Source organism: Serinibacter salmoneus (assembly GCF_002563925.1).
In the GTDB taxonomy this organism is placed as follows: Bacteria; Actinomycetota; Actinomycetes; order Actinomycetales; family Beutenbergiaceae; genus Serinibacter; species Serinibacter salmoneus.
In genome coordinates this window covers 2,579,316-2,636,986 of the sequence record NZ_PDJD01000001.1, presented here as the reverse complement: position 1 = coordinate 2,636,986, position 57,671 = coordinate 2,579,316, and the positions used below count along the sequence as shown (strand labels likewise).

Genomic DNA, 57,671 nt, shown 5'->3' with positions numbered 1-57,671 from the left:
TCACCGGGACGGCTCTGAGCCTGACCGGGATGGCGCCGGGGGAGCGCCTGTACCTGGAGACGGTCCTGCCACCCAGCCTCGAGGACGCCGATCTCGAGGGACTCGACGTGCGAGGCGACGCGCTGGAGGACCTCGCGGAGATCCCCGAGGTGGTGGGCGTGGTCGCCCGGGAGTGGACTGCGGCCGCCACGACGCCGGCGCAGGCGGCACGCGAGCTCGAGACGCGGCTGTCCGGGACCGGGTACTACTCCGATGGTGCCTCGGCGCTGGACTCGCCCGCCGGGCACGGACTGAACCGCATGCTGGCGTTGCTGGGGGCGGACTCCATGGTCGGCAACGACGAGCAGTACGCGTCGCTGATGGCCCTGATGGCACGGGAACTGGGGCTGCCCTCGCGGGTGGTGATGGGCTTCACCGTGGTCGACGGTGAGGTACGAGGGCAGGACGTGACAGCGTGGGTCGAGATCGCCTACGAATCCGCCGGCTGGGTCGCGTACGACCCGACACCGCCGCGCTCGCGGACGCCCGCCGAACAGCAGGAGCAGGTGGAGCCCGATCCGGAGCCGCGTAACACACCGGCGGCGCCGACGGCTCCTGAACCCGCCCAGCCACCGACGCAGGAGCCGGTGGAGGTACCCCCGGAGGACTCCGAGCAGGACCTCCTCGGGGCATCGGGCTGGCTGGCCGTGACCGTGCGCATCGCGGCGGTTCTGGGAGTCCTGCTGCTGGTGAGCCTGCCACTCCTGGTGATCCTCGCGCTCAAGGCGCGTCGGGAACGACGCCGTCGGCGCGCCGCCGACCCTGACACCCGCGCGCTGGGGGCATGGCAACAGGCGCTGGACCTGGCACGGGACCTGGGGGTGCGCCCCGGGCCGGCGATGACCCGGCGGGAGCGGGCTCACCGGGTGGCGCGGGAACTGGACCTGGCGGATACGCCGTCGACGGCGCACCGGGGGCAGCCGGTGGTGTGGCACGCGCCGGCCCCGGGTGAGGTCTCTCCCCTGGAGGAGGACCTCGATCTCCTGGCGCGAACCGCGGATGCGGCCTCGTTCGCGCCCGACGCGTTGGCGCCGGGCCGTGACGTCGATGCCTGGGACGCGCTGGAGCGGGTGCGCGCCGGGGCGCTGCGGGAGCGGTCCGCGATACGGCGCTGGCGAGCTCGGCTCTCCCGCGCGTCGCTGCGGGCGATACGCTGAGGCACGCCCATTCCCGCTCGCGACAGGATGACATGAGCGCCGCCTCCCAGCTCCCCGACACCGTCGACCACGCTGCCGCCACACCCGATGTCACACTCCCCTTCGCCGAACTCGGCCTGAAGGCGAACGAGTACGCCGAGATCGTCTCGCTGTTGGGCCGCCGGCCCACCGCGGCCGAACTCGCCATGTACTCGGTGATGTGGAGTGAGCACTGCTCCTACAAGTCCAGCAAGAAGCACCTGCGTCAGTTCGGGGAGAAGACCACCCCAGCGATGCGTGAGCACCTGCTGGTCGGCATCGGGGAGAACGCCGGTGTGGTCGACATCGGCGAGGGATGGGCGGTCACCTTCAAGGTGGAGTCCCACAACCACCCCAGTTATGTGGAGCCCTATCAGGGCGCCGCCACCGGGGTCGGCGGCATCGTGCGTGACATCATCTCGATGGGCGCGCGCCCGGTCGCCGTGATGGACCAGCTGCGATTCGGTGCGATCGACCATCCCGACACCGCGCGGGTGGTGCACGGTGTGGTGAGCGGGGTCGGAGGGTACGCGAACAGCCTCGGCCTGCCGAACATCGGCGGGGAGACCGAGTTCGACACCTGCTACCAGGGCAACCCGCTGGTCAATGCGCTGTGTGTCGGGGTGTTGCGGCACGAGGACGTGCACCTCGCCAACGCCTCCGGCGCCGGCAACAAGGTGGTCCTGTTCGGGGCCCGCACCGGCGGCGACGGGATCGGTGGCGCCTCGATCCTGGCGAGTGAGACCTTCGAGGACGGCGTGCCCGCGAAGCGCCCCAGCGTGCAGGTGGGTGACCCCTTCATGGAGAAGGTCCTCATCGAGTGCTGCCTGGAGTTGTACGCGGGGGGCCTCGTGGAGGGCATCCAGGACCTGGGCGCGGCCGGCATCTCCTGCGCCACGAGCGAGCTCGCCTCCAACGGTGACGGCGGCATGCACGTGGACCTGGACGACGTGCCGCTGCGCGACCCGAGCCTGACCGCCGGCGAGATCCTGATGTCGGAGTCGCAGGAGCGGATGATGGCGGTGGTCACGCCCGAGAAGCTCGAGGCGTTCCTCGCCGTGACCGGCAAGTGGGACGTGGAGACCGCTGTGATCGGCGAGGTCAACGACTCCGGCCGTCTGACCATCGATCACCAGGGGCACCGCATCGTGGACGTGGATCCCCGCACCGTCGCGCACGAGGGGCCGGTCTACGACCGGCCCTATGCCCGCCCGGCGTGGCAGGACGCGCTGAACGCCGACTCCGCCGCCGCCCTTGCTCTGCCCACCACCCCGGAGGCGCTGCGTGCGCAGGTGATGGCGCTGGTGGCGAGCCCCAACCTGGCCTCGGCCGCCTGGGTGACCGACCAGTACGACCGGTACGTGCAGGGGAACACCGCGCAGGCCATGCCCGATGACGCCGGGGTGATCCGGGTGGACGAGAGCAGCGGCCTCGGAGTGGCCATCGCCACCGACGCCAATGGCAGGTTCGCGAAACTGGATCCCTACCTGGGCGCGCAGCACGCGCTCGCGGAGTCCTACCGCAACGTCGCCACGGTCGGCGCTCGACCCCTGGCGGTCACCGACTGCCTGAACTTCGGCAGCCCCGAGGACCCGGACTCGATGTGGCAGCTCGTCCAGGCCATCACCGGGCTCGCCGATGCCTGCCAGGTCCTCGAGGTGCCGGTCACCGGCGGGAATGTCTCGCTGTACAACGGCACCGGCGCCCCCGGCCGCATCGACTCCTCCATCAACCCCACCCCGGTCGTCGGGGTGCTCGGTGTGCTCGACGACGTCGCTCACGCCACGCCGTCGGGTTGGCGTCACGAGGGCGAGAGCCTGTATCTCCTGGGGACCACGCGCGCGGAGCTCGACGGTTCGGCGTGGGCCAGGACGGTGCACCAGCACCTCGGCGGCACACCGCCGCACCTCGACCTGCGCGCGGAGCGAGCCCTGGCGGCTGTCCTGGTCAATGCCTCGCGTGACGAACTGGTCACCGCAGCCCACGACCTGTCCGCCGGGGGACTCGTGCAGGCGCTGGTGGAGGGAACCCTGCGGTTCGGTGTGGGCGCCCACCTCGATCTCGCCGCACTGCTCGAGCGCGACGGCGTGGAGACGGCCGTGGCGCTGTTCTCCGAGTCCGCCGGGCGCGCCGTGGTGAGCGTTCCGCGCGGTGCGGACGTCGCCTTCGCGGACCTGTGCACTGCGCGCGGGGTCCCGGTGCTGCGACTGGGCGAGACCAGCGACGACGGCGAACTCGTGCTCGAGGGCCCCCTCCCGCTGACCCTGTCCCTGGATGAGTTGCGAGAGGCTCACCGAGGAACGCTGCCCCGGTACTTCGGGGCGGGGGCGTGAGCGCCGACCTCGAGGCGCAGCGTGGCGCGGCCTGGTGGGTCTACGCCCTGATCGGTCTCGGTGCCGGGTACCTCTCGGGCCTGTTCGGCGTGGGAGGGGGCACGGTCATCGTGCCCGCCCTGGTGGCCTTCGCCGTGTTCGACCGCAAGCTCGCCTCCGGGACGTCCCTGCTGGCGATCGTGCCGACCTCCCTGGTGGGCGCCATCACCTACGGGATCGACGGGAACGTGCACGTCCTGACCGCGGCGATCCTCGCCGTCGGCACCGTGATCGGGGCGCAGATCGGCACCTGGCTGCTGTCGAGGCTGTCGAACCAGACCCTGCGTTGGGCCTTCATCGCGTTCCTCGTGGTCGTCGCTGTCCAGCTCGCCTTCACGGTTCCCGTGCGCGACGCCGAGGTGGAGATGACCGTGGGCCTGGTACTCGGACTGATCGCGGTGGGACTGGCCACCGGTGTGCTGTCCGGGCTGCTGGGTGTGGGCGGCGGCGTGATCGTGGTGCCGGCGATGATCCTGCTGTTCGGGTACTCCGACCTGTTGGCCCGTGGCACCTCGCTGCTGATGATGCTGCCGACCGCCGTGTCCGGGACGATCGGGAACCTACGGCGGCGCAATGTGGACCTCCGTGCCGGCGCGATCATCGGCGTCAGCGCCTGCGTGACCGTGGCACTGGGCACCCTCACGGCGGGCGCCATCGCGCCCCAGGTCGCGAACCTGCTGTTCGTGGCGTTCCTGGTCTTCCTGATCCTCAAGACCCTGCAGGAGGCGTTGAAGAACCGACGGCGGCCCGCCGGAGCGTGAGGTCCCGGGCGGCTCAGGCTCCGGCGGTGGAGACGCCGAGATCGGCGAACGCTGTGCAGCCTTCCAGGCCCACGAGCGGTTGAGACCCGTCGACGGCATCGCCATCGCCCACACCGCCGAACTCGGCCCCCAGCACCACGTCGACCACCGCGTCCTGCTTGGTGGCGTCGTAGACGATCTCGGCCTCGGGGAGCACCAGGGCCAGCGTGTAGGCGTCGTCGATCCCGGCGGTGCCCGTCACGAGGCGGGTCGCTCCGGCGTAACTGCCCTGCGGGTAGTTCGCCTCGGTGCCGATGACCACGCCGAGTCCCTCCAGGCTCTCACCCGTCTGGGCGGCAAGCCCGCCGATCTCCGTGCCGTTGTAGACGTTCGCGGTGATCGCACCCCAGGAGACCGGGGTGGCGTCGGGCGCCGGGCACGGCGTGGTCTCCACCACCGAGTCCTCGGGATTCGCGTCGTACCACTCCTCGTCGAACGGCGGCGGGATCTGACCGGAGTACACGGCGAGTGCCGCGAGAGCCAGGACGATGAGCGCCACGATCAGAGTGCCGAAGATGATGGTCTGGCGCTGCAGCAGGTGACGGCGGCGCAGCGCCCGGCGCCGGGTTGCCGGGTCGGGAGAGTGCACGGTCACGGCACTACCGTACTGCCCGGTCCGCCGGCCTCGCCGTCGAGCTCCAGCACGCGGGCATGGATCACCAGGCGCTGGTGGAGCGCGGAGCGCAGCGCTCGCTGCAGACCGTCCTCGAGGTAGAGATCCCCACGCCATGCCACCACGTGCGGGAAGAGGTCGCCGAAGAACGTGGAGTCCTGAGTCAGCAGTTGATGCAGATCCAACTGCGAACGCACCGTGGTGAGCTGGTCGAGGCGGACCTGGCGTGGCGGTATGCGCGACCAGTCGCGCGTGGTGACCAGGCCATGATCGGGGTAGGGGCGCGAGTCGCCGATGGCCTTGAAGATCACGAGGCGAGCGTAGTTCGCGTGCGGACGCCCGGGGTGCGCGCCCGGTCCGGAGCGCGAGTGAGTCCCGTCACAGCGTGCCGGGCAGCCGAGCGCGAGAAGGAACCTGCGTCTCGATGGGTGAGACGCAAAGCTGGTTCACCAGTGGCGGCCCGCGGGTCACTAGCCTCGCGGTGCACGACCTCAGCACGAGGCTCGACCCAGCATGACCTCGTCATCCGATCGAAGGAGCCCATTCATGTCACGACGTGTTCTGGCGGCGGCCACGGCCGCCCTCGTCGCCGTGGGACTTGCCGCCTGCTCGCCCGAGGAGTCCGCCACCGAGACCTCCGGGAGCGAGGGCGCGGACGCCCAGGTGGGCGCCGACCTCGATGTGGCTGCCTACGACGCGGTGATCGCCTCCGGCCCGGTGGCCGATGACGCCACGGTCGAGGCGAACGCCTGGGCCAGCGCGGTGCGTGAGGCCGGGGTGCTGGAGGTCGGGGGCACGGAGACCTCCAACCTGTTCTCGCTCCTGGACCCGACCGCCGACGGCACGGTCCGCGGGTTCGACGCGGGCCTGTCCCAACTGCTCTCGCAGTACATCCTCGGCGAGGTGAGCACCGAGCTCACCCAGGTCTCGGTCGACACACGCGAGGAACTGCTGGTCAACGGCGACGTGGACACGGTCTTCGCGACGTACTCGATCACGCCCGAGCGTGCCGAGCGGGTCGGTTTCGCCGGCCCCTACTACTCCTCCCAGGCCGGGATCCTGGTGAACGCGGACAACGAGGAGATCACCTCCCTGGAGGACCTCGCGGGCAAGACCGTGGCGACCCAGGCGGGCTCCACCGGGGAGACGCTGCTTGAGTCCGAGGCGCCGGAGGCGGAGATCCTCGCCCTGCCGGACCACGCCCAGGCGCTGGAGGCCGTGATCAACGGCAACGCCGATGCCTACGTCATCGACGAGACCCTGCTGCTGAACGCGGTGCTCGCCCAGGGCGGCACCGTCAAGATCGTCGGGGACTCCTTCGGGCCGGAGGACCTCTACGGGATCGGCGTGCCGTTGGAGAGCGACGCGGTGGAGTTCATCAACGCCTTCCTCGAGCAGATCGAGGCCGACGGCGTGTGGGAGGAGCTGTGGCAGGTCACCATCGGGGACCGCACCGGGGTGGACACCGCGCCCGACGCGCCCACCCCCGGAGAGACCGGTCTCTGACCCGCTCGAGCACCGCCGAAACCGTGGCGTGCGCGCCGGGGACGTGGCCCTCGGCCACGTCCCCGGCGCGTAGCCCACGGACTCGGCGCGAGACGGCGCACCGGACGGCGAAGGGAGGCACCACGTGGACGTCCTGTTCCGCGACTATCTCGGCACGTTCGCCGAAGGGTTGTGGCTCACCGTGCAACTCACGGCGATCGGCTTCACCGCCGCCCTGATCCTCGGCACGATCCTTGCGGTCTTCCGCGTCTCCCCGATCCCGCCGCTGCGGGTGTTCGGCGCCGTGTACGTGGAGTTCTTCCGCAATGTGCCCCTGGTGGCACTCCTGCTGCTCGTGGTCTACGGGCTGCCCTACGCCGGGGTGAACCTGGGCTACTACTGGTCGGTGATCCTCGCGCTGACCGCCGTCGGCACCGCCTTCGCCTGCGAGACGATCCGCAGCGGGATCAACGCCGTCTCCGCCGGCCAGGTCGAGGCGGCTCGCGCGATCGGGCTGCCGTTCTGGGGGATCGCGCGCGAACTGGTGATCCCGCAGGCGGTGCGCACCGTCATCAGCCCGCTGGTGACGCTCTTCATCGGCATCCTGCTGTCCACCTCGCTCGCGGCGGTGGTCGGGATGCGGGAGCTCACCTCGACCGTGAGTTACATCAACAACCAGGAGGCGCTGGGGTTGACGACCTTCCTCGTGGCTGCCGCCGTCTACGTGATCATCTCGCTGACCGCCGCCGGGATCGGCTCGCGGCTGGAGACCAGGTACCGGGTGCTGCGATGAGCGCCCACGCCCTCTTCGATGCCCAGGGTCCCCGCGGCCGCGCCACGGTGCGGGTCATCACCGTCGCCTCCGTGCTCGCGCTGCTCGGGGTGGCGGCGCTGGTGTACTGGCAGTTGTACCGCACCGGGCAGTTGGCGCCCTCGAAGTGGTTGACCTTCACCGAGCCGGGGACGATCCGCTACCTCCTGACGGGCTTGGGCAACACCGCGCTCGCGGCCCTGGGGGCCGGGGCGATCGGTCTGCCGCTCGGTCTCGTCCTCGCGCTGGGGAGGCTCTCGCGGCGGCGCTGGCTCAGTTGGCCGGCCACGGCCGTGATCGAGGTGTTGCGCGCCGTGCCGGTGCTGCTGCTGATCTACATCTTCATGTTCGCGCTGCCGCAGTACGGCATCAACCTGTCCACCTACGGCAAACTCGTTGTCCCCATCGGCCTGGGCGCGGCCGCCGTGATGGCCGAGGTCTTCCGTGCCGGGGTGCTGGCCGTGCCGCGCGGGCAGACCGAGGCGGGGCTCGCCGTCGGGCTGCCCGACGGCGTCACCATGCGCCTGGTGGTCTTCCCGCAGGCGCTGCGGATCGTGATCCCGGCCCTGGTGGCCCAAGCGGTCGTGGTGGTCAAGGACACCGCGTTCGGGTACGTGGTGTCCTACCCCGAGCTCATGCAGTCCGGCCGCGTGCTGGTGGCCAACACCAACGACCTGGTGCAGACCTACCTGGTGATCACCGTGGTGTACGTGCTGGTCAACATGGTGATCTCGGCGCTCGCGCAGCGGATGGAGGCCCGCATGAACGCCTCGCGCGGACTCGGCCGCATCTCGCTGCTGGGCCGCGCCCGCCGCTCCACCCTCGCCTGACACCCCCTCCGCGAGGTGGTTCTGCAGGCACTTCGAGGTGGTTCTGCAGGCTCAGTGGTACTTGCTGCGCACCTGCGGGGCGAGTCGCAGCCGTGCCACGTCCCACACCCGCAGGTAGGCGAGCGCGGCGGGGGAGCGAGGCGCGACGGCGAATACCGGCGCCCGCTGCGTCCCCATCCGCTCGACGGCGACGCTCGAGGGCACCACGACGTCCGCCATCTCCGGGATGCTCCGGGGCAACTCCGCCACCGCCTCGCGATGCTCCGCCTTGCGCCGGTCCACCATGGTGAGGAAGGCGAGCAGGGCGGGCGGGTGCTTCGACTCCTCCAGGAGCATTCGCACCTGCTCCACCGAGCGCAGCGCGAGCCCCGCCGGCGGCACGGGCAGCACCACGAGGTCCGCGGCGCGGATCACGCTCGCGGCGAGCGCAGAGGAACTCGGAGGGGAGTCCAGCACCACCAGGTCGTAGTGCTTCGCGAGCGGTGACACCGCCTCGGCGAGCCGCTTGCGGGTTCGCTTGGCGGCGGCGAGCGCCACCTCCAGATGCCGGTTGCTGGCATCGGCCGGCAGCACGTCGAAGCCGTGCTCGGTGGCCACCACGGCACGCCTGGCCTCGCCCTCGCCGATGACCACCTCGCGCACGGGCGGGCGCTGCGCACCCTTCTTGCCCTTGCGCAGGTCCTTCGGGTTGGCGCTCGACGGCGTGGGGTCCCCGTCCGCGCCCAGCAGCCACGTGGCCCCCGCCTGGGGGTCGAGGTCCCACAGCAGCACGCGGGAGTCGTCCCGCGCCGCGGCGGCCGCGAGGTTGGTGGCGGTCGTGGTCTTCCCGACGCCGCCCTTGACGCTGTGCACGGCGACGATCTTCATGCATTCGCACACTACGGCGGATGTCCGCTGTGCGCAGAATGCCCCGCCGAACGTCCGCCACGCGAGCTTAGGGTGGGCTCACCTACCTCGAGGAGAGTGCATGCCCAAGGGAACCGTCACTGCGATGCAGGTGGTGGGCAAGTCGTGGATCACGCCGCACCTGGTGCGCCTGGAACTCGCCGGGCCCGACGGCGCAGCCCTGGCCGACTTCCCCATGTCGCCCCACGCGGATGCGTACGTCAAGCTGGTGCTGCCGCCCCGGGGCGTCAGCCTGCCGTGGCCGTACGACGCCGAGGCGCTAAAGCAGGCGCTACCGCCCGAGCAGTGGCCCGTGCTGCGGACCTACACGATCCGTGACTTCACCCCGCAGCGCATGATGATCGACGTCGTCGTGCACGGTGACGACGGCGTGGCCGGCCCCTGGGCGCGGGACGTGGAACCCTGCGGGCCGGGCAGCCTCCTGCAGGTGCGCGGGCCGGGCGGCGCCTACTCACCCGACCCGAGCGCCCGGCACCACCTCCTGGTGGGTGACGCCTCCGCCCTGCCGGCGATCGCCGTCGCCCTGGAGCGGCTGAGGCCGGGCGCCACGGCCGACGTGGTGATCGGGGTGGCGAGCGCCGCCGACGAGATCCCGTTGGATACGCGCGCGACGGCGCAGATCACCTGGGTGCATGAAGGGGCCGCAGCCGCCGGGCCGGGGGAGGCCCTCGTGGCCGCCGTCCACGCCTTGGATCTCCCGGAGGGCGAGGGAATCGACGCGTTCGTGCACGGCGAGGCCGGCTGGGTGAAGGCGCTGCGCCGTCACCTGCGCTTCGAGCGAGGCATCCCGCGCGAGCGGCTCTCGATCTCGGGCTACTGGCGGCTGGGCAGCACCGATGAGCAGTGGCGCACCGGGAAGGCCCAGTGGCGGGCCGAGGTGGAGGCGGACGAGGCTGCCGCGGGCCTTCGCTGAGGCCCGCATCCGGTGTCCGACGACGAAGCCCCGGAGCCAGGTGGCTCCGGGGCTTCCCAGCGGAGGATGGGGGATTCGAACCCCCGAGGGCGTTAACCCAACACGCTTTCCAAGCGTGCGCCATAGGCCACTAGGCGAATCCTCCAGGAGCGATCTCGACACCGACCGTGCCGGGCCGAACAACCGCGCAGGCGAGTCTACCCCACGCGAACGGGTGACCCTGACCGCCCCCAGATCGGCCCAGCACCCCGCGGGAGCAGGTACGCTGGTCTACGACCCCTCGTACGGCGTTATCCCGCTGAACCCCCCCAGGGCCGGAAGGCAGCAAGGGTAGGTGGGCCCTGACGGGTGTGCGGGGGGTCCTTTCATGCCCGCACGTCGACCCGATCGGCCTGCGCCGGTCCGCAGTCGTTCGTTCGACGCCGCTCGGCCTGCATGTCGGTGTCCCCGGCTACCCTGAAGCGGTGACCACAGCCCTGTACCGGCGCTACCGGCCCGACTCGTTCGTGGACGTGATCGGGCAGGAGCACGTGACCGACCCGCTCCGCGCTGCGTTGCGCAACGACCGCGTGACGCACGCCTACCTCTTCTCCGGGCCCCGCGGGTGCGGGAAGACCACCAGCGCCCGCATCCTCGCGCGTTGCCTGAACTGTGCGCAGGGACCCACCGATGTGCCGTGCGGCCAGTGCCCCAGCTGCGTGGACCTGGCGCGCGGGGGACCCGGCAGCCTGGACGTCGTCGAGATCGACGCCGCCAGCCACGGTGGTGTGGACGACGCCCGCGACCTGCGTGAACGCGCCGTGTTCGCGCCGGCCCGCGACCGCTACAAGGTGTTCATCATCGATGAGGCGCACATGGTCACGGCGCAGGGCTTCAACGCGCTGCTCAAGCTCGTGGAGGAGCCGCCCGAGCACGTGAAGTTCGTGTTCGCGACGACGGAGCCGGAGAAGGTCATCGGCACCATCCGCTCCCGCACGCATCACTATCCCTTCCGCCTGGTGCCCCCGGTGGAACTGCAGACCTACCTCGCGCGTCTGTGTGAGCAGGAGTCGATCGAGGTGGAGTCCGGCGTGCTGCCGCTCGTGGTGCGCGCCGGTGGTGGCTCCGTGCGTGACTCGCTCTCCGTGTTGGACCAGTTGATGGCGGGCGCCGAGGGCGGGCGGATCACCTACCCGCTGGCCTCCGCTCTCCTCGGATTCACCCCCGCCACCTTGCTGGATGACGCCGTCGCCGCGTTCGCGGCGCAGGACGGCGCGAGCCTGTTCCTGGTGGTGGACCGTGTCGTGGAGTCGGGGCGTGACCCGCGCCGGTTCACCGAGGACCTGCTGGATCGGCTGCGGGACCTCATGGTGCTGGCCACCAGCGGGGGTGAGGCCGATGCGGTGCTCCGGGCCCTGCCGAGCGAGGAACTGGAGCGGATGCGCCCGCAGGCGCAGCGCATGGGGGCACGCCGCCTGGGCGTCCTCGCGGAGCACATCAACGACGGTCTGACGGAGATGGTCGGAGCGACCTCGCCCCGACTGTTGCTCGAGTTGACCCTGATCAAGGCTCTGCTGGCCACCGGCGGTGAGGGCGCCGGTGCCGGCCAGATGGACGACGCCGCCGCTCCCAGCGCCGCCGCCGGCTCGCCCGCCCCGAGTCCGTTGCAGCGGGTCGCGCTCCCGGCGACACCACCGGGAGGGTCGGCGACACCACCGGGCGATCCCGCCACGAGGAGCGAATCCGAGCCGGCGGCCCCCGCCCCGGCCGCGCCGGCCCCCGCCCCGACCGCGCCGGCTCTCGCTCCGGCCGCGCCGGCCCCCGAGGCCGCTCCGCGCACACCTGCGGGACCATCCACGCCGGCGACGCCGCGCGAACCGGCGGCGTCCGCAGACCGGACGGTGCCGCCGCCCGAGCAGATCGAGCCCGCCTCGCCGTCGCGGCCGAGGGGATCCGCTGGCGACGAGCCGTCTGGGGCTCCGCGCGGCGGTGACGGCCAGTCGGCATCGGTGCCCGATCCCGCAGTGCACGCTGAGGAGGGCAGTGAGCTGCGCCGACGATGGCCGGAGGTGCTCAGCACACTCGCGCCGATGAACCGTGTGGTCTGGACTCTCGCGAAGGACAATGCGACGCCGGGCGCCGTGGTCGGCGAGGTGTTCACCCTCTACATGCAGTCACCGGGCCTCGCGCAGACCTTGGCGTCCAGGGGTGGTGCCGAGATGGTGGCCCGCGCGATCTACGAGACGGTGGGCATGACGCTCCAGGTGCGTATCGACGTCGGCGACCCCGGTGGTGGGGGAGGGGGAGCCTCCGCGGCGCCACCGCGTCACAATGGCCCGACGGGTGGTCCCAGTGCCGCTCATGCCGCTGCGCGTCGGGCTGCTCCGGGGGGGCCGGGGGCACCGCGTGCGCGAATCGAGGCTCCCGCCGAGCCCGATACCGATACCGAGCCCGATACCGGGCCCGAGCGCGAGCCCGCCGCTCCCAGGAACACCGCTCCCGAGAACACCGGCCCGCAGTCGTCCACCGAGCCACCGCCGCATGCCGAGCCACCGCCGCATGCCGAGCCGCAGGCCGGAGGTGACCAGCCGTTCGGCGCCGCGCCCTCGCCGGATGAGTTCGCGCCGGCCGAGTCCTCGTCCGGCGGGCCGTCAGCGCCGTCCCCAGCCGACGGGCCATCGCCCTCGCCCCCGGCCGAGACGCCACCGCGCACCGTGAGCGACGCCGTACGCCGGGCCATGGCCGATTGGGGAGCCCAGAGCGCTACCCCCGGACCGACCGACCCGGCCGATGCGCGGCCGGCCGGCGGGCAGGGCGCGGGTCCTGACGTACCCGCAGACGTACCCGCAGACGGAGCCGCGCGGGGTCGGGCGTCCGTTGGCGCGCCCGACGGCGAGCCCGTGGTCGGCGCCGGGACGAGCGCCGACGCCACGCAGGAGAACCAGGCCGCCGGTCGCGATGACCTCCCGCCGGTGATACGGCTCGCGGAGCACTCGGCGCGCCGACCGCCTGAGCATTCTGGCGGCGAGTCGGCCACCCGAACGGATCCGGGGGCGACGGGCCGGACCGCAGAGCGCGAGTCCGCCGGCCCTGGGCCTTCGATGCCTGAGGCACGCACGCAGTCCACTCATCCTACGCCGCGTCCATCTCAGGTCCCGGTCTCCGAGCCCCCGCCGTGGGAGGACGATCCGTACAACTCCTACGACGATGCCGGCACGGGTGAGGTGACCGATGGTCCGGGCATGGTCGGTGTGCCCCTGGTGGCCAAGATGCTCGGCGGCGTGGTGATCGACGAGATCATCGAGGACGGCGCACGATGAGCGGCCCGTACGACGGCGCCGTGGCCGATCTGATCGCCGAGCTCGGGCGCCTGCCCGGGATCGGACCGAAGGGCGCGCAGCGGATCGCCTTCCACGTGCTCTCCACCGACTCGGGTGAGATCCAGCGACTCGCGGACGCGTTGGTCCAGGTCAAGGCGCGCGTCCGCTTCTGCGTGGTCTGCGGGAACGTGGCCGAGGCCGAGAAGTGCCGCATCTGCCTGGATCCCCGACGCAATGACGCGCAGATCTGCGTGGTCGAGGAACCACGGGACGTGGTCGCGATCGAGCGCACCCGCGAGTTCCGCGGCCGCTACCACGTGCTGGGCGGCGCCATCAATCCGCTCGACGGCGTGGGGCCGGACGATCTGCGGATCCGTGAACTCCTCACCCGACTAGGGAACGGAGCGGTGACCGAGGTGATCATCGCCACGGATCCCAACGTCGAGGGTGAGGCCACCGCGGTCTACCTCTCCAGGCTCGTGGGGACGCTCGGCATCGATGTCTCACGACTGGCCTCGGGGCTCCCCGTCGGAGGCGATCTCGAGTACGCCGACGAGGTCACGCTGGGCCGCGCCTTCGAGGGTCGCGTGCGCGTACCGGCCGCGCGGCCGCCCGCGAGCACCCCGGACCCGGCTGCTGCGGTCATCGATCCGTGAGACCATGAGCGTGGCGGGCTAGTCTTCAGGAAGGGACACATCGTGTTTCGCAATATCGGACCGACCGAGATCATCGTCATCGTGGTGATCCTCGTGCTCATCTTCGGCGCCGCCAAACTCCCCAACATCGCCCGCAACGTCGGCAAGTCGATGAAGGTGATGAAGGAGGAGATCAAGGACCTGCGGGAGGACGACAAGCAGGACTCCTCCACGAGCGGTGCTCAGGACGCCCCCACCAACGACGCCCCGACGAGCGAGAAGCCACCGTCGCAGCCGTCGGATCAGTCCTCGGCGCGGCCGACGGACTGGCCCCCGCGAAACTCCTGACATGGGCGGCATCCGCCGGGGGTCGGCGTGGTAGCCCTCCCGCGACGCCGGAACCCCAATTCACGCCGCAACAACCCCGAGGGCCGCATGGCCCTCGGGGATCATCTTCGCGAGTTGCGCACACGTGTGCTCATCTCGGCGGTGGCGATCGTCGTCGGCGCTATCGGCGCGTGGTTCCTGTACGACCCGGTGTTCGCTCTGCTGCAACAGCCGGTGGAGCAGATCATCGGGGGCGGTGCGCAGACCCAGTTGAACTTCACCACCACCACGGGGGCGTTCGACACCAAGGTGCGCGTCACGATCATCCTCGGGACGTTCCTCGCCTGCCCGGTCTGGCTGTATGAGATCTGGGCGTTCCTGGCCCCCGGGCTGACACGCAAGGAGAAGTGGGGAGGCGCCGCCTTCGTCCTCACCGGCATCCCGCTGTTCCTCGGCGGGGCCTACGTGGCGTGGCTCGTGCTTCCCGCGGCAGTGAGGATCCTCACCGATGTGACCCCGGATGGTGTGTGGAACCTGCTGAGCGCGAACGAGTACCTGATGTTCGTGATGCAGCTCATGCTGATCTTCGGCATCGCGTTCCTCCTCCCACTGATCATGGTCGCGCTCACCGCCCTCGGCCTCGTGCGCTCCCGCACCTGGGCGAAGGGGTGGCGGTGGGCGGTCGTGGTGATCTTCGTGTTCGCCGCCGTGGCGACCCCCTCGCCCGACGTCGCCTCGATGATCTTCATGGCTGTGCCGATGCTCGGGCTGTACGGCCTGGCGCTCCTCATCAGCCTGATCCTGGACCGCCGCCGCGACAAGCGGATCGCGGCCGAGGAGGCGGAACTCGGCATCGCCGACTGAGGACGCGGTGATCACCTCGCCGTTCCGGCGCCGGGCGGTGCGAGAATCGCCCGGTGCCGGAAGTCGAACTCACCACCCTGCTCCTGCTGATCCTGGCCGGGTTCGCTGCCGGCTGGATCGACGCCGTCGTGGGCGGCGGGGGCCTCATCCAGTTGCCAGCGCTCGTCCTCACGCCGGGCGTGAGCACCGTGGAGGCGTTGGCCACGAACAAACTGGCGTCGATCATGGGCACCTCGGTCAGTTCGGTGACCTTCTACCGTCGGGTCCACCCGGACCTCACCACCGCCGCACCCGCGGCACTGGCGGCGCTCGCCGGGGCTTTCGGGGGCGCGAGCCTCGCGCCCCTCATCCCCGCCGAGGTCCTGCAACCGGTCATCGTGGTGGCGCTCGTGCTCGTGCTGGTGCTCGTGGTCGCGAGGCCGCAGTTGGGGGCGACGACGCAGCTGCGGTGGGAGGGGAACCGGCACCGCTGGGTGGCCGCCGGGATCGGCCTGGTGATCGGTGCCTACGACGGGCTCCTTGGCCCCGGCACGGGAACGTTCCTCGTGCTCGCGCTGGTCGGGGTGCTCGGCTACGCGTTCCTGCCGGCCTCAGCGATCGCGAAGATCATCAACTTCGCCACCAACCTCGGCGCGCTGCTCTTCTTCATCCCGCACGGCTCGGTGCTGTGGGGTCTCGGCCTGATCGTGGGGACCGCGAACCTCCTCGGGGGCTACCTGGGTGCCCGGATGGCGGTGGCGCGCGGCAGCGGCTTCGTGCGCATCATCCTCGTGGTGGTGGTCTCCGCGCTCATCGTGCGGATGGTGTGGGGCCTGGTGTCCTGAGGGCCCACACCATCCGCGGGTGCCCGCGAGGCCTCAGCCCAGGGGGCGCAGTGCCAGCACGACTCCGCTGGTGGCGCTGCCCGTCATCGACCAGGTGATCGTCGTGACGCCAGGATGATCGTGGGCCAGGTGTGCCTGGGCGATGCTGTTCTCCCCGCGCTGTGCCCACGCCGTGGTCCACGGGGCGAGCGCGGCGGGTGCGGTGGTGCTCCCAACCACCGACGCTGAGGAGACCAGGAGCCCACCGGGCGGGGCGGGCGGAGCCTCGAGCGTGAGGGTGCTCCCATCCGAGGCGATCGCCACCGGGGCGCCGACCAGGGGGTCGGTCGGTGACACGCCCCGGTAGGCCGTGACACCCGCGACCCACGCCGTCTCGACGTCCGTGTCGAACACGACCCGGGCGCGGTTCACGTCCGCCCGGGTGGCCACCTTCATCAGCGAGACCGATCGGCCCACCGGTGCTGCGCCGTCGCTCATCTCCCCCTCGGCCAGCACCTGCCAACCGTCCAGGCGCCCGAACAACTGCGCGGCCGGGTCGTCCAGGGTCACGCTCGCGATCATCACATCGCCCAGGGCGAGGCCGCCCGGTGTGTCCATGCGGACCACGCTGTTGCCGCGCACGTGGCGGTTGCTGGAGGAGGAGACGACCTCCACCGCGGTGGCCACCGGGAGCGAGACGGAGATCTCACGCGAGGTGCTGGTGGAGCCACCCTCATTGCTCACCGTGAGCGTCACCGGGTAGGTGCCCGCCCGGGAATAGGTGTGCTGCGGGCTCTGCTGGGTGCTCGTGGTGCCGTCCCCGAAGTCCCAGTGCCAGGACGTGGGGTCCGGCGCGGAGGTGTCGTGGAACTGCACCACCGCACCCTCGATCACCTCCTCGAAGGAGGCGACCGGCGCCGCCGCGGCAATGGTCACCTGGCGCTGCGCCGTGTCGACCGCGGCACCCTGCCGGTAGACCGACAGGGTGATCGTGTAGGTCCCCGGCTCGGTGTAGGTGTGCGCGGTGTGCTGGTCGGTCGAGGTCGCGCCATCCCCGAAGTCCCACAGCCACGCCGCGGGGTCCCCGCGCGAGATGTCCGCCACGCTCACCGTGGTGCGCTCCACATGGCTGCGGAAGGCCGCCTCGAGCGGACTGGCGGGCTCCTGGCCTCCGGTCTGGCCGAGGACGGCGTTGCCGCTCCAGTACAGCCCGGCCGGGTCGTCCGAGGCGAGCGCCACGAGGTCCGTGCCCACCGGGATCGTCTGCTTGGGCAGGGTCACGTTGTTGAGCGACCCGCGTTGACCGTTGCGTAGGAGGAGTTCGCTCTCGCCGAAGGAGAGACTTCCCAACGGTGCGCTGCGCGCCACGATCACGCCGGGAACGCCGCTCCACGGGCAGGCGCCATCCGCGGCGGTGACGGCGACAACCCACCGTGGGCCGTCCTCGTCCACGGCGATCTGCGGACGGGTCACGCACTCCGAGGCTGTGAACACCCCGCCGGTGCGCCAGGAACCGTCCGGCTCCCGGACCGCCGCCATGATCTCCGGTTCCGCGCCCCGTGCGAGGCTGGTCTTGAACGCGGCGTACACCCGAGGATCGCCGGGCGCAGAACGCAGGCTGATGTGGTCATCGGCCAGCAAGGACATCCTCGGCGTCACCGCGACCGGATCACCCCACTCGGCCACGGGGTCGGCATCGAACCTCGAGGCGAACCACATCTGCTCGTCCGCCTCGTCGCTCCACATCACCCCGATCTGGTCATCGAAGGCGACGATGCTGGCCACATCGTCGGCGTCCAGGTCTGCGGCATGACTGTCCGGCACGATCGCGTGCGGCGCGAAGGTCCCGTCCGGACGTTGGTGGCTGTAGCGCACCATCCATTCCCAGGTCCACGTGGCCCAGACCCGGCCCAGGGAGTCCACCGCGATCGTCAGCGACTCGGTGGAGTCGTCCATGATCCGCGAGCGGCCGGTGAGGGTGAACTCCTCCCGCTCGCCGGCCTGGAAGGTCAGGAGGTATGCGGGATTCCCGGGCTGCGTCGTCGCGCTCGACGGCGCCACCACATGCGTGGCGATCCGCAAGGTCTGCCCGTCCCAGTGCACATCGGCTCGTGCGTTCTCCCGGGTGTCGACCAGGGCATCCGTGCTCACCCACCCCGATGCGTCGTGCCGGAAGATCTCCCACGCCCCGCTCGCCTCGTTGTACAGCACCGCGTACCAGAGGTCGTCGTGTACCCAGGTCTTGCTCTGCTGTTTGTCCGCGGTCGGCGCCGTCACCGAGGAGTAGGAGGGACCGGCGGCCCCGGCACTCCCGGTCCACGCGGTCGCCGGTGCCGGCGCAAGCATGGCCAGGGGCACCGCCACCAGCGCCGAGGTGATGGCAGCAGTCAGTCGTCCACGTGTCATGTTTCCCCCGTTGGCTCCCGGCCGCCCCCGCGACCGGGAGTAGTCTGGCAGCATCCCGCCGCCGGAGGGCAACCCGAGATTGTCCGAGGCGTGACCGCACCGGCGCGCCAGGCTGCACCCGGTTCTATACTCACGACGACCCGCCCCCGCACTACGGATTGATCTCGTGTCGCTCATCGTCAGCAAGTTCGGCGGCTCGTCGGTCTCCGACGCCGCCAGCATCAACCGCGTCGCCGACCGCATCGTCGCCATGAAGACCCAGGGCCACGACGTGGTCGTGGTCGTCTCCGCCATGGGTGACACCACCGACGAGCTCATCGACCTCGCCGAGCAGGTGGTGGGCAGCAGCGAGCCGCCGCAGCGGGAGATGGACATCCTGCTCACCGCCGGCGAGCGCATCTCGATGGCGCTGCTGGCGATGGCGATCGACTCCCGCGGCGTGCCCGCGCAGGCCTTCACCGGGCAGCAGGCCGGGCTGATCACCGACGCCTCGCACGGCAACGCCCGCATCATCGACGTGACCCCCGGGCGCATCACCGAGTGCCTCGGCACCGGCTCGGTCGCGATCGTGGCCGGCTTCCAGGGCGTGAACCCGGACGCGAACGACGTCACCACCCTGGGCCGAGGCGGCTCCGACACCACCGCGGTGGCGCTCGCCGCGGGCCTGGGCGCGGATGTCTGCGAGATCTACACCGACGTGGACGGCGTGTTCACCGCCGACCCGCGGATCGTGCCCACGGCGCGGCGGATCGAGCGCATCACGAGCGACGAGATGCTGGAGATGGCCGCCCACGGCGCCAAGATCCTGCACCTGCGCAGCGTGGAGTACGCGCGCCGCTTCGGCGTGGAGATCCACGTCCGCTCCTCCTTCTCGATGAAGGAGGGCACCCACGTCATCACCCCGAGCGAGGAAGAGGAAGGCGAGATGGAAGCCCCGATCATCTCCGGCGTCGCACACGACCGCAGTCAGGCGAAGGTCACCTGCGTCGGTGTGCCCGACGTGCCCGGCGCCGCGGCGCGGCTGTTCGAGACCGTGGCAGGCGCCGGCGTGAACATCGACATGATCGTGCAGAACGTCTCGGTGGCCGCCACCGGCAAGACCGACATCTCCTTCACCCTGCCGGCCAGCGACGTCGCCCTCGTGCGGGCGGCGCTGTCGCTGCTGGCGGACGAGCTGGGGTACGACGACGTGCTCTACCAGGACGACATCGGCAAGCTCTCCCTGGTGGGGGCGGGCATGCGCTCGCACCCCGGGGTCTCGGCGAAGCTGTTCGGTTCGCTGCGCGACGCCGGCGTCAACATCGAGATGATCTCGACCTCCGAGATCCGGATCTCGGTGGTGACCGCCGCGGACCAGCTCGACACCGCCGTGCGCGCCGTGCACACGGCGTTCGGGCTGGACGCCGCCGAGGTGGAAGCCGTGGTCTACGGAGGGAGCGGACGATGAGCGAGTCAGGTCTGACGATCGCGGTGGTGGGCGCCACCGGGCAGGTCGGCGGCGTGATGCGCACGCTGCTCGCGGAGCGCGACTTCCCCGCCGCGCGGGTGCGGTTCTTCTCCTCCGCGCGGTCGGCGGGCACCACCCTGCCCTTCCGCGGGCAGGACATCGTGGTGGAGGACGCCGCCGCGGCGAGCGTGGCGGACCTGCGCGGCATCGACATCGCGCTGTTCTCCGCCGGTGGTGCGACCTCAAAGGCCCTCGCGCCGCGGTTCGCCGAGGCCGGCGCCGTGGTGGTGGACAACTCCTCCGCCTGGCGGCGCGACCCCGAGGTACCGCTGGTCGTCTCCGAGGTGAACCCCGAGGCGGCGCGGGTGCGCCCGAAGGGCATCATCGCGAACCCGAACTGCACCACGATGGCGATCATGCCGATCCTGCGGGTGCTCGACGGCGAGGCCGGGCTGGAGCGACTGAAGGTCGCCACCTACCAGGCCGTCTCGGGCGGTGGACTCGCCGGGGTGCGCGAGCTCGGCTCCCAGGTGCGGGCGCTGAACGAGGCCGGAGCGGAGATCGAGTCGCTCACCTACGCGGGCGACGCGGTGGACTTCCCCGCGCCCTCGCTCTACCCCGAGCCGATCGCGTTCAACGTGCTGGCCCTGGCCGGCTCGTTCGTGGACGACGGCACGGGGGAGACCGACGAGGAGCAGAAGCTGCGGAACGAGTCGCGCAAGATCCTCGGGCTGCCGGACCTGCTGGTCGCGGGCACCTGCGTGCGGGTGCCGGTCTTCACCGGGCACTCCCTCGCGGTGCACGCGGAGTTCGCCCGGGATATCACCCCGGAGCGGGCGCGGGAGCTGCTCGCGACGGCGCCCGGTGTGGCGCTGGAGGATGTGCCGACGCCGCTGAAGGCCGCCGGGGTGGACCCCACGTTCGTGGGTCGCATCCGCGCCGACCAGTCCGCGCCGGAGGGCAAGGGCCTGGTGTTCTTCGCGTCCAACGACAACCTGCGCAAGGGCGCGGCCCTCAACACCGTGCAGATCGCGGAGCTCTTGGTCGACGAACTCGCCTAACCCCGCTCGTCTCCATCTCCGCGAGGCATCCCTGAACCCTTCGCGAGGTAGTTCTGCGACCACCGCGAGGTAGTTCTGCAGGCGCCTCGTGGTACCTGCAGAACCACCTCGCGGAGGGTGGGTCAGTGGGCGGCGACGGCGGTGGCCATGGCCGCCACGGCCTCCCGCATCAAGGGGCGCGGCAGCGCGAGGTTGAACCGCACGAAGCCGGGGGCGCCGCAGCCGGCGCCGTCCTGGAGCGCGACCCCGGCGGAGCGGAAGAAGGCTCCCAGGTCCGCCGGTAGCGCCTGCCCGGAGGTGCCACCGACCACCTCACGCAGGTCCACCCACGCCAGGTAGGTCCCCTCGGGCGGCGTGTGCCGAGTCCCGGGGATCGCGGCCACGGCCTCGGCGAACGCCGCGCGGTTCCCGGTGAGGTACGCCACCGCACCGACGCGCCAGGGCTCCCCGTCCCGGTAGGCGGCGGCGTTCGCGATCGCCCCGATCGTCGCCGGCTCCAGGCCGGCGAACGTCTCCGGGCGGCGAAGCGCGGCCAGCAGCTCGGGGTCGGCCGCCACGATCTGTGCGCACTTCAGCCCGGGTAGGTTCCAGGTCTTCGACGCCGAGAGGGCCGTGATCGTGTGGCGCGCCGTGGCCTCATTCAGGCTCGCGTACGGCAGGTGCGTGGCGTCGTCGTAGGTGAGCGGGGCGTGGATCTCGTCGGAGAACAACACCGCGCCCGTGCGCTCGACCACCTCGGCGATCTCGAGCATCTCCTCGCGCCCCAGCACCCGGCCGACCGGGTTCCACGGGTTGCACAGCACCAGGACCGGCCGCACCCCGGTCTCCGAGCGCGCCCGGGTCAGGGCGTCCTCGAGTGCGGCGGGGTCGTGCCGCCACACGCCCTCCTCGTCCTGCGTGCCGGCCACCTGGAGCACCGGGTGACCCACCTGCTCGGGGCGAAACAGGAAGGGCATGTAGGCGGGGGTGGTGACCACCGCGGCGCTGCCGGGGCCGGCCACGTGGTCCAGGGTGACCCGCAGGGCCGTCAGCACGTCCGGCACGAGGAACACCTGGTCCTCGGTCACCTCCCACCCGGTCGTGCGGCGGTACCAGGCGGCGCACTCCGCCTTGGTGTCGGCGACGACGGCGGGTGGCAGGTACCCCAGGCGGGGAGCGGTGACGGCCTCCTGCAGGGCGTCCGCCACGGGCGCGGCGAGCGGGAAGTCCATCTCCGCGACCCAGGCGCCGATGGTGTCGGGGAACGCCGTCCACTTCATCGAGCCGCGGGCGCGGAGCTCGGCCGCGGTCAGCGCGTCGACGGCGGCGGCGTCGAAGGCGGCGGCGTCGAAGGCGGAGTCGGGCGTGGTGGCGGGGGACTGGGACGCGGTGGTGACGGGGGTGGTGCTCACCCGGCCACCCTAAGGCCGCCCCCGGGCAGGAGACGTCGCCCAGAGCCGAGCGTTGCTGACCGTCTCACATCGGATCGCCCCTGGGGTGACTGTCCGCGGTAGCAGATTGCGCCATGTCACGACGCAGATTGTCGAGGCTGACGTGCACGCCATCGTCGGCGGCGATCGCCTCACGGCATGCGGTGGCGTCCCCACCGATGCCATAGGCTCGCATGACGTAGGCCAGGTCGGCGCAGTGCAGCGCATCGGCGGGAGTGCCATTGAAGTCGTGGAGGTTTCGTTGAGACAGTGGAGTTGCGTGGTCGCCTTGAGCGCCCTCGGTGGTCTGCTGACCGCCGGGTGCTCCGCACCGGAGGAGGATGCTTCGGACGGGAGTCCAGGAGTTGGCGAGGTAGCCACTCCCACGGCGACGGAGGCCGGGGCGTGGGATGTGTCCTCCTGGGAGCCGACGGTGAGCATTGTGGCCCCCTCGATGACAGAGGATGAACGCCTGAGTGAGCGGGAGGAGTACCTGCGCTCATTGGCGGAGCAGTTCGAGTTGGACGCGCCACCGCAGGTGGAGCTGGTCCGGTGGACGATGGGCCCCGCCGATGACTCCCAGGCGATGGCTGCGTGCTACACCGAGGCGGGCTTCGCCGCGGAGGTGACACCGGACAACGGGATCGCCTTCGTCAACGGAGGAGTCCCTGAGTCGCAGGAGGCTGCGCTGAATCTGGCGAACTACACGTGCGCGGCGCAGTTTACCCTGGACCCGATCTACCGTCAGGAGTGGTCGGCTGACCAGCTCGGACTGCTCTATGACTACTGGGATCAGTACTTTCTGCCGTGCATGGACGCGCACGGTCACATGATTGATCGGTCCGATCAACCCTCACGCGAGGTGTATGTCTCCTCGTTCCACACTTCTGAGCGAACCGACTGGTGGCCCTCGGATGTGCTGTCGAGCCTTCCGCAGGAGGAAGCTGTCCAGTTGGGTGAGGACTGCCCGGCCTACCCGCCGGCTGAAGTCTTCTACGGGTCATGAGATCCGGTGCCCTTCGCTTGGTGGCGACGGCATTCGTTGTTGTTGTCCTGTGCGCGGGTGCGTTCTGGGCAGGGCGAGTCACGCTGCGGCCACCGGCCGAGTCGCCCCAAGCGTCGCCGTCGTCCGCGATCGTGGAGGTCGTAGAGCAGGAACTGGGACGAGTGTTGACGATGACCACGACGGTCACCCGCACGCCAAGTCCCCTGGCGCAGAACGCCCTCGTCGGCGTTGTCACGGCCTTGGGCGCGGACGGCGAGCACAGTGCAGGGTCGGTGCTGTACCGCGTGGGTGAGACACCGGTGGTCCTGATCGCCGGGGAAACTCCGTTCTGGCGCGACCTGGGCCAGGGCAGTCGCGGACAGGATGTTCGAGCCGTCCAGGAGTTCCTTGGCGCGGTGGGATTCGACATCGCAGCCGACGGAGTCTGGGGCGCCGGCACCACCGAGGCGGTGAAGGACTGGCAGGAGCAGATTGCGGCACCTGCCACGGGTTCCCTTCCCCTGGGGACCCTCGTCACCGTCCCGCAGGTCCCCGCGCAGATCATCATCGACCGCGAGAAGATCTGGCCCGGCGCCACGCTCAGCGGCGGTGAAGTTGTGCTCCTGACCGCCTCAGGAGAGCCGACCTTCGAGATGGAGGTGACGACCAGCCAAGCCGAACTGGCACCGGTGGGGACCTCAGTACATCTGGAAGCAGGGGACGTGACCTGGCAGGCAGTCATAGCCGAGGCATTGCCCAACGATTCCGGAGGGGTCTCCCTGAGGCTGGCGTCGCCGGAAGGGGCCACCGTGTGTGGGCAGGAGTGCGACGCGCTACCCGCCGGTATCGAGAACTACCTCCTGACTCAGGTGGAAGTCGTCGCTCCGCAACGCGGGCCTGTCGTGCCGGTCTCCGCGCTTCGCACCTCGATGGGAGGAGACACTAACGTCACCGTAGTCACGGCCGAGGGCGAGCAAGAACGCCGTGTCGAGGTGCTCGCCATCGCCGATGGACTCGCCGTCGTCTCGGGCCTTTCAGCAGGTGAGCAGATACGGGTCTTCGCCGACGAAGCCCCGGGTGAGATCACGCCGGATCCGGGTGATACCGACCCCACCCCCACCTCCGAGAAGGGGCCGCCCTCCCCGACCTCCGACACCGCTCAGGGCGGGGAATCGAGCACCGCCCCATGATGGCGCCCGAGCACGGGCAAGTCGGTGACCCCGCCTCTCGGGCCCCCGGCGTCACGATCGCCGTGCAAGACCTGCGATTCACCTATGGACCCACCACCGAGGAACTCTTCGATGGCCTGACTCACTCCTTCGCTCCGGGCCGAATCACCGCTCTGACCGGCCCCTCCGGGCGGGGGAAGTCCACCCTGCTCTATGTCCTCGGCCTGATGCTCACTCCCACGAGCGGAAGGGTGATCATCGACGGGGAGTCCGCATCCGACCTCAAGGACCACCGACGCTCGCGCCTGCGAGCACACCGCCTGGGATTCATCTTCCAAGACTCCGAACTGGACGCGGAACGCGCGATCCTCGACTCGGTCATCGAACCCGGCCTCTACGCCGGTGGCAGTCCCCGCGACCTGCGCGAGCGCGCGTACGACCTCCTGGCGACATTCGGCCTCCACCACCGTGCCACCCACCGACCAGGCCAGATCTCCGGTGGGCAAGCCCAGCGAGTTGCAGTCTGTCGAGCACTCGTGAACGAACCCAGCATCGTCCTTGCCGATGAACCCACGGGAAACCTCGACCCGGACAACTCCTCCCTGGTCATCGACGCCCTCCGTCACGCAGCCGAGCAGGGCCGAACCATCCTCATCGCCACCCACGACCCTGCCGTCGTTGAACGCGCCGATGAGGTGCTGAGCCTGTGAGACCCAGCGCCTTGCTCCGGGAAGCCCTCACAGCCGCGTGGGCATCCCGCATCCCCACCCTGTTGGTCTCCCTGGTTGTGGCCGGAATGACGTTCGCCGCACTTTTCACCGTGGGTCGTCAAGCAGCCCAAGAAGCTCAACTCCTCCAGGAACTCGCAGGGTCCAGTGCCCGCACCCTGACGGTGACCGTCTCACGAACTCCGGGCCAGATCCCCTACTCCAGCGTCCCGCTCCTTCAAGAACTCCATCACGCCGAGTCAGTCATCGCCACTGACCTACCGATCGACGCGGTCAACGGCGCGCTGGGCGAAGGCAGCAGCATTGCCGTCACCACCGTCCATGGCGACCTGGATCAAGGGATCCGCCTCATCGAAGGTCGCCTGCCCGGGCCCGGCGAGGTCATCATCCCCGCCAGCAGCGTGCAGAGGCTCAACCTGGACCTGCCAGCCGGCTACCTCCAATCAGCCGAGGGTGCGCAGTGGAGCATCGTCGGGGCCTTCACCGCACAAGAGCCCTACGAGCACCTCGACGCCATGGCGCTCAGCGCCCCCGAGGCTGATTCCAGCACCCTGGACGGGTCATCTCTCCACCAAGTCAGGATCCTCGCCGACTCCACCCACCAGGTCAGAGCAGTCCAGGCAGCCACCCTTGCCATCATCGGGGCCGACCCCACCAGCATCCAGGTCGACTCCGCCGCCGCAGCCGCAGACACCACGCAACGCGTCACCGACCAGTTCGCAGGTTTCGGGCGATCTCTCCTTCTCCTGATACTCGGCGCCGGTGCGTTCTTCGTCGCGATCGTCGTCCTCGCCGACGTCCTCATACGACGCCGTGACCTCGGACGCCGCCGCACACTGGGCATCACCCGATCAGAACTCATCGCGCTCGTCGCACTCAGAACCACCGCTCCCGCACTCAGCGGAGCAGTCCTCGGAACCCTGATCGCACAGCTCACCCTCTCCGCCCAGAACCACACCGCACCATGGGAGTTCAGCGCCGCCACCGCACTCCTGGCCACGCTCACCGCCACGATAGCCAGCCTCACCCCCGCCACCTACGCCGCGCACCGAGACCCCGTCGCCATCATGCGCACCGCCTGACGACATCCCTGGGGCGCTTCACCTCGGCCGATTGACCCCGTCAAACGGGGACGTCTCAGCCCAGCGCCCGCTCCACGAACGCCAGCCGGGCGCGCATCTGCGCCACCCGCTCGTCGTCGGCGTAGGAGCCGTGCCCGGCGCCGAACTCATACGTCTCCACCATCGGCGCGTCCTCCCGGGCGCGTAGCGCGGTCAGGTAGGTGCGGATCTGCCGGATCGGGCAGCGCGGGTCGTTCTCCCCGGCCAGCACGAGCAGGGGAGCGCTCACCTGGTCCACGTAGGTCAGCGGTGAGCTGATCCGGTAGGCCTCGGGCACCTCCTGCGGCGACCCGCCGAACAGCGCCCGGTCGAACGCCTTCAGCTGCTCCATCTCGTCCTCGTAGGCCGCCACGTAGTCCGCGACCGGGACATCGGCCACGCCGACGGCCCAGCGTCCGGGCTGCGTCCCCAGGCCCAGCAGCGTGAGGTAGCCGCCCCAGGAGGCGCCGACCAGCGCCGAGCGCGCCGGGTCCACCACGCCCCGCGCCACCAGGTCGTCGTGCACGGCCGCGATGTCGTCGAGCTCGGTGAACCCGACCTTCTCCTCCAGGGCGTCCCGCCAGGCGGCGCCGTACCCGGTGGAGCCGCGGTAGTTCACCGTGAGCACGGCATACCCGGCGTCCACCCAGGCCGCCAGGTCCGGGGCGAAGGAGTCCGATTCGTGCCAGGTGGGGCCGCCGTGCACCTCCACCACCACCGGCAGCGGCTCGCTGACCCCCGCCGGTCGGCGCAGCAGGGCGTGGATCCGCCCGCCGGGCCCCTCGGTCCAGACATCCTCGGCGATCACGGACGACGGCGCAGGCTCGCCCGGGGCGGCCACGACCACCTCGCCTGTGCTCGCCTCGAGCACGGTGCGCGGCTGGGCGGCGGAGCTCCAGCCGAGCCACACCGCACCGTCGGGCCGCGCTGTCGCGCCGCTGACGGTGCCGTCGTCGGGGCCGAGGGCCTCCAGGGCGTCACCGGACGCAGCGAGGCGGTAGATCCGGGTGCGAGCCGCGTGATCGACGGCCACGAGGATCCCGGTGGCGTCGCAGGTCCAGTCCGCATCGGCGACCTCGCCCTCGACGCCGAGCGCACCCAGGTCGATCTCGCGCACCTCGCCGGTCGCCACGTCCCAGATCGCCAGCTCGCTCGTGCCGCGGCGCTCGTGCACCACGAGGAGGCGGGCGTCGCCCGGGACGGGGGCGAAGCCGCAGGCCGCGAGGCCCTTGCCCTCACCGTCGTGCAGGTCCGCGACGACGTCCCCGAAGGCGCGCGCGCCCCCTGGCGACTCCGCACCGCGCAGCCCAGTCGCGAGCACCCGCAGGGAGGGGTGGCGGGAGTCGCCGTGCTCGGAGTGCTCGATCACCAGCAGGGTGCCGTCCTCGCTGAGGGAGGCGACCGAGGCGCTCTCGGCGTGGGAGTACGCGAGGCGAGCGGCGCCGTCGTGCACGCCGTCGATCGCCACATGCACCCGGCTGCCGTCGTCGTCGCTGGAGCCCACCGCGATGACGGCGGGTGCGCCCGGCACACCACCCGCGGTCGTCATCAGCAGGCCCGCGGAGTAGGCCGCGGGCAGGTCGAGCGGGGTGTCCAGGCCCTCACCGGGCGCGGCGCCCCACGGCTGGCGACGCCAGACGCCGAACTCGTCCCCCGCGTCGTCGTCGAACCACCACACGTGGGCGCCGTCCGGGGTGAGGGTGGCGTCCATGGTGCCGCTGGGGCGGTTCGTCAGCGGCATCAACGTCCCGGTGGGCACGTCCAGGCTGTGGATCTGCCGGACGCCCTCGTGGACGGTGACGGCCACCGCGCGCTGCGGGGCGTGACTCGCCCAGTCGGGGAGGGAGACGGTCGCGGCGCGGAAGCGCCGCTCCCACCGCGGGGTCTCCTCGCTCGGCGAGGTGTGGTCGGTCTCGTGGGCAGCAGTCTCGGACACGGCCTCAGCCTAGGGCCGGTCCGCGCGGTCGCGATCGCGGACTCACTCCCGGAAACGGGAGGAGCGGCGCATCCGCACCAGCAGGGCCACCACGGCCCCGACGATCGCGACGGCGATCAGCGCGATCACCCAGGCGGGAAGGTCGGTGACGTCCGGGGCCGCCGCGTCGTCGGAATCGGAGGCGGTGTCCGTGGATTCCTCGCTCGAGGTGCTCGCCTCGGTGGCCGACGGCGTAGCCACGGTGGTCTGCTCGCTCGCCTCGGGGGTGCCCGCTTCGGTGGAGCCTGCCTCGGTGGTGGGCTCCTGGGCGCTGGCCGACGCGTCCGGGAGGTCCATCGCGAACGGGATCTCGCCGTCGATCGGGTGCCCGTCGGAGGAGGTCACCCGCCAGGTGATGAGGTAGTCCCCGGAGGGGGCGTCCGCGGCGATCGGGACCCTCACGTCCCGCCCGGAGATCTTCGGCTCGCCCGCCACGTCCCCGCTCGGGCCGACGATCTCGATCGCGGTGCCGATCTCCTGGATCTCCCCGGTGAAGGTGAGCACCGCGGTCCCGGGGTTCTGGGTGAGCACGTCGCCGTCGGTGGGGGAGGAGCCCACGAGGGAGTCGTGGGCGTGGGCCGGCACGGTGACCGGGCCCGCGACGAGGAGGACCAGGGCGGTCGCCAGCGCGGCGGTCAGCCGCCGCAGGCTCCGGGTGGGTAGGGCGGCACGGTTCGTGAGCGAGGACACCCCTCCATGGTATGGACGTCCCAGGACTGCTCGGCGCCGAGGTGGAATGCTGGAAGCATGGCGGATCTGGCGGCGCTCTTCCCCGGGAAGCAGTTCATCTCCACGGTGCTGGAGGCGTTGGAGACCAAGACCGCGATGAGCGGGGACCTCGCGCGCCGCTACCTGATGCGCGCGCTCATGGCCGGGCTCATCATCGGCCTGATGTACGTGGCCTACTTCTCCGTGCTGGCCGCGTTCTCCTCCGCCGACGGCGATGTGGGCGCCCTGGTGGACATCGGCCGCATCGTCGGCTCGCTGGTGTTCGGGTGGGCCCTGGTGTTCATCTACTACTCCAAGTCCGAGCTGCTCACCTCGAACATGATGATCATCACGATCGGGGCGTACTACAAACAGACCACCTGGTCGAAGTCCCTGCGGATCCTGGGCCTGTGCTACCTGGGCAACCTGCTCGGCGGCCTGCTGATCGCCGTCCTGCTGCGCTTCTCCACCCTCGCCGACGGCGAGGTCGGCACCCAGATGGAGCACGCCGTCGAGCACAAGATCTCCTACCTCGGCGAGGGGGCGGCCGGGTGGGGCGACCTGTTCGTGCGCGCCATCCTGTGCAACTTCATGATCAACCTGGCGATGCTGCTGGTCTACAACGGCCTCATCAAGGACGACCTCACCAAGTCCCTGGTGATGATCGTCTCGGTGTTCATCTTCGCCTTCCTCGGCTTCGAGCACTCCGTGGCCAATACGGTGCTGTTCTCGATCATCGGGCTGCAGGGTGGGCTGGAGATCCTGCCGGCCCTCGGGAACATCGCGATCGCGCTGCTGGGCAACTTCGTGGGCGGCGGGCTGCTGATCGGCCTGTACTACGCCTACGTCAACGACCAGCGGCGCTACGACCCGGAGACCGGTCGCCGCCTGCCGGGCCGCCGGCGCGGCTGACGGCGCCGCCTGGGGCCGGCGCAGTCAGCGGGGTGGGTGAGGACATCGCCGTCTCAGCACTCCACCACGTTCACCGCGAGGCCGCCCAACGCCGTCTCCTTGTACTTCTCGCTCATGTCCTCCCCGGTGCGCCGCATCGTCTCGATGACGGTGTCCAGGGAGACCCGGTGGGTGCCGTCGCCCCGCATCGCCATGCGCGCCGCGTTGATCGCCTTGCCGGCGGCGATCGCGTTGCGCTCGATGCACGGGATCTGCACCAGACCCCCCACGGGGTCGCAGGTGAGCCCGAGGTTGTGCTCCATGGCGATCTCGGCGGCGTTCTCCACCTGCTCGGGGGTGCCACCGAGGATCGCCGCCAGTGCCCCGGCGGCCATGGAGGACGCCGAGCCGACCTCTCCCTGGCAGCCCACCTCCGCGCCGGAGATGGAGGCGCGGGTCTTGTACAGGGCGCCGATCGCCGCGGCCGTCAGCAGGAAGGGCACCGCGATGTCGTCGCGATCCGAACTGCGCCCCACCCGGGTGTAGTGCTCGGCGTAGTACAGCACCGCGGGGATGATCCCGGCGGCCCCGTTCGTGGGAGCGGTGACCACGCGGCCGCCCGCCGCGTTCTCCTCGTTCACCGCCAGCGCCACCAGGTTCACCCACTCCTGCGCGAACTCGCCGGAGCGTTCCGGGTCCTCCTCCTGCAACCGCTCGTGCCAGGAGGGCGCCCGACGGCGCACGCGCAGGCCTCCCGGTAACTCGCCCGGGTGGGAGATCCCGGCGGCGATGCACTCATCCATGGCGTCGCGGATGGCGAGGATCTCCGCCCGCACGTCACGGCTCGGGTGACGGGATATCTCGTTGCGCCAGGTCACCTCGGCGATGCCGAGATGCTCCCGCGCGCACAACGCCAACAACTCCGCTGCGCTGGAGTAGGCCAGCGGGAGTGTCGTCTCCTCCTCCTGGGTGGTCTCGTCGTCGCGCACCACGAACCCGCCGCCGACCGAGTAGTAGGTGCGCTCGAGGAGCACCTCGCCCTGGGAGAGCGCGCGCAGGGTGAGCGCGTTCGTGTGCCGGGGGCGCAGGGTGCGCGGCGACATCACGATGTCCCGGGAGCACAGCGCGACCTCGGTGCCGCCGGGAAGGCGCACGTGTTCGGTCTCCTCGATGCGGGCCAGTCGCTCGGCGAGCTCTGGGGCGCGGATCTCCTCCGGGCGGCAGCCCTCCAGGCCCACCAGCACGGCCGGCAGCGTGCCGTGGCCGATGCCTGTGGCGGCCAGCGACCCGCACAGTTCCACGCGTAGGGCGTCCACCCGGGCGCAGTCCGCGCCGAGCTCGTCGACGAACTGCGCGGCGGCGCGCATCGGCCCGACGGTGTGCGAACTCGACGGCCCGATCCCGATGCGGAACAGGTCGAGCACACTGGGCAGTGTGACCACGTGGAACTCCTCGCTGCCGGCACCCCGCAGGGTGGAGGGTTCCTCCCGCTCTGTCGCTGATACCTGAGAGATTCACCCTGCCGCCTGCGGCGACGGGGCTTGCCCCTTCGGTGGGCGCCCCCGTTGGCGCCGCTCTCCAGAGTGACCAGCCGTCCCGGTTGTGGTGCCTGAGAGGTTCCGAGAGGGTTTGCTCCTACGGCAGCCGCGGTGCGGCGTTCTCCCGGGACGGGTTTGTCGGTCCTATGACGTTGTCGTCCCAGTATCGCCCCGGCGCAGGTCGCGAGGGAAGGGCCGCCGTCGCGACCGGCTCGTGCCTCGCCGGGCGCTCCGGCTCCCAGCATCCTGTCTCCGACACAGCGAAGGCCCGCTCGGCTGACGCCGGCGGGCCTTTCCCTGAGTCGGGGTGACAGGATTTGAACCTGCGACCTCTTCGTCCCGAACGAAGCGCGCTACCAAGCTGCGCCACACCCCGAGTGGCCCGTGTGGGCCGCGGACCAGACTAACCCCTCACGGCGAGAAACTCGAATCGTCGGTGCCCGTGGTGGCGTGCGAGCGCGAGAAGGTGACTCATGACGAGGGCACGAGGTCCAGGAGCGTGGCCTCCGGGCGGCACGCAAACCGCACCGGGGCGTACGGCGAGGTGCCGAGGCCCGCGCTGACATGCAGCCACATGCCGTCCTCGCTCCCGGGCTCGTCCGGGCGGCCACCGGGCCAGCCGGAGAGTCCCTTCGCGCGAGCGGTGTCCAGGTCGCAGTTCGTCACGAGTGCCCCGTACCCGGGGAGCGCCAGCTGGCCGCCGTGGGTGTGCCCGGCCAGCACCAGCGAGGCGCCGTCCACGAACATGGCCTGCAGGATCCGCTGGTAGGGCGCATGTGTCACCCCGAGGCGTACGGCGCCCCGCGGTAGCGGCGCGCGGGCGGGAAAGACGTCCCGGTCCAGATGAGGGTCGTCCACGCCCACCAGGTCGAAGTGGGAGTCCTTCACGACCAGCGCGTCACGGCGATTGGTGAGGTCCCGCCAGCCGGCGTCGGTCATCGCGGAGGCCAGGTGCTCGGTCGGCAACCGACGTGAGGGGTCCTCCATCAGGTCGGGCCGGTCGATCTGTTCGCTCTGCGGCACCGCATCCGCATCGCGGGGATCCGCACGCAGATAGCGCGCCCAGCTCTTCGGTTCGGGCGCGAGGTAGTCGTTCGAGCCCATGACGAACGCACCGGGGTGGGCGAGCAGCGGCTCGATGGCGCGCAGCACGGTGGGCAGGGCGTCGCGATGCGCCATGTTGTCGCCCGTGTTGACCACCAGGTCCGGGTTCCAGGAGTCCAGGTCCCGCACGAAGGCGACCTTGTCGCGCTGGGTGGGTGTGAGGTGCAGGTCGGAGATGTGCAGCATCCGCAGCGGTTCGCTCCCGGGCTGGAGCACCGGCACCCGGGCGCGCCGCACGGTGTACCAGCGTGCCTCGATCAGCGACCACGCGGCGGCGGCTCCCGCCAGCGCCACGGCGCCCGCCGTCGCGGCCGCCAACCGTCCCGTGCCGGAGCCTCTCGAGCCCGGGGGGACCGCGTCAGTCATCGCCGTCGCCGTCGCCGTCCCCGCCGCCGTCATCGTCCCCGCCGTCGTCGTCGCCACCCTCGTCCTCGCTGGGCTCGGGCTCGGGCTCGGGCTCGGGCGCCGGAGCGGGACCGGCGCTCGGGTAGATCGTGATCGTCGAGTTCCGGGTGGAGATGCCGCTGGGCGAGTACGCCTCGACGAGCCCCACGGGCATCGATCCGTACCTGTTGCTCCCGATCTGCACCCGGAAGCCGGCCTGCTCGAGGATGGCGGTCGCGTTCGCGAGGTTCTTGCCTCGCACGTTCGGCACCGGCAGTTCCTCCCCGTAGACCTGCTCGCGGTCCGCCTCGGCAAAGCCCTGCGCGGGCTCGCCCGCGAGCGCCTGGCTCATGTAGGACGCCCAGATCGGTGCCGGCAGGCGACCGCCGTAGACCTGGGAGTAGAAGATGCCGTTGATCACGGTGTTGAACATGCTGATATTGCCCTCGCTGTGCCCCACCCACACCGCGGTGGACAACTGCGGGGTGTAGCCGACGAACCAGGCGTGCATGTCGTCGTTCGCGGTCCCGGTCTTTCCCCCCACGGGGCGGTCGATCTGGGCGGCCGCACCGGTGGCGCCGGGGGAGACCACCTCCTGCAGGGCGTAGTTGACGCCTGCCGTGATCTCCTCGGACAGGGCCCGCTCGCACTGCGGCTCGGGAACCTCGATCTCGTTCCCGTCGCGGTCCTGGATCGCGGTGATCGCACGCGGCTCGCAGTAGACGCCCTCGTTCGCGTAGGTCGCGAACGCCGCGGCCATGGTCAGCGGGGCGATGGTGTTGGATCCCAGCACCATCGAGGGGACCGCGAGGATGTCCTCGCCCGCCTGCTCCTCGTACAGGGCCCGCGCCGGGCTGCCCTCGGGCAGCAGGTCGGGGTTGATCGTGCCGGTACCCACGTGCACGCCCATCTTCGAGGTCGTCTCGCGCAGGTCGCACAGGTCCATCTGGTTCTCCATGTACGCGTAGGCGGTGTTCACCGACTGCCGCGTGGCCTCCAGGACCGTCATGTTCGAGCCGCCCGCGCCCTCGAGGTTCTTCGGCTCGTAGTCGCTCGCGGAGCTCGGCGAGCAGGAGATGTTCCAGCTCTCGAACGGGAAGGTCTGCCCGTTGGTGGCGTCCACCGTCTCGGCGAGCGAGTGCCCGTCGATGAGCCACTGCGTCAGGACGAACGCCTTGAAGGTAGAACCCGTCTGGAAACCGTCACCGCCCCCGTAGGCGCGGTCCACGTTGAAGTTCACGGTGGTGGCGCGCGGGTCCTCCTCCGTCGCCTCGCCGTAGGTGGTGTTCTGCACCATGGCCTCGACGTTCCCGGTGCCGGGCTCCACCGAGCTGATGGCACCCGAGACGCCGTACACACCCGAGACCGAGGAGTTGTAGGTCGGGTCGTTCGTGGGGATCTGGGAGACCAGCGACTCATAGGCCTGACGCTGCCGCTCCAGGTCGATCGTGGTGGTGATCGTCAGACCACCGCGCTGCAGGGCCTGACGTGATTCCTCCTCGGTCTCCCCGAGGTAGCCGTCGTTCACCAGCGACGCGGTCACGTACTGGCAGAAGTAGGCGCTGATCCCGGCGGTGGCGCACCCCTGGGTCGTGCGGGTCACATCCAGCATGTCCGCCACCGGCGTGTTGATCGCCTCGTCGTACTCAGCGTCGGTGATGTAGCCCTGATCGTGCATCTGGGTGAGCACGGTGTCGCGACGGTTGGTCGCCGTCGTGTATTCCTCGTCGCTCGCACGCGTCGGGTCGTACAGGGTGGGGCTCTTCGTGACCCCGGCGATCAGCGCGGCCTCGCCGGCGTTCAACTCAGCGGCGGACTTGTTGAAGTAGTAGTTCGCCGCGGTCTCCACCCCGAAGGTGCCCACGGCGAACTGGGCAATATTGAGGTAGCCCTCGAGGATCTGGTCCTTGGAGTACTCCTTCTCCAGGGAGATCGCGAGTTTCATCTCCCGCAACTTGCGGTTGATGCCCTCGGCGCCGTCCGCCTCCTGGGCGGCCTCGATGGCCTCCTCGTCGCCGGTCTGGCGGCCCTCCTCGATCAGCACGTTCTTGATGTACTGCTGGGTCAGGGTCGAGGCGCCCTGGGTGTCGCCCTGAAGGGTGCGGAACAGCGCGCGCATGAGGCCCTGGGTGTCCACACCGGCGTGGTCGTAGAACCGCTCGTCCTCCGTGGCGATCACCGCCGCCTGCATCATCGGCGAGATCTCCTCCAGCGGCACGACCACGCGGTTCTCGCTGTAGAACGTCGCCAGGGTGCTGCCGTCAGCGGCGAGGATCACCGAACGCTCCGAGGGAGGTGCGATCTCGACCTCGGTGGGCAGGTCGTCGAACAACTGCTGGGCGGCCCCGGAGACGCTTCCCACGGCGGCCACAGCCGGCATCAGCAGGCCCGCGGTCAGTACGCCGCCGGTGACGGCGAGCAGCAGGAAGGCGAGCAGCAGCGCCAGGGCCTGGAAGACGTTCACCTCATGGCGACGGGTCGGGCGTGGCGATTCCATTGTTCAAGACTACGGGCGGACCCTGACAACAACGGCGCTGGGGAGGGCCGCAGGTGTGGGGATTGTGTGAGAGCAGCCCTGGAAGGGGTGCTGCGCGCCCCACTAGGCTCGGACCATGACGACCTGGGAGTACGCCACGATCCCGTTGATCGTGCACAGCACCAAGCAGATCCTCGACCAGTGGGGCGCCGACGGGTGGGAGCTCGTCCAGGTGGTCCCCGGACCCGGTGGCAACGGCCTCGTGGCCTATCTCAAGCGCCCCTCCGGGGAGCGGTGATGGGCGCCGAGTCCACGCCCTCGCTGCGCCTGGCCGAGCTCGGCCTCGCCCTGCCGCCGGTCGCCGCCCCCGTGGCCGCGTACGTCCCCGCCGTCAGCGCCGGTGACCTCATCTACTCCTCGGGTCAGTTGCCGCTGCGCGACGGCGCGCTCCTGGCCACCGGGAAGGTCGGCACCGGAGCGAGCCTCGTCCCGCCCGAGGACGCGGCGCTCCTGGCGCGCACCGCTGGCCTGAACGCGCTCGCGGCCATCGCCGCGCAGGCCGGTGGTCTGGACGCCATCGCGGAGATCGTCAAGACCGTGGTGTTCGTGGCCTCCGATCCCGCCTTCACCGGTCAGCCGGCGGTGGCCAATGGAGCGAGCGAACTGTTCGGTGCGGTCTTCGGCACCCCGCATGCCCGCTCCGCGGTGGGCGTGAGCGTGCTCCCCCTGGACTCCCCGGTCGAGGTCGAGGTCATTGCCAGGAGGCGCTGAGGGGCTCTCTCAGCGGGACCGTCGCTCCAGTCGCTGGATGTCCAGCAGGATCACCGCGCGCCCGTCCACCTGGATCCAGCCACGGCTGGAGAACTCCGCCAGCGACTTGTTCACCGTCTCGCGCGAGGCGCCCACGAGTTGAGCCAGTTCCTCCTGCGTGAGGTCGTGGGCCACGCGGATCCCGGCGCCGGCCGGGCGGCCGAATCGCTGGGCGAGGTCCAGGAGGGCCTTGGCCACGCGACCGGGCACGTCGGAGAAGACCAGATCCGCCAGTGCCGTGTTGGTCTTGCGCAGCCGCTGCGCCAGGGAGCGCAGCAACTGGTGGGCCAGCGCGGGGTGGGAGTCCAGCAGTCGCACGAACTGACTGTGCTCCAACTCCAGGAACGTGGAGGGCGCCAGCACGGTCGCCGTGGCCGTCCGGGGACCCGGGTCGTACACGGACAGTTCGCCGACGATCTCACCCGGTCCCAGGACGGCCAGCAGGCTCTCGCGTCCGTCCGGGGCGGTGTGCCCGAGCTTCACCTTTCCCGCCGTGATGACCCAGAAGCGGTCACCCGGCTCGTTCTCCCGGAACAGGATCTCCCCGCGGCGCACGTTGGTGGTGACCATGTGCCCGCGCACCACGCGGAACGTCTCCTCGTCGAGATCGGCGAACAGCGGTACGGTGCGGACGACTTCCTCGGACACAGTGGCTACCTCCCTTTGTCGGTGGAGCAAGTGTGCCACCTCACATCACTCGGCGTGGGTACGGTGACGAGGTGACACCTGACCACTCCCCGTCCGCCCACGTCCTGGGGCGGGGCCCGGCGCCGGTGAGCGCCATGATGCGCGCGCTGGCGGAGGCCTACCCCGACGCGCACTGCGAGTTGGACTTCACCTCGCCGTACGAGTTGCTGGTGGCCACCGTGTTGTCCGCGCAGACCACGGACGTCCGAGTCAACCAGGTCACCCCGGAGCTCTTCCGGCGCTACCCGGATGCCGCGGCGCTCGCAGGGGCGAGAGAGGCGGACCTCCAGGAGATCCTGCGCCCGCTCGGGTTCTTCCGTGCCAAGTCGCGTTCGCTGCTCGGCCTCGGTGCGGCCTTGGCTCAGCGCGACGGCGTGGTGCCGGCAGATCTCCAGGCCCTGGTCTCCCTGCCGGGGGTCGGGCGCAAGACCGCGAACGTGGTGCTCGGGAACGCGTTCGGTGTCCCCGGGATCACGGTCGACACCCACGTGGGCCGGCTCGCCCGCCGCTTCGGGTGGACCACACAGCAGGATGCGGTCAAGGTCGAGCGTGACCTCACCGCGCTCCTCCCGCGCGAGGAGTGGGTGGTCACCTGCCACCGCTTGATCTGGCACGGGCGCCGGGTCTGCCACGCGCGCCGCCCGGCCTGTGCCGAGTGCCCGGTGCGGGACCTGTGCCCGTCCGCTGCGACCTCGGCCCCCGCGTGAGGGCCTGAGCGAGGGCGGGCTGCGTTCTCAGTCGAGGGATCGCAGCAGGCCGAGTACCTGGCGGGTGACGGCGTCGGGCGCCTCCTCGGGCAGGAAGTGCCCCGCCCCGGCGATCAGGTGCTGGGCGTACTCCCCGGCCACGTACTGGGAGTCGTGGCGCCGGGAGGCGGGGGCCAGCGCCCGGTCGGCGGTGCCGTGCAGCGCCAGCACCGGCACCCGCACGGGAGCCTTCAGCTCCGCCAGGAGGCGCCTGCCGGCAGGCCGGGAGGAGGAGCGCACCTGCCAGCGGGCCTGCTCCAGGATGTGGTGGGCCGCCGCCGGCAGCCGCGCGGCGTCGACGTAGTGGTCCACGGCGTCGCACTCCCACCCGGGTGCGCCCCACGCCGTCAACAGGGCCGGGACCCAGTCGCGGCGCAGCCGCTGCTCGGGGAACCAGGGCACCTGGGCGAACGCCAACGCCGCAAGGGTGCCCACGGGCACCACCCGGCGCGAGCGCAACCCGATCGGGTGCGGGGCGGAGAGCACCCCGATCGCGCGCACCTGGTCGGGGAACAGCGCGGGGAGGGCCCAGGCGATCTGGCCGCCGTACCCGTGACCGATGACCACCGCCTGGCTGTGCCCCAGGGCGCGGATCACCCCGGCCACGTCGTCCGCGAGGGAGAAGGTGTCATGGCCCCGGGGTGGGCGGTCGGAGAGGCCGAACCCGCGCAGGTCCATGGCGACCACCCGATAGCCCGCGGCTGCCACCGCCGGGATCTGATGACGCCAGGCGTACCAGGTCTGCGGGAACCCGTGCAGGAGCAGGACCAGGGGAGCGTCCGCGTCGCCCGCCTGGGCAACATGGAACCGGCACCCGTTCGCGGCCACGAACCGGTGCTCCCACTCGCCGGGGACCTGCAGGGACAAGGAATCGACACTCACCCGGCGAGGCTATCGCGGGCGTCCCCGCCACGCCCGAAGAAGCCGACGGGCCCCTCGCCGATAGGATCGGCCGGGTGACGTCGATGCCCCCCGAGGACGACCGTTCTCTCCTCCTGCCGCCCTCCACCGCCACCCGCACCAGCAGCCGACGGCGTGACCAGGCCAAGCGCAACATCGCCTCTCGCGTCACCGTGGTGCTGGCGGTCCTCATGATGCTCTCGGCGCTGCAGCGCCACCTCTGGGGCCACTTCGGGTTGTTGTACGAGGTATTCCCGTGGCTGGGGGAGACCAGCGCCCGGTTCAGTTTCGCCGTCGCCGCGATCCTGTTGCTCGGTGCCTCGCGCGGCCTGCGCAACGGGCACCGGATCGCGCTGTGGGGGGCCGTGGCGGCGCTGCTGGTCTCGGTGGTGCTGCACATCTCCCCGGGCTACAGCACCCTGTGGGGGGTGCTGCCGCTCGCCGGCGCGATCTGGCTGATCTGGGCGCGCGGGGCCTTCACGGTGCACGTACCGGCGGCCACCGCGCGCCGCCTGATCGGCTACACCGCCATCGCGCTCGCGGTGCTGCTCGCCATCGCGATCGTCATCTACGTGCTGACGGACGACGTCGCGGACACGATCGTGGACGAGCGCGCACTCAGAGTGATGCGGACCCTGGAGGTCGTGGCGTTCATCGCCTTCCTCATCACGCTGGTCTGGGTGCTCCTGGCCCCGCGCCGTCCGGTGCGCCTCAGCCCCGCCGATCATCTGCGCGACCGTGAGCGCGCCCGGGGGATCGTGGCCCGCCACGGGGGCGGCACCCTGGACTACTTCGCGCTGCGCGATGACAAGGACTACTTCTTCGTCGGCGACTCGGTCGTCGCCTACTCCACGCGCAGCGGCGTGTGCCTCGTCTCACCCGATCCGATCGGGCCAGTGGCGGAACGCGAGGAGGTCTGGGAGGCCTTCGTGGCCTACGCCGAGGGCTTCGGGTGGTCCCTGTGCGTGGTGGCCGGCACCGACGCCTGGCGCCCGATCTACGAGGCGAGCGGGCTGCGGTCGATCTACCTCGGGGACGAGGCCACGGTCGACTGCTCGCAGTTCACCCTCACCGGCAAGTCCAAGAAGTCCCTGCGCCACGCGGTCTCCCGGGTGGAGCGCGCCGGGTACACGACCACGTTCCACGACCCGGCACACCTGGAGCCCGAGCTCGCGGACCAGGTGCGCCAGATGGCCGAGGAGTCCCGCCGGGGGGAGTCCGAGCGGGGGTTCTCCATGACGCTCTCGCGGCTGCTGGACCCGAGCGATGAGGGCCTGTGGCTCTCGGTCACCCGCAACGCCGAGGGACGGGTGGATGCCTTCATCCAGTGGGTGCCCGCCCGCGACATCGACGGTTGGTCGCTGGACGTGATGCGCCGCCGCCTGGACGTGGCGGACCTGCCCAACGGGCTCATCGACTTCACGATCGCCCAGACCATCGCCCAGCTGGGTGATGCGGGCGGACCCCACGGCATCGGCACCGGCGACGGCGTGCGGGGCCTGGGTCTGAACTTCGCCGTGATGCGCGGGGTGCTCAAGGGCGAGAGCAGCAGCCGATTGGACAGCCTCGTCAAGCCGCTGCTGCAGCGCTTCTCCAAGGGCACCCAGATGGAGACCCTCGCCACCTTCAACGAGAAGTACGACCCGACCTGGACGGCCAGGTGGCTCATGGTGGACGCCCCCGAGTTCGTCACGGCCCAACTGCTGGTGATGGCGGACGCCGAGGGCGTCACCGAGATCCCGGTGATCGGACGCTTCTTCGATCACGCCGCCGAGTACAGCTACCCGCGCTCGTGATCTGGGGCCTGCTCCTCGCCCTGGTGGCGTGCGTGCTCTACGGCGTCGCCACCCTGCTGCAGGCGGTCGGGGCCTCCAAGGCGCAGGGCCTGAACACGTTCACCCAGCCGCTGGTGCTCATCGGGTTGGTGGTCGACGGCGCGGCCTTCCTGGTCTCCCTGGTCGCCTACGACCGGGCGCCACTGTTCCTGGTGCAGACGATCATCGCGGCCGCCGTGGTGATCTCCGTGCTCGGCGCACCCCGGGTGCTGCCGGTCAGCCTGCGCACGGTGGACATGGTCGGCGCCGGGATCGTGCTCGTGGGCCTCGTGGTGGTGGCCGGCGCCGCCGGCCGGGAGCACCCCACGGGGCCCGGCGGGCGGTTCGTGATGGTCCTGGTGATCATCGCCCTGGTGCTCGGGGCCATCACCGCCGTGGCCTACCTCAGGGCGCCCGCGTGGGTGATGGCGACCCTGTCCGGCCTCGGGTTCTCGCTCGTGGCGATCGGGGCGCGCGCCGCGGAGACCGACGGCAGCCTGCTGCGGGTGATCTTCCACCCCGTGGCCATCATCGTGCTGGTGGGCGGCGCCGTCGGGGTCGTGGGGAACATCCGTGCCCTGGAGAAGGGCAGCGTGGCCATCGCCGCCGCGATCGTCTCGGTGCTGGAGGTGGTGATCCCCTCCGCGGTGGGCATCTCCATGCTCGGCGACGAGGTCCGCGCCGGCTGGGGGCTGGCCCTGGTGATCGCGATGACGGTGGCCCTCTCGGGCTGCGTGCTGCTGGCGGCCTCACCCGCGGGGAAGGCCACGGCGGAGGCCTAGGTGGATGGGTGCGGGTGGGGCGTGGGGCCCGTCCTGCCCGGGCGCTCGTTCCTCGCGCCCCACGCCCAGCCACTCCGGGACGGGCCCCACGCCCCACCCGCCGCTGCGATGGGTCCCCACGCCCAGCCACTCCGGGAGGGCCCCTTCGGGCCGACCGCAGGCGAGGCGTGACGCCACACCTCGCCCGCGGGGAACGGCGCGGGGTCAGTCCTTCTTCAGGCCCTGCTGGATCAGCGACATCACACCGGAGTCCGCCAGGGTCGTGACGTCCCCGACCTCCCGGTTCTCCGCCACGTCCCGCAGCAGGCGGCGCATGATCTTGCCCGAGCGGGTCTTCGGCAGCTCGTTGACCACGAGGATCGAACGGGGCTTCGCGATCGGACCGATCGCCTGCCCCACGTGCCCTCGCAGCGTCTGCACGACCGCCTCGCCGTCCTCGGGCAGGTCGGTGACCTCGTCCCCGCCGCGCAGGATCACGAATGCCACCACGGCCTGACCGGTGGTCTCGTCGCTGGCGCCCACCACCGCGGCCTCCGCGACCCAGGGGTGGGAGACCAGGGCGGACTCGATCTCCGTGGTGGACAGGCGGTGTCCGGAGACGTTCATGACGTCGTCCACCCGGCCCAGCAGCCAGACGTCACCGTCCTCGTCGTACTTCGCACCGTCCCCGGCGAAGTAGGTGCCGGGGAACCGGGACCAGTAGGTCTGCGCGAACCGCTTCTCGTCCCCCCAGATCCCGCGCAGCATGGACGGCCACGGCTCGGTCAGGGCGAGGTAGCCGCCCTGACCGGGGCCGACCGGTTGCCCGGCGTCGTCCAGGACCTTCGCCACGATGCCCGGCAGCGGCACCTGCGCCGACCCCGGCTTGGCTGCGGTGACGCCCGGCAGCGGGGAGATCATGATCGCGCCGGTCTCGGTCTGCCACCACGTGTCCACGATCGGCGCGGTGTCCCCGCCGATCACCCGGCGGTACCACATCCAGGCCTCGGGGTTGATCGGCTCGCCCACGCTGCCGAGCACCCGCAGGCTCGAGAGGTCGAACTTGGCGGGGATGTCCTCACCCCACTTCATGCAGGTGCGGATCGCCGTGGGCGCCGTGTACAGGATCGTGACGCCGTACTTCTGCACGATCTCCCACCACCGGCCCTTGTGCGGGGTGTCCGGGGTGCCCTCGTAGACCACCTGGGTGGCGCCGTTGACCAGCGGCCCGTAGACCACGTAGCTGTGCCCGGTGATCCACCCGATGTCCGCCGTGCACCAGTACACGTCCGTCTCGGGCTTGAGGTCGAAGACCGCCCGGTGGGTGTAGGCGGTCTGGGTGAGGTATCCGCCGGTGGTGTGGAAGATGCCCTTCGGCTTCCCGGTGGTGCCGGAGGTGTAGAGGATGAACAGGGGGTGCTCCGCGTCCACCCACACCGGCTCGTGCTCGGTGGAGGCCTGCGGCACCACGTCGTGCCACCACACGTCCCGGCCCTCGACCCACTCCACCTCGCCGCCGGTGCGTTGCACCACGAGCACGTGCTCGACGGCGGTGCCACCCTTGGCCAGGGCGGCGTCCACGGCGGGCTTCAGCGGGCTCGCGCTGCCCCGGCGGTACCCACCGTCCGCGGTGATGACGGCCTTCGCCTCGGCGTCGATGATGCGGCTGTGCAGCGCATCCGCGCTGAACCCGCCGAAGACCACCGAGTGCGGGGCGCCGATCCGGGCGCACGCCAGCAGCGCGACGATCGCCTCGGGGACCATCGGCAGGTAGATCGCCACCCGGTCGCCGGTGCCGACCCCCAGGGAGGTGAGGGCGTTGGCCGCCCGGGCCACGTCGTCGGCCAACTCGGCGTAGGTGATGCGGCGGGACTCCCCGTCCTCGCCCTCCCACAGGATCGCGACCCGGTCCCCGTTGCCGGCGGCGACGTGGCGGTCCACGGCGTTGTGGGCGGCGTTGAGTCGGCCGTCGGGGAACCAGCCGTAGCGGGGTGCGGCGGAATCGTCCAGCACCGTGGTGAACGGCGTCTGCCAGTCCAGGAGCTCGCGCGCCTGCTCGGCCCAGAAGCCCAGGCGGTCGGCCGCGGCGCGGTCGTACTCGCCGGCATCGACGTTGGCCTGCGCCGCGAACTCGGCGCTCGGGGGGAAACTGCGGTTCTCGTGGAGGAGGTTCTCCAGCGTGGGTTCGGTCGCGTCGCTCATGTGATCTCCGTCTGCGGTGGCGGTGATGTGACGGGTCCCACACTAGTGGCGAGAGGGCCGGCGCGCCCCGTTGGGGTGCACCGGCCCTCCGGTTCGAGGGATCAGCGCATGCGATCGCGCTGCGCGAGCGCCTCCTTCAGCCGGCCCTCCTCCCGGCCGCTGCGCCGGGCGGTGTGGGAGACGAGAGCGAACAACATGATCACCACGCCCAGCACCAGAAGCAGCCCGGAGCGCCCGGAGACCAGGATGTAGTCGTGCACGTTCTGGCCGAAGTCCTGGTGCAGGGAGGTGAGCGGCCCGTGCACGGCGCTGATCCAGTCCGCGAACTGGACCGGCACCACCAGGGGCACCACGCCCCACGCGGCCAGCACACCGCCCCAGACCCAGCCGCCGATGCTGGAGGCGCGGGCGATCAGCGCGAGGACCAGCAGCCCGATCAGGCCACCGGCGAGGCTGAGGACGCCGGCCATGTTCGGGGAGGACGCGCCGTCGGCGAGGCTGTAGTAGGTGCGAAGCACGCCATCGGTCAGCAACAGCCAGGTGATCGGAACCAGGATCAGCGTCACAACGGTGCCCCAGATGTGCGCCGCCACCCGGGAGCGGGGGCCCTCCAGCCAGGAGTCCTCCTCCAGCGCCGCGCGCTCGGGCTGCGGCTCCGCGGGAGCGGTGGCAGCCGCGCCGGCGCCGGCGGCGCCCCCGACCGTGGGCATGGAGGCGGTGCGAGCGCCGAGGCCTGCCGTGGTGGGCTTGGTGGGACCGACCGTCATGGGGTCCTCGGCGGTGGGGGAGGACTCTCCCGGCTGGGCCTGCCCGGACGTCTCGTCCTGCGGTGCCGGGAGCGGGGCGCCCGCCCATGCCTGGGTGGCGGCGGGATCGCTGCTGCTGCCGAGGGTCGAGCCCGACTCCTGCGGCTGCGAGGCGGAGCGGGCTGCGCCGAATGCGCTCAGGCGGGAGGGCGCCTGCGGCGCGGACGGCGCCGCGTCGCCGGCGCTCTGGCCGTCCGCCTCGGGTGCGGGCTGGGCCTGCTGTGTGGGCTGGGAGGGGGGAGCCCCGAAGAACCGCGGGCTGCGCTCGGCCGGGACCGGCTGTGCTGCGGCGGGCCCTGCGGCGGTCACCGCCTCGGGGGCGTGCTCGGCGTCTCCGGTCCCCTGCGCACCCGCGGTGTCCTGGGAAGGCTCGCCGCTCGAGGCCTCGGCGCTGGGAGCGGCCGAGGATGACTCCGGCTCGCTCGCGTCGTCGGGCGAGCCGGAGTCGCCGGTGCGAGGGGTCGGGTCGTCGTCGGAACTGAGGATCGGGGGAATGGGGCGGGGAGCCGAGTGCGAACCGCCGCTCGAGGGTGTCTGGCCGTCCTCGCCGTCGTAGTCAGAAGTCGTCATGGTGTCCTCCCTGGTCGGCACTCACCGTACGTGAGCGAGGCGAGGTTGGAGGTGATGCGCGCCGGGAATCAGCGAACTGGTGCCGTGACACCCCGTCAGGTGCGTAGCAGTTCCTGCTCGTGGCGCTCCAGCGCGCGACCCTCGCGGCGCGCGCCGTGCGTGCCCAGCGCGCCACCCGCCATGGCGAGCGCCACCAGGATGCAGGCTCCGGCGATGTCGAGGCGATCGGGGGCAATATCGGGCATCGCCGTGATCGGGGAGAGGATCGCCTCGATCACGGCCCAGAAGTGATCGGCGGAGCCGGCCGTCGTGGTGGCGACGGCTGCCACGGCCCAGACCACGGCGCCGCTGGCCTGGCCGAGGCTGGAGAGGGCGCCGGTCGAGCCGGTGGCCAGGATCAGCACGATCACCAGGATGGTGGCGGCGATGGTCCCGGGGGCGGCGAGCACCGAGCGTTCCGGCGGACCGACCACGTGGTGGGCGATCCCCGAGGCTGCGACCACGGCCGTGGCACTGCCGAGGGCACCGATCAGGACGGCGCTGACGTGGGCGCCGATCCGGTGCCGGGGTGGTGTGCGGGTGTCGCCGGCGCTGATGGTGTCCGCCTCGCGCCGTTCGGCACGGATCCCGCGGGCGCGGGCGTTGGATGCCGCCATGGCTCCCGCGATCAGGGCGAGGCCCGCGAGCCCGGAGCCACCCACGAGCACCAACCAGGTGGCGCCGGACAGGAGCGCCGCGCCGGTCGGGTTGTTCGTGGTCAGGTCCACGAACAGGAGGTTCGCGAGCACCACCGGGGAGAGGACCCCGATCTCCAGGGCGAGGCTCGTGAGGATCCACACGCTGCCCGCCACAGCCGGTCCGACGGCGCTGACACGCGCCGTCCAGGCGAGCCCTGCGGCAACCAGGCCTGCGGCGACGAACGCCGCGAGCCCCGCACCCCGGTTCCCGTCGATCACCGAGAGCGCGCCGCTGGTCAACAGGTGCAGCATCGCGGGGGACAGGAGGATCGCGAGGATCAGGCCGAGTGCGTGCCGCCGGGCGCGGGACCGCGGAGGCACCGGCGGGGTCAAGGCGCTCGGCCCGGCGTCCGGGTGCTCCCCAGCTTCCCCGTGCTCGGTGCGCTCCCCGTGCTCGGTGTGCTCCCCGTGCTCGTGGTGCTCCCCGGGGGGCGTGGCTGGCTGCTCTGACACGTGCCCTCACTCTCGCTCGACCCCTCCAGTATGCCGCCGTGGCGGGCGCTGCCTGGGTTCGTGCCTGTCCACAGGGTGCCCGATCACCGGCCGTGCAGGCGGTTGTCCACAAGGCCCGCGGCAGGACTCCTCGCCCCAGGGCGTCCGCGGGGAGGATGTCTCTCGCGGCGGCAGCGCGCGGCGGCCACCGGCCGCCACGGCGGCCCCCGGGGAGCAGGAGGCAATGGCATGGGCGGGAGTCGGGCACGGGTCGTGGGCGTAGCGGGCGTGCGCGGCGGACTCGGTTCGTCGGTGACCGCGGCCTTTCTCGCCCAGCGGGCAGCGGCCGCAGGTCGTGGCCCGTGCCTCCTGGTGGAGGTCGACGGCCGCGCGGATGCTCTGCTGGGGATCCGCGGCGTGCCTGGTCCGCGATGGGCGGACCTTCCCTACGCCGACGGACCGTTCCGCCCCGCGCTCGCCCACGCGCTCCCGACCTGGCGGGGACTGGGGGTGCTCGGCGCGGATGAGCGAGGCGCACCGGGCGTGGCTCAGGTCGAGGCTGTGCTCACCGCCCTGGAGTCGGGGGCGGGCACCATGGTGGTGGACCTGCCGCCCGCGGGATCGGTGCTCTTCGCACACCTCGTCCCACGATGCGACGAGCTCCTGGTGATGATCGGCAGGGACGCGCTCTCCCAGGCGTGCCTGCGTGGGCTGCTCGCGGTGTCGGCGGCACGCCCGGGGCCGGGAACGGATGCGCACCCGGCGCTGGGGCTGCTCGTGCGCGAGGGCGCGGGAGCCCGCGGCCCGGACGCCCTCGCACGAGCCGCTGGACTGCCTCTGGTGGGTCGGGTGCCGGACTGCCGGTCGATCCGGCGCGACGTGGCCGCGGGGTTCCCACCGCGTGCGGGGCGGGCACTGCAGCGCGCGATCACCGGCATCGCAGGTCGACTCGGGCTCCTCCCCGCAACCGGGGTGGGAGCTCCGGCGGACCCGGGGGCCTCGTGGTGAGGTGGGGGCGTTCGGAGCACAGGCGGGAGGGCGCCCACGGGAACACGTCCCGCGATGCCGGCTCCTCCGGTTCGCCGGAGCGTGGTGACCCCACGGGGGGCGTTGCGTTGCGCCGTCGACTCGCCGCCACTGGGCCCGGGCATCCGGCGCAGCTCCTCGAGGAGCTGGCGGCCACGGCACCCGCGCTCGGCACCGGCGCCATCCAGCGTGCGGTGGCGGGGGCCATCGCCGATCAGCGGGGCACCGGGCCGGCGCTGGAGGACCTCTGGCTCGACGGCACCGTCACCGACGTGCTGGTGAACGGCGACGGTGCGGTGTGGGTGGACCGCGGGAACGGCCTGCAGCGGACCGGGGTAGTGATCCAGGATGTGCGCGGGCTGGCGCGGCGGCTCGCGGCGGCGGCCGGCAAGCGGCTGGACGATGCCGCACCGATCGCGGACGGGAGATTGCCGGACGGCACGCGGCTGCACGCCGTGCTCGCGCCGCTCGCTGCGACGGGCGCGTGCATCTCGCTGCGGCGCCATCGCGTGCAGGCGGTGGACCTGGCGGCCTGGCAGGCCGGCGGTGGGACCGGTAGGCAGGGGATGGCGGTGCTGTTGGCACTGGTGGACGCGCGCGCGAACGTGCTGATCAGTGGCGCGACGGGCAGCGGGAAGACGACGCTGCTTGCCGCGATGCTGGGGCGCGCGGGCACCGGGGAACGTCTCGTGTGCATCGAGGAGGCGCGCGAGCTCGCGCCCGTGCACCCGCACGTGGTGCACCTGCAGGCGCGGGCCGCGAACGTGCAGGGTGCCGGTGAGATCAGCCTCGCTGACCTGGTGCGGGCCGCGCTGCGGATGCGTCCCGACCGATTGGTACTCGGGGAATGCCGGGGAGCCGAGGTGCGTGAGGTCCTGATGGCGCTGAACACCGGGCACGACGGCGGGATGGCCACGGTGCACGCGAACGCCGCCGCCGACGTGCCCGCGCGGCTGATCGCGCTCGCGTCGCTGGCCGGGATGGATGCTCAGGCGACCGCGGTCCAGGCGGTCAGCGCGATCGATGCCGTTGTGCATCTGACCCGGCAGGCCGGACGGCGTGTGGTCTCCCAGATCGCGGTCCTCGCGCTGGACTCGGGCTCGCTCGTGGCGCCGTTGGCCATGCGCCGGGTGGGTGGCGACCTCGAACCGGACCACGCGTGGGAGCGCTTGGCGCGCCGGTTGGAAGGGGCTCATCGGTGACGGGGTGGGGGATCGTCGCCGTGCTGTGCGGGACGGCGGCCTGCGTGCTGACGGACTGGCGCACCCTCGCGCTGCTGCTCGGGCCGGCACTGTCGCATCGGTCACGAGGCTCGCCCGGTTCCTCCCGCGTCCTCCTTGCCCCGGCCGTGGTGGCGTGGGCGCGTGCATCGGTGTCCCGGCGGCGGAATGCGGGCGGGAGCGATCGCGGCTTCGGTCAGGTGTGCGTCGCCGTCGCGAGCGCGATCGAGGCCGGGGAGGCGCCTGAGCCGGCCTGGCGGCGGGCCCTGGGCGTGGCGCGTGGGGAGGACCCGGACCTCAGCGACGCCGGCGATGGTCGTGATGCCCGGGGCGGCCGTGACGGTTCGGTGCCGGCCGTGCTCCTGGAGCGTGCCGGCCGTCCGGCCACGGACGCGGCGATCGTCGCATGCCGGCTCGCGGATTCCTGTGGGGTGCCCGTTGCGGACGTGCTGCGTGAGTGTGCCGCCGGCGTGGCCGAGGCGGAGTCGGCGGCCGCCGAGCGCCGCCGCGCGCTCGCGGGTCCGGCGGCGACGGCGCGCCTGCTCGCCTGGTTGCCCCTGGTGAGTCTGCTGCTGAGCACCGCGATCGGCGTGGATGCGATCGCGGTGGCCGCAGACGGCGCCGCCGGGACCATGAGCGTGGCCGCGGGGATCGCGCTGGTGGCCGTGGGCCGGTGGTGGTCGGCGCGCCTGGTGCGCGCCGCCGGCAGGACGGGGGATCCCGGGTGATGCTGCTGGCCGTGGCCTCCTTGCTCGCGATCGGTGCCCTGCTCGGGTGGCGGCGCCCGGCGCCACACCCACCGGCGGAACCCGACCGTGTCCCCGCCGACGGTCCCGATGAGCCTGCCGAACCCGATCTGGAACTGGACCCGGCACTCGCCTGCGACCTGATCGCCGCCACGCTGCGCGGTGGCGCCTCGATCCCGGCTGCGCTCGCGGCATTGGGGCAGGCGTGTGGGCACCGCGGGCGCGAACTGGTGATCGGTGCCCGCATGCTCCCGCTGGGAAGCTCCTGGGACGAGGCGTTCGCGCGGGTGGAGGAACACTGGCGGGTGGTCCTCGCGCCGATGCGGGAGTCCTGGGAGCGCGGCGTGGCCCCGGAGTCGATGCTGCGCGCCGCCGCCGCGGACATCCGCGCACGCCGGTCGGCAGCGGCGCGGGAGGCCGCTGAACGGCTCGGTGTGTCCTTGGTGGTCCCACTGGGGTTGTGCCTGCTTCCGGCGTTCGTTCTGCTGGGGATCGTGCCCGCCGTCATCGCCACCGGTGGGCTGCTGCTCGCGGGCTAGTGCCCGCGCCGCGTGGGTCGCCGCCGTGGGCGGTACGCCGTTCCTGGCTGTCCCCAGCCGGGGCCGACCTCACCGTTCGACCCGCTGTCCACATCGGCCCCGCGGCGCCCGGTCCCGGGAGGTCAGGCTGGTCGGGACGCTCCGCGCTCGGCGGAGCAGAGAGGAGGAGGGCATGTCGGTGAGTACCTGGGCAGGGCATCGCCGGCTGCGTGGTCGGCGCCGGGTGCGTGGCGCGGTCGCTCGGCTCACGCTCCGGCTGCATGGCTGGAGCCGGAGCGTGAGCGAGGTGATCACCCGGCGTTGGCTGCGCGTGACCGCTCGGCCGGAGTCGGGGATGGCCACCGCGGAGTACGCGATCGCCACCCTGGCACCTGTGATCGCTACTAGGCATACTCGCAAAGTCAAGCGACCAGACGCAGCGCGTCAAGTGCCAAGCGTGGGAGGGTGCCCACAGTGGTGAGGCGCATGAGCCCGTGGGCGACCTCTTGCCCACGTCCGTGATTGCTGGCCTCAGACCCGCTTGACCAGCGTCTGCTGCGCCCTGTCGTACTCGTAGTCGACGATCTCGCCGGACATGATCATGGCGATGGCTCGGTTGATGACCTCGCGTGGCACGACGAACCACTCCGAGGGGTCGTAGTCGCGGCCCTTCTTGTCAATCTGCGTCAGGTCCAGGCGTACGTCGGCGAAGACGCGGTGCAGCAGGTTCTCCAGGGCTGATGCCTTGAGGTTGTACACGCGGTAGTCCGCGACGATCTTGACCGGGGCCATCAGGTAGGTCGGTGACGTCGAGGCGCCCTTCACGCGTTGCTCGACGCTCGTTGTCGAGAACCCGATCTTGTGCAGGTCCTTGAGGTTCGCGATCAACGGGTCGGTGCTCAGCGATTGCAGGACGTAGATGTGTCCGCTCTCGATGTCGGTGTCGAGGATGTCGGTGTGGCCCGTGCGCACGAGCACCTGTCCCTGCACCTCGTACATGCGGGTCTGCAGGCTCTTGTCGTACATCGCAGACTCGGTGCCGTTCTCGAACACCAGGCGCAGGCGCTTCTTCTTGCGTGACTCGCCGCCGATCACCATGTCGACCTTCTCGCCGACCTCGGCGACGAAGCACATGACGCCGTTGAGCACGAAGAACATCCCCTCCCGGATGAGATCCATGCTCGTGAACGGCCTGAGCTGGAAGACGCCGTCGCGCAACTCGGCGTGCTTCGCCTTGAACAAGGGCTCGAACTGCTCGAAGTCCTTCGCCTTCACTCGCTGGGCCACCGACTCCGGGCGCTTGAGGACGGGTAGGTCCGACACGTCCAGGATCCCGGAATCATCACCCAGCAGCCCCTCCAGGTCCTCGCCCTCCAGGAGGTCATCGATGGACGCCGGCGCTGCGGGGGCTTCCAGTAGGCCGAACTCGTCGAGATGCTTGACGGCCTCGGCCTTAGCTTCGTTGGCCAGGAACCCGTCCAGGCGAGCTCCGAGCTTGCGCTCGGCGATCTCGCGCGTCTGCGAGCTGGGTAGCCGCCCCTGGCTGCGCCGGAACTCGACGATCTCCAGGAAGGCCCGCTCCAAGCGGTCTGAGGAGGTGACCTTCTTCGGCTTCTCCGGCGCGACGAGCAGTTCGTCGTCGAGGATGTCGTCGAGGCTCAGCGGTGCTGCGAGCTCGATGCCCTCGTTCTCGCTCATTCCGCGACCACCTCGGCCGCAGCCTTCTCGGCCTTGCGCTGCGCGGCCCGCTTCTGCAAGAAGAGCAACGCTGCGGCCAGTCGCCTCTCCGCTGGGTCCTCAGAGCGCAGGTCCGGGCTCTTGCCGTGGACCTGCTTCCACGTCTTGATCTTCGGGAACAGTGCTAGCGCCTCCTCCTCGGAGAACTCGATCTTCGTCGAGGTGATCGTGTCCTGGATGAGTCGCAGCACTGATGGTGTGACGGACTTCGACAGCACCTCGAACGCGCGCTGGAAGGGGTTGACGGAGTCGATGAGGTTGATGTTCAGGTCGTCGATCTTCACGAACTTCGTGGCCATCTTGATGAAGCGCTTGTCGCCGACCTCACGCACCTCACCGTTCTTGACCACCGAGTCCACGACCACCTGCTGCCGCACCTCCTCGACCTCCGCCTCGGTCAGGTCAGGGTACTTCTCGCGGATGATCTTCGGGATCAGCACCTTGTTTGTCGTCTCAGCGTCGACCGATCCTGCCGCGGCCTTGGCGAATGTGTCGTTCTGCAGGATGCCGGCCTTCAGGTCGTTCATGTCGGTCGCGACGATCTGCTTCACGCGCTCGCTGGAGGGCTCCTTGAAGCCCTTGATTCTCAGCTCGCCGTGCTTGGCGGGCTCGTCGTCGGTCTTCTTGGTCTTGAAGGTGAAGTTCGGTGCCAGCACTTGCTCCATGAGCAGGGAGGCGGTGATCGCCTTGAGCATGTTGTTCACGGACACCTTGACCTCACCCTGCGAGGCGTCTGGCTCGGCGATGAGGTTGGTGAACTGGGCGTGCGACTTGCCCGGACTGTCACGCGTGACCCGTCCGATGATCTGGATCACCTCTGTGAGCGAGGCCCGGTAGCCCACGGTGAGGGCGTGCTCGGCGAAGGGCCAGTCGAAGCCCTCCTTCGCCATGCCGAGCGCGATGATGACGTCGACGCCGTCGCTCTCCTTCGAGGCGGTGTGTGAGAGGTAGTGCAGGGTGTCGCCGCGCTTCTTCTGGTCGGTGTCGTCGACCAGGTCCGCAACCCGCACGATCTCGCCGGTGTCCTGGCGGCGCACACTGATGATCCCCGTGTTGGGGTCGGTCGACTCGACCTGGCCGATCACGTCGATGATCCGCCCGACCTCCTCGATCTTGTCCTTGGTTGACTCGCCCGAGTTCACGCTCGGGATGTGCACGATCGTCTTCTTGTCCAGGTCGAGCACCTCGCCGATCGCGTCGGTGTACCGGCCCTGGTAGAAGTGATGGCCGATACCGAGGGAGCGCAGGTACTCATACCCGTTGAGCTGGTCGTAGTAGTTGAACGTCACAGGCGTGAACTTCGCCTCGTCCTCGGGCGAGAGCACTGGCACTGAGTCCCCGCGGAAGTAGGAGCCCGTCATCGCCACGATGTGCACGTCCGAGCCCTTCATGACGTCCCGCAGCAGCGCACCCAACCGTGAGGACTCCGTGTCAGCGGAGACGTGGTGGAACTCGTCGATCGCGAGCACAGTGCCGTTGAAGGACTCCGGGGCCAGCCTCTCGAACGCGAACCGCAGCGTCGCGTGGGTGCACACGAGCACCGCGTCCGGACCCTTGAGAAAGTCGATGAACGCGTCGACTTTGCCGGCCGATGAGCCCGCATCGCACAGGTTGTGCTCGTCCTTGATCTCCCAGTCCGCCCAGAAGCCGTGCTTCGTCAACGCTGTCGGGGCGAACGACGCACCGATCGAACGCTCCGGGACCGCGACGATGACCTTCTTGCGGCCCTGGTTGTACAGCTTGTCCAGTGCCACGAACATCAGCGCACGGGACTTGCCCGAGGCCGGCGGGGCCTTCACCAGCAGGTGTTGGGCCTCACGCTGCGCGAAGACACGCTGCTGCATCTCCCGCATCCCGAGCTCATCGGTGTTCACCGAGGACTTCGTCTGCGCGTACGTCACATCGACGACGTTCACGGGCTTCTTGATCACAGTCACTTCGCGCTCCTCCGCGTCTTCTTCGCCGGGGCCTTCGCGGCCTCCTCCGCAGTCATGCGCTCATACAGCGCGAACAGGTCCGACAGCCGCTGCTCATCCGACTCATACGGCTTCTTCGAGTAGATCGAGTCGACCAACGCGTCCACCGCCGCGTGGGCCTCACGCAAGTCCTGCGGCATCTTGTCCGGGTCGTAGAGCTCAGCCAGCGTCTGCTCGCAGTGATACTCACGCACATCAAGCACACGCAACGCCGCCACCGTCAGCTTCTCCTTCATCGCCTCCGACAACGGCGGCACCGGGAAGTTGTTGTAGACGATGTACGCGCCATACTGATAGTCCTCGCGCATTCGCCCAGAGACGGCACGTGTCCAAGCCATGTGCATCTTGGAGCCAAGGACCGCGAACACCCAAGGCTCAGCGTCGTACACCGCGAAGCCCTTGTTCGAAATAACCGTCTCAGGGCCGAGATACCCCATTGGGATGTACTCGCGCCGGCCCGAGGAGATACTCGGCACCATGATCGACTCAGTCGGCTTGTAACTGATCTGCTTGAATCGATTCGGGTGCGCGGCATATTCCGCAGTAGTCGAAGCGACACTCTCGCTGCGCCACGTCGCGACTGCGTCGAGCCGCTTCCCAATGAGAGGAATGGAGCGGGCGACCGGTAGGTCCTGATCGGAAATCCATAGGCAGTAGCGCTCGACGTCGTTGATAAGCTCTGCTGACCCGACATATCGCTTCGCGTATCGACTTGCCTCCGGCCCGGCTGCCTGCAGTTCCGCGCGATCGGCCGGTTCCAACAGTAGGTGGCCGCCGTCCTTCGGCATTGAGCCGAGCGCCATACGTGGCAGGGTTGAACTTAGCGGCTGGCTTCGGCGATAAATAAACGTCGGCGCAGCATCTACGAGGTAGCCATTGATATTCTTTGCTTCGGCCTGCAGTCCGTCGGTGAAGATGTACTTCTTGCCCGGGCGCTCCACCCGAAGGTTGATGACGGCTACAGTCACGCCAGCATTGCGCTTTGCGTTGTTTTCCCACTTGAAGGACGTGTAGGCGTACCCGATCTCGATGCCCATCTCGAAGATCATCGGGAACATGAGCCCGACGTGCTCGCCCTGCGCTACAGAGTTGGTGGTGACGAAGGCGAGCTCAGCTCGCGTTCCTTCGATGTAGTCAGCACCTTTCACGAACCAGAGCGCGATGTAGTCTAGATCCTTCGAGTAGGGGCGACCGCCGAAGACGAATGGGTAGTCGGCCTTCATCTCCTTCCCTTGGGATTTGCCGCCCTTGTAGGGCGGATTCCCGATCAAGTAGATCTCTGACTCCCCGTCGTTCGGGCACACCTCGTTCCAGTTCACCCGCGTCGCGTTGCCCGCAATGATCTGCCCAGTCTCCTTCAGCGGGATGAGGGGGATCTCGACGCTGAACTTCTCGCGGAACTCGCGGTTCATCTGGTGCTTGGCGATCCAGAGCGAGAGGATCGCCACCTCGACGGCGAAGTCGTCGATCTCGATGCCGTAGAAGCTCTCAATGCTGATCCTCGAGTCCGCCCACAGCTGCTGGTGGGAGGAGCTCAACTCGGCCAGGCGCTCAAGGATCGCGTGCTCGAGTTTGCGCAACTCCTTGTAGGCGATGACGAGGAAGTTCCCTGAGCCACAGGCTGGGTCGAAGACCTTGATCACGGCGATGCGGTCCAGGAGGCGGACCAGTCGGCGTTCGCTGTCCTGGGCTGCGTTGAGCTCCTCCTTCAAGCCATCGAGGAACAGCGGTTCGATGGTCTTCAGGATGTTCGGCACCGAGGTGTAGTGCTGGCCCAGGTCGCTGCGCTTGCCCGGCGTGACGATCGCCTGGAACATCGAGCCGAAGATGTCGGGGTTGATCTCGCGCCAGATGAGCGTGCCCGCGGCGATGAGCTCGCTGCGCGCCTGCTTCGTGAAGCGCGGCACCACCTGGTCGTCTGTGACCGTGAACAGGCGACCGTTCACGTAGGGGAAGCCGGCGAGGTGGGGCGGCTTGTCGGCAGGGTCGGCGGTGTCCAGCGCCTTGAACAGGTCGGCCATGAACTCGGCCAGGTCCGAGCCGTCCGGCTGTGTCTGTGAACCGATGGCGTTGGTGAACTGGTTGTCCGTGAAGATGCCGGTGTCCTCGGCGAAGAAGCAGAACAGCAGGCGGGTGAAGAAGATGTTCAGGGCGTGCCGGCCGCGCTCGTCGTCGAAGATCCCCGGGTTGGCCTGTAGGAGTTCATCAAAGAGCTTGCCCATGCGCTCGGCGGCCTTGACGTCGGCGTGCGCCTCGGCGACGTACTGGGCCTTCTCCATCCCCGCCCACGGCAGGAAGAAGGTGAAGTGCTGATCGATCTCCCGGATCGGGAAACCGATGGTCTCGTTGGTCTTGATGTCGTGGGCCACCAGCTCGACGTAGTCGGTGACGATGACGAACCGCGTACTGAACCGGACCACGGCCGGGGACGTCTTCAGGTCCTCGATGACCTCCAGTGGGTCGCCGGTTGTCTCTTTGAAGTAGACGACGTTCTTCTGCGCGACCTCTGTCAACTGGTCGGTCGCGACGTTCAGCGAACCGTTACGCAGTCGGGTGACGTTGCCCCGCGGCTTCCCGTAGGCGAGCAGCAGATCGAAGATGAACTCGCGGTCGTACTCCTCGCGACCAGCAAGAGGTGCGACCCGCTCCTCGATGGCCTTGAGGCTGAGTCTCGCCATGGGTGTCCTACTTTCACACGTACTACGTCAGTTGAAGCCGGTGTGGCGCACTCTGCCTGCTCCAGGACTCAGGCGTCGTTGCCTGTTCACCTTATCTACGAGTGGAGTTGCTCACCTCGCGAGCCAGCTCGTTCGACGGCCCCCAGCCGACCGCCATCGTTCACCGCTTTGTCGGCCCCCGACCCCGCCCGGCGCCACCGTGCGGCTCGCGGAGCGACTGGCGCTGCAAGCAGGCAGGCACAGTGCATACGTGCCGACCGCTCGGCTGTACCTCGCCGACCTACCCAGCGTCCACCGATCGCAGTCGCCTCAGTCGTGCTGCACAAGGGCGCGAGTCTTGCGATACCAACGGTTTGGAAGCACAGATGGTCTACCGATGGCGTGGCGCACTGCTCGCCGATGGCAGGAACAGTAGCAAGCCGCCGACCCCCGCACTGAACCTATCGGACCTGCTAGCAGCTCGAACCAGCGCCCTGCCTGCGCCTGTGAGCGACACCGCGACTGCGCACCGCCCCGCCGATCGATCCGAGTTGCGCACCGAGCGTGCCTACCGTTCCGACGTACCTGGCATACCTGCCGCAGTGTCCCACTGGCCCGCCCCACCTCCGGGCCAGCCTGACGTCGGAAGACGCTCGCAGGCGCAGTATTCCAACGCATTGCCGTCGCCTTGCCGAGCTGGCCGACCGGCGGCTCGACAGGTATGCTACAGGCACAGGGCCAATGGACCGACCCTACCGACGTGCCTGCCAGACCTGGAGAGACCGATGACCGAGGCGCCCCCCACCCTGACCCCCTCCGCGCGTGCACGCGCCGCGATCGCCGAGCTCGAGGCCGCCGGTGCCTCGGTGACCGTCCAGACAGTGCGCTCCGAGGCCGGCGTGGGCCGTGACACTGCCGCGCAGGCCGTGCGCGAGTGGCGGGAGTCCGCCGAGACCGCGGCAGCGCTGCCCGAGGAGCTGCAGGCCCTCATGGCCGACGCATGGAGCCGGCAGGTGCAGGCCCTGGTGGCACAGGAGCGGGCTGCTGCCCAGGCTGCACAGGAGCAGGCGGCCCAGGCGAGAGCCGAGGCCGAGGCTGCCGTCCAGGCCGCGGAGACTGCCCGTGACGCCGCACTCGCCGAGGTCGAGGGGCTCCGGACCGAGGTGGCTGACCTGCGCTCCCGCTGCGACCGCACGCAGGGTGCGCTGGAGGCCGTCACCGCAGAGCGTGACCGCCTGCTGGGGCAGCAGGGCACCGCTCCGGCGGCGTAGGCACGCCTGCCGGCCAGGGCGGCACTCAAGGACGAGGATCCGACCACACGGTTGCGTGTTCAACCAGGTGCTGCGCACTCTGCACCGACGTAGTGCTGACCCACGGTGGCGAGGTGACGCAGCCCCGCACCCGCCACTCTCGACCTGCGGTCGAGCCGCCCCGCCGCATCCCCCCTGCGCGGCGGGGCACCTGCATGTCTGGTCAGCGCTCGTTCCCGGCCCACGCGAAGTGGTGACCATGACCCAACCATGACCCACCTGAGACATGGTCCGGCGACCATGACCCAACCATGACCCACCTGAGACATGGTCCGGCGACCATGACCCAACGATGGTCCGCCCGGAGCACGACTCCCTCGGCCCACGCGAACACCCGACCCACGACCGTTCAGCAAACGTGCTCAAGAACCTGTCGGGACAGGGCTCATTCTTGAACGGGTTGTTGAACGGAGGATCCGCTCACCCACGTGAGGCACACCGGGACACTCGAGCCCGTTCGCGAACGACCGAATGCCGAACGGCTTCCCGGAGAAGTCCTAGCGGTTCTAGCGCTTTCGTCATTCGCCCCAATGTGGGACTGTCCACCCCGTAGTGTCGTTGGCACGCGGGGATCACCCGGACCGCGAGGAGGGACCAACCCTCTGCCGAAGTGAGGCGGCCGCCAGCTCCAGATCAGTAGGTAGGCACAACATAGACGCAGTTATCCGCGCTTCGGATCCACACCGAACCCGAAGGCCCCGTTGTGCCGACCGAAACCGCAACTCCGACCAGCACCACCGTCCAGCCTCTCCGCGAGATCCCC

General features: G+C 70.4%; 47 protein-coding genes, 2 tRNA genes, 1 other RNA gene and 2 riboswitches (1 of these 52 only partly in view). Of the genes, 30 read left to right on the top strand and 20 right to left on the bottom strand.

Annotated features, from left to right (window positions below):
- The 3 genes in view from ATL40_RS15595 to ATL40_RS11780 are tightly spaced (at most 32 nt apart) and all read left to right on the top strand, a layout consistent with a single transcriptional unit that may run on beyond the window.
- A protein-coding gene (locus ATL40_RS15595) for a transglutaminase family protein (RefSeq protein ID WP_143556967.1) crosses the window boundary here: on the top strand, positions 1–1,196 show its 3' portion. Its footprint begins 1,084 nt before the window's first position; only the last 1,196 of its 2,280 coding nucleotides appear in the window; its start codon lies beyond the left edge, outside the window; the stop codon is at positions 1,194–1,196.
- Positions 1,197–1,228: 32 nt separating this feature from the next.
- Positions 1,229–3,547 carry a phosphoribosylformylglycinamidine synthase subunit PurL gene (gene purL, locus ATL40_RS11785; RefSeq protein WP_098469703.1) on the top strand — a complete coding sequence of 773 codons (2,319 nt, stop codon included), beginning with the start codon at positions 1,229–1,231 and terminating at the stop codon, positions 3,545–3,547.
- Positions 3,544–4,347, top strand: coding sequence for a sulfite exporter TauE/SafE family protein (locus tag ATL40_RS11780; protein ID WP_098469702.1), 804 nt, complete (start codon positions 3,544–3,546; stop codon positions 4,345–4,347). The genes purL and ATL40_RS11780 overlap by 4 nt, the downstream gene beginning before the upstream one ends.
- A 13-nt stretch (positions 4,348–4,360) precedes the next feature.
- On the opposite strand, the gene ATL40_RS11775 is transcribed toward ATL40_RS11780, so the two are convergent.
- A complete protein-coding gene (locus ATL40_RS11775) occupies positions 4,361–4,981 on the bottom strand; it encodes a LytR C-terminal domain-containing protein (RefSeq protein WP_169925964.1) in 621 nt (206 codons plus the stop codon).
- Entirely contained in the window at positions 4,978–5,310 is a 333-nt protein-coding gene (locus ATL40_RS11770; RefSeq protein WP_098469700.1) for a type II toxin-antitoxin system VapB family antitoxin, read from the bottom strand. The genes ATL40_RS11775 and ATL40_RS11770 overlap by 4 nt, the downstream gene beginning before the upstream one ends.
- Before the next feature lie 235 nt (positions 5,311–5,545).
- Between ATL40_RS11770 and ATL40_RS11765 the strand changes: the two genes are divergently transcribed.
- The 3 genes from ATL40_RS11765 to ATL40_RS11755 all read left to right on the top strand — a co-directional run bounded on the left by ATL40_RS11765 (position 5,546) and on the right by ATL40_RS11755 (position 8,125).
- Complete coding sequence (locus ATL40_RS11765) at positions 5,546–6,505, top strand: transporter substrate-binding domain-containing protein (protein WP_098469699.1); 960 nt, start codon at positions 5,546–5,548, stop codon at positions 6,503–6,505.
- A gap of 124 nt (positions 6,506–6,629) precedes the next feature.
- Positions 6,630–7,277: an amino acid ABC transporter permease gene (locus ATL40_RS11760; RefSeq protein WP_098469698.1), complete on the top strand. Its 648-nt coding sequence runs from the start codon at positions 6,630–6,632 to the stop codon at positions 7,275–7,277.
- Entirely contained in the window at positions 7,274–8,125 is an 852-nt protein-coding gene (locus ATL40_RS11755) for an amino acid ABC transporter permease (protein WP_098469697.1), read from the top strand. The genes ATL40_RS11760 and ATL40_RS11755 overlap by 4 nt, the downstream gene beginning before the upstream one ends.
- 51 nt (positions 8,126–8,176) lie before the next feature.
- Here ATL40_RS11755 and ATL40_RS11750 read toward each other — a convergent pair whose 3' ends face one another.
- Positions 8,177–8,992, bottom strand: coding sequence for a ParA family protein (locus tag ATL40_RS11750; protein ID WP_098469696.1), 816 nt, complete (start codon positions 8,990–8,992; stop codon positions 8,177–8,179).
- Positions 8,993–9,092: 100 nt separating this feature from the next.
- On the opposite strand from ATL40_RS11750, the gene ATL40_RS11745 reads away from it, so the two are divergent.
- On the top strand, positions 9,093–9,944 hold the full coding sequence (locus ATL40_RS11745; RefSeq protein ID WP_098469695.1) for a siderophore-interacting protein: 852 nt from the start codon (positions 9,093–9,095) through the stop codon (positions 9,942–9,944).
- Positions 9,945–10,004: 60 nt separating this feature from the next.
- Here the strand turns inward: ATL40_RS11745 and ATL40_RS11740 are convergent.
- A tRNA-Ser gene (locus ATL40_RS11740) sits at positions 10,005–10,089 on the bottom strand.
- 126 nt (positions 10,090–10,215) lie between these two features.
- On the opposite strand from ATL40_RS11740, the gene ffs reads away from it, so the two are divergent.
- From ffs to ATL40_RS11710, 6 genes are all read left to right on the top strand, one after another.
- Positions 10,216–10,312, top strand: an RNA gene (gene ffs, locus ATL40_RS11735) — signal recognition particle sRNA small type.
- A 96-nt stretch (positions 10,313–10,408) separates the two neighbouring features.
- Entirely contained in the window at positions 10,409–13,243 is a 2,835-nt protein-coding gene (locus ATL40_RS11730) for a DNA polymerase III subunit gamma and tau (RefSeq protein ID WP_098469694.1), read from the top strand.
- Positions 13,240–13,899, top strand: coding sequence for a recombination mediator RecR (gene recR, locus ATL40_RS11725; RefSeq protein ID WP_098469693.1), 660 nt, complete (start codon positions 13,240–13,242; stop codon positions 13,897–13,899). The genes ATL40_RS11730 and recR overlap by 4 nt, the downstream gene beginning before the upstream one ends.
- Before the next feature lie 42 nt (positions 13,900–13,941).
- Positions 13,942–14,226 carry a Sec-independent protein translocase subunit TatA gene (gene tatA, locus ATL40_RS11720; RefSeq protein WP_245867053.1) on the top strand — a complete coding sequence of 95 codons (285 nt, stop codon included), beginning with the start codon at positions 13,942–13,944 and terminating at the stop codon, positions 14,224–14,226.
- Between the two features lie 87 nt (positions 14,227–14,313).
- Complete coding sequence (gene tatC, locus ATL40_RS11715) at positions 14,314–15,069, top strand: twin-arginine translocase subunit TatC (RefSeq protein WP_098469691.1); 756 nt, start codon at positions 14,314–14,316, stop codon at positions 15,067–15,069.
- Positions 15,070–15,122: 53 nt separating this feature from the next.
- Positions 15,123–15,893, top strand: coding sequence for a TSUP family transporter (locus tag ATL40_RS11710; RefSeq protein WP_098469690.1), 771 nt, complete (start codon positions 15,123–15,125; stop codon positions 15,891–15,893).
- Positions 15,894–15,926: 33 nt separating this feature from the next.
- Here the strand turns inward: ATL40_RS11710 and ATL40_RS15480 are convergent, their stop codons facing one another.
- Positions 15,927–18,278: a PKD domain-containing protein gene (locus ATL40_RS15480; protein WP_098469689.1), complete on the bottom strand. Its 2,352-nt coding sequence runs from the start codon at positions 18,276–18,278 to the stop codon at positions 15,927–15,929.
- 166 nt (positions 18,279–18,444) lie between these two features.
- On the opposite strand from ATL40_RS15480, the gene ATL40_RS11700 reads away from it, so the two are divergent.
- Positions 18,445–19,725: an aspartate kinase gene (locus ATL40_RS11700; protein WP_098469688.1), complete on the top strand. Its 1,281-nt coding sequence runs from the start codon at positions 18,445–18,447 to the stop codon at positions 19,723–19,725.
- Positions 19,722–20,786 (top strand): aspartate-semialdehyde dehydrogenase, encoded by a 1,065-nt coding sequence (locus tag ATL40_RS11695; RefSeq protein WP_098469687.1) that lies wholly within the window; start codon positions 19,722–19,724, stop codon positions 20,784–20,786. Before ATL40_RS11700 ends, ATL40_RS11695 begins: the two co-directional genes overlap by 4 nt.
- A gap of 122 nt (positions 20,787–20,908) precedes the next feature.
- Here the strand turns inward: ATL40_RS11695 and ATL40_RS11690 are convergent, their stop codons facing one another.
- On the bottom strand, positions 20,909–22,177 hold the full coding sequence (locus tag ATL40_RS11690; RefSeq protein ID WP_211283116.1) for a MalY/PatB family protein: 1,269 nt from the start codon (positions 22,175–22,177) through the stop codon (positions 20,909–20,911).
- Between the two features lie 142 nt (positions 22,178–22,319).
- Here ATL40_RS11690 and ATL40_RS11685 point away from each other — a divergent pair, with 142 nt between their 5' ends.
- From ATL40_RS11685 to ATL40_RS11670, 4 genes are all read left to right on the top strand, one after another.
- Positions 22,320–23,201 carry a hypothetical protein gene (locus ATL40_RS11685; protein ID WP_143556965.1) on the top strand — a complete coding sequence of 294 codons (882 nt, stop codon included), beginning with the start codon at positions 22,320–22,322 and terminating at the stop codon, positions 23,199–23,201.
- 170 nt (positions 23,202–23,371) lie between these two features.
- Positions 23,372–24,370, top strand: a complete 999-nt coding sequence (locus ATL40_RS11680) for a peptidoglycan-binding domain-containing protein (protein WP_169925963.1) — start codon at positions 23,372–23,374, stop codon at positions 24,368–24,370.
- A 62-nt stretch (positions 24,371–24,432) separates the two neighbouring features.
- A complete protein-coding gene (locus ATL40_RS11675; protein ID WP_245867046.1) occupies positions 24,433–25,059 on the top strand; it encodes an ABC transporter ATP-binding protein in 627 nt (208 codons plus the stop codon).
- Between the two features lie 182 nt (positions 25,060–25,241).
- Positions 25,242–26,159 (top strand): FtsX-like permease family protein, encoded by a 918-nt coding sequence (locus tag ATL40_RS11670; protein WP_245867043.1) that lies wholly within the window; start codon positions 25,242–25,244, stop codon positions 26,157–26,159.
- A 55-nt stretch (positions 26,160–26,214) separates the two neighbouring features.
- On the opposite strand, the gene ATL40_RS11665 is transcribed toward ATL40_RS11670, so the two are convergent.
- Both ATL40_RS11665 and ATL40_RS15080 read right to left on the bottom strand, forming a co-directional pair.
- On the bottom strand, positions 26,215–28,113 hold the full coding sequence (locus ATL40_RS11665; protein WP_098469683.1) for a S9 family peptidase: 1,899 nt from the start codon (positions 28,111–28,113) through the stop codon (positions 26,215–26,217).
- Between the two features lie 42 nt (positions 28,114–28,155).
- Positions 28,156–28,842 (bottom strand): copper resistance CopC family protein, encoded by a 687-nt coding sequence (locus ATL40_RS15080; RefSeq protein ID WP_169925961.1) that lies wholly within the window; start codon positions 28,840–28,842, stop codon positions 28,156–28,158.
- 57 nt (positions 28,843–28,899) lie between these two features.
- On the opposite strand from ATL40_RS15080, the gene ATL40_RS11655 reads away from it, so the two are divergent.
- On the top strand, positions 28,900–29,772 hold the full coding sequence (locus ATL40_RS11655; RefSeq protein WP_098469682.1) for a formate/nitrite transporter family protein: 873 nt from the start codon (positions 28,900–28,902) through the stop codon (positions 29,770–29,772).
- Positions 29,773–29,825: 53 nt separating this feature from the next.
- Here ATL40_RS11655 and ATL40_RS11650 read toward each other — a convergent pair whose 3' ends face one another.
- The 4 genes from ATL40_RS11650 to ATL40_RS11635 form a co-directional block, all read right to left on the bottom strand.
- A complete protein-coding gene (locus ATL40_RS11650) occupies positions 29,826–31,184 on the bottom strand; it encodes an L-serine ammonia-lyase (RefSeq protein WP_211283181.1) in 1,359 nt (452 codons plus the stop codon).
- Positions 31,185–31,236: 52 nt separating this feature from the next.
- Positions 31,237–31,338, bottom strand: a riboswitch (glycine riboswitch).
- A riboswitch (glycine riboswitch) is annotated at positions 31,339–31,426 on the bottom strand.
- A gap of 165 nt (positions 31,427–31,591) precedes the next feature.
- Positions 31,592–31,665 (bottom strand) — tRNA-Pro (locus ATL40_RS11645).
- Positions 31,666–31,760: 95 nt separating this feature from the next.
- A complete protein-coding gene (locus ATL40_RS11640) occupies positions 31,761–32,759 on the bottom strand; it encodes a metallophosphoesterase (protein ID WP_098470464.1) in 999 nt (332 codons plus the stop codon).
- The gene (locus ATL40_RS11635) at positions 32,752–35,274 is read right to left on the bottom strand and encodes a penicillin-binding protein (protein ID WP_098469680.1); all 2,523 of its coding nucleotides are present in this window, start codon (positions 35,272–35,274) and stop codon (positions 32,752–32,754) included. The genes ATL40_RS11640 and ATL40_RS11635 overlap by 8 nt, the downstream gene beginning before the upstream one ends.
- Positions 35,275–35,389: 115 nt before the next feature.
- Here ATL40_RS11635 and sp36 point away from each other — a divergent pair, with 115 nt between their 5' ends.
- The gene (gene sp36 / locus ATL40_RS11630; RefSeq protein ID WP_098469679.1) at positions 35,390–35,551 is read left to right on the top strand and encodes a Sp36 family protein; all 162 of its coding nucleotides are present in this window, start codon (positions 35,390–35,392) and stop codon (positions 35,549–35,551) included.
- Entirely contained in the window at positions 35,551–36,024 is a 474-nt protein-coding gene (locus ATL40_RS11625; RefSeq protein ID WP_098469678.1) for a RidA family protein, read from the top strand. The genes sp36 and ATL40_RS11625 overlap by 1 nt, the downstream gene beginning before the upstream one ends.
- Positions 36,025–36,033: 9 nt before the next feature.
- On the opposite strand, the gene ATL40_RS11620 is transcribed toward ATL40_RS11625, so the two are convergent.
- The gene (locus tag ATL40_RS11620) at positions 36,034–36,711 is read right to left on the bottom strand and encodes a Crp/Fnr family transcriptional regulator (protein WP_245867042.1); all 678 of its coding nucleotides are present in this window, start codon (positions 36,709–36,711) and stop codon (positions 36,034–36,036) included.
- Positions 36,712–36,845: 134 nt separating this feature from the next.
- On the opposite strand from ATL40_RS11620, the gene nth reads away from it, so the two are divergent.
- On the top strand, positions 36,846–37,457 hold the full coding sequence (gene nth / locus ATL40_RS11615; protein ID WP_098469677.1) for an endonuclease III: 612 nt from the start codon (positions 36,846–36,848) through the stop codon (positions 37,455–37,457).
- Positions 37,458–37,484: 27 nt separating this feature from the next.
- Here nth and ATL40_RS11610 read toward each other — a convergent pair whose 3' ends face one another.
- Positions 37,485–38,378 carry an alpha/beta fold hydrolase gene (locus tag ATL40_RS11610; protein WP_098469676.1) on the bottom strand — a complete coding sequence of 298 codons (894 nt, stop codon included), beginning with the start codon at positions 38,376–38,378 and terminating at the stop codon, positions 37,485–37,487.
- A gap of 83 nt (positions 38,379–38,461) precedes the next feature.
- Here ATL40_RS11610 and ATL40_RS11605 point away from each other — a divergent pair, with 83 nt between their 5' ends.
- On the top strand, positions 38,462–40,192 hold the full coding sequence (locus ATL40_RS11605; RefSeq protein WP_245867232.1) for a bifunctional lysylphosphatidylglycerol flippase/synthetase MprF: 1,731 nt from the start codon (positions 38,462–38,464) through the stop codon (positions 40,190–40,192).
- The gene (locus ATL40_RS11600) at positions 40,189–40,992 is read left to right on the top strand and encodes a hypothetical protein (RefSeq protein WP_098469674.1); all 804 of its coding nucleotides are present in this window, start codon (positions 40,189–40,191) and stop codon (positions 40,990–40,992) included. Before ATL40_RS11605 ends, ATL40_RS11600 begins: the two co-directional genes overlap by 4 nt.
- Before the next feature lie 204 nt (positions 40,993–41,196).
- Here the strand turns inward: ATL40_RS11600 and acs are convergent, their stop codons facing one another.
- The 3 genes from acs to ATL40_RS11585 all read right to left on the bottom strand — a co-directional run bounded on the left by acs (position 41,197) and on the right by ATL40_RS11585 (position 45,739).
- On the bottom strand, positions 41,197–43,173 hold the full coding sequence (gene acs, locus ATL40_RS11595) for an acetate--CoA ligase (RefSeq protein WP_098469673.1): 1,977 nt from the start codon (positions 43,171–43,173) through the stop codon (positions 41,197–41,199).
- 101 nt (positions 43,174–43,274) lie between these two features.
- A complete protein-coding gene (locus tag ATL40_RS11590; RefSeq protein ID WP_098469672.1) occupies positions 43,275–44,549 on the bottom strand; it encodes a hypothetical protein in 1,275 nt (424 codons plus the stop codon).
- Positions 44,550–44,644: 95 nt separating this feature from the next.
- Entirely contained in the window at positions 44,645–45,739 is a 1,095-nt protein-coding gene (locus tag ATL40_RS11585) for a hypothetical protein (protein ID WP_098469671.1), read from the bottom strand.
- Positions 45,740–46,030: 291 nt separating this feature from the next.
- Between ATL40_RS11585 and ATL40_RS15245 the strand changes: the two genes are divergently transcribed.
- From ATL40_RS15245 to ATL40_RS11570, 4 genes are all read left to right on the top strand, one after another.
- Entirely contained in the window at positions 46,031–46,726 is a 696-nt protein-coding gene (locus ATL40_RS15245; protein ID WP_211283115.1) for a CpaE-like family protein, read from the top strand.
- A gap of 107 nt (positions 46,727–46,833) precedes the next feature.
- Positions 46,834–47,946 carry a TadA family conjugal transfer-associated ATPase gene (locus tag ATL40_RS11580; protein ID WP_211283114.1) on the top strand — a complete coding sequence of 371 codons (1,113 nt, stop codon included), beginning with the start codon at positions 46,834–46,836 and terminating at the stop codon, positions 47,944–47,946.
- Positions 47,943–48,692, top strand: a complete 750-nt coding sequence (locus ATL40_RS11575; RefSeq protein WP_098469669.1) for a hypothetical protein — start codon at positions 47,943–47,945, stop codon at positions 48,690–48,692. The genes ATL40_RS11580 and ATL40_RS11575 overlap by 4 nt, the downstream gene beginning before the upstream one ends.
- Positions 48,692–49,249 (top strand): type II secretion system F family protein, encoded by a 558-nt coding sequence (locus ATL40_RS11570; protein WP_143556963.1) that lies wholly within the window; start codon positions 48,692–48,694, stop codon positions 49,247–49,249. The genes ATL40_RS11575 and ATL40_RS11570 overlap by 1 nt, the downstream gene beginning before the upstream one ends.
- A 510-nt stretch (positions 49,250–49,759) precedes the next feature.
- Here the strand turns inward: ATL40_RS11570 and ATL40_RS11565 are convergent.
- Genes ATL40_RS11565 through ATL40_RS11555 form a run of 3 tightly spaced genes read right to left on the bottom strand, consistent with a single transcriptional unit; the run spans position 49,760 to position 55,619 of the window.
- Positions 49,760–50,926 carry a GIY-YIG nuclease family protein gene (locus ATL40_RS11565; protein WP_098469667.1) on the bottom strand — a complete coding sequence of 389 codons (1,167 nt, stop codon included), beginning with the start codon at positions 50,924–50,926 and terminating at the stop codon, positions 49,760–49,762.
- Positions 50,923–52,902, bottom strand: a complete 1,980-nt coding sequence (locus ATL40_RS11560; protein WP_098469666.1) for a DEAD/DEAH box helicase — start codon at positions 52,900–52,902, stop codon at positions 50,923–50,925. Before ATL40_RS11560 ends, ATL40_RS11565 begins: the two co-directional genes overlap by 4 nt.
- Positions 52,899–55,619, bottom strand: coding sequence for a DNA methyltransferase (locus tag ATL40_RS11555; protein ID WP_098469665.1), 2,721 nt, complete (start codon positions 55,617–55,619; stop codon positions 52,899–52,901). The genes ATL40_RS11560 and ATL40_RS11555 overlap by 4 nt, the downstream gene beginning before the upstream one ends.
- Positions 55,620–56,383: 764 nt before the next feature.
- On the opposite strand from ATL40_RS11555, the gene ATL40_RS15075 reads away from it, so the two are divergent.
- The gene (locus ATL40_RS15075; protein WP_098469664.1) at positions 56,384–56,869 is read left to right on the top strand and encodes a DNA-binding protein; all 486 of its coding nucleotides are present in this window, start codon (positions 56,384–56,386) and stop codon (positions 56,867–56,869) included.
- Positions 56,870–57,671: the final 802 nt, after the last annotated feature.

Bases quoted from the DNA above. Each gene is read 5' to 3' on its own strand.
- ATL40_RS11640 (WP_098470464.1), bottom strand. From the start codon at position 32,759: ATGACTGACGCGGTCCCCCCGGGCTCGAGAGGCTCCGGCACGGGACGG.
- sp36 (WP_098469679.1), top strand. From the start codon at position 35,390: ATGACGACCTGGGAGTACGCCACGATCCCGTTGATCGTGCACAGCACC.
- ATL40_RS11570 (WP_143556963.1), top strand. From the start codon at position 48,692: ATGCTGCTGGCCGTGGCCTCCTTGCTCGCGATCGGTGCCCTGCTCGGG.
- ATL40_RS11605 (WP_245867232.1), top strand. From the start codon at position 38,462: ATGCCCCCCGAGGACGACCGTTCTCTCCTCCTGCCGCCCTCCACCGCC.
- ATL40_RS11565 (WP_098469667.1), bottom strand. From the start codon at position 50,926: ATGAGCGAGAACGAGGGCATCGAGCTCGCAGCACCGCTGAGCCTCGAC.
- ATL40_RS11625 (WP_098469678.1), top strand. From the start codon at position 35,551: ATGGGCGCCGAGTCCACGCCCTCGCTGCGCCTGGCCGAGCTCGGCCTC.
- nth (WP_098469677.1), top strand. From the start codon at position 36,846: ATGATGCGCGCGCTGGCGGAGGCCTACCCCGACGCGCACTGCGAGTTG.
- ATL40_RS15480 (WP_098469689.1), bottom strand. From the start codon at position 18,278: ATGACACGTGGACGACTGACTGCTGCCATCACCTCGGCGCTGGTGGCG.
- recR (WP_098469693.1), top strand. From the start codon at position 13,240: ATGAGCGGCCCGTACGACGGCGCCGTGGCCGATCTGATCGCCGAGCTC.
- tatC (WP_098469691.1), top strand. From the start codon at position 14,314: ATGGCCCTCGGGGATCATCTTCGCGAGTTGCGCACACGTGTGCTCATC.
- acs (WP_098469673.1), bottom strand. From the start codon at position 43,173: ATGAGCGACGCGACCGAACCCACGCTGGAGAACCTCCTCCACGAGAAC.
- ATL40_RS11765 (WP_098469699.1), top strand. From the start codon at position 5,546: ATGTCACGACGTGTTCTGGCGGCGGCCACGGCCGCCCTCGTCGCCGTG.
- ATL40_RS11745 (WP_098469695.1), top strand. From the start codon at position 9,093: ATGCCCAAGGGAACCGTCACTGCGATGCAGGTGGTGGGCAAGTCGTGG.
- ATL40_RS11635 (WP_098469680.1), bottom strand. From the start codon at position 35,274: ATGGAATCGCCACGCCCGACCCGTCGCCATGAGGTGAACGTCTTCCAG.
- purL (WP_098469703.1), top strand. From the start codon at position 1,229: ATGAGCGCCGCCTCCCAGCTCCCCGACACCGTCGACCACGCTGCCGCC.
- ATL40_RS11750 (WP_098469696.1), bottom strand. From the start codon at position 8,992: ATGAAGATCGTCGCCGTGCACAGCGTCAAGGGCGGCGTCGGGAAGACC.
- ATL40_RS11680 (WP_169925963.1), top strand. From the start codon at position 23,372: ATGACCACGACGGTCACCCGCACGCCAAGTCCCCTGGCGCAGAACGCC.
- ATL40_RS11555 (WP_098469665.1), bottom strand. From the start codon at position 55,619: ATGGCGAGACTCAGCCTCAAGGCCATCGAGGAGCGGGTCGCACCTCTT.
- ATL40_RS11695 (WP_098469687.1), top strand. From the start codon at position 19,722: ATGAGCGAGTCAGGTCTGACGATCGCGGTGGTGGGCGCCACCGGGCAG.
- ATL40_RS11755 (WP_098469697.1), top strand. From the start codon at position 7,274: ATGAGCGCCCACGCCCTCTTCGATGCCCAGGGTCCCCGCGGCCGCGCC.
- ATL40_RS15075 (WP_098469664.1), top strand. From the start codon at position 56,384: ATGACCGAGGCGCCCCCCACCCTGACCCCCTCCGCGCGTGCACGCGCC.
- ATL40_RS11655 (WP_098469682.1), top strand. From the start codon at position 28,900: ATGGCGGATCTGGCGGCGCTCTTCCCCGGGAAGCAGTTCATCTCCACG.
- ATL40_RS11590 (WP_098469672.1), bottom strand. From the start codon at position 44,549: ATGACGACTTCTGACTACGACGGCGAGGACGGCCAGACACCCTCGAGC.